This is a genomic window from Rhodococcus sp. HM1 (assembly GCF_023218075.1).
In the GTDB taxonomy this organism is placed as follows: Bacteria; Actinomycetota; Actinomycetes; order Mycobacteriales; family Mycobacteriaceae; genus Rhodococcus.
On the sequence record NZ_JALPTB010000052.1, the window covers coordinates 1 to 46,245 of the forward strand.

Consider the following 46,245-nt stretch of genomic DNA (forward strand, 5'->3'; position numbering starts at 1 on the left):
GGTCGGGTGGCCAGTCCTTTCAAGCCCCACTCGAGAGTTGGGCAACCAATCATCAGCCTCGCCCGGCCCGCCCGGGTTACAGCACAACGTAACTCTCACGAAGTAACTGCACCTACGAACTTAAGGAACACCATCATGGCCATCACCGTGCGTCGACTCACGGCGCTGCCGGAGCTGGGACTCACCCTCGTAGCCGGCCGCGAGGGAGCCGACCGAGTCATCGAATGGGCGCATCCGATCGAGCTTCCCGATCCCACCCCGTGGTTGTCCGGGGGAGAACTCGTCATGACCACCGGGTTGGAGATCGGTGCCGACGCCGACGACCAGTTCACCTACCTTCAAGGCCTGGTCGCTGCCGGGTGCGTGGCACTGGCGTTCGACACCGGTACCCGGTTCGACAGAGTGCCGGACGGTCTTCGGGCGGCCGGTGACGCACTCGGGTTTCCGGTACTTGCCGTGCCCGCCTCCACCCCCTTCATTGCCATCACCCGCGCAGTCATCGACGAACTGACAGCCGATCAGGTTCGATCGGTGCAGCGCGTCGTCGACCAACAGGAGCGACTGGCCCGTGCCACCCTGCGTGGGGGAGTGCCCGCGGTTGTGACCGCGCTCGGCCAGGCGCTCGCCGGCGTCGTCGCCGTCGTCGACCCCGATGATCGTGTCCTCGCCGAATACGGTTCGGACACGACGCGGGCGATCGGGCACGCCCGCGCAGTATCGGAATCGGCCTCCCGAGCGCCGCGGCGCCGGCAGATGAGCAAGGTGTTGGTGGACGACGGGGACCACTACACCGTTCAGAGCATCGCGGCCGCACCGGACGTCTACGGATACCTTGCCGTCGGCACCGCGGAACCGCTACCGCCGGCCGACCGCTTGCTCCTCGCCCACGCGGTGTCGCTGATCTCCATCGAACTCGGGAAGCCCGCGAAGGTGCAGAGCGCGGAGCAGAGGCTGCGGTCCGCCGTCACCCGGACACTCTTCGACACACCCGAACGTATGGACGCCGGCCTGCTCCGATACTTCGGATTCGAACCGACCGACACGGTCGCGGTCGCCGTGCTGACCGAGATCGGTCCGCTGCTGCCGGCGGAACGGCAGATCGGCGCGGCCCTCGCCGCGGAGGCGGTCCCTTATCTGGCGGCCTCGGTCGATGCGGATGTCGCGGTGGTGCTGCCGGCCGACCGTGCGCGAGAGATCGCGACCCGGATCCACGACCGGGTCCGGGCGCAGCTCGGCCGGAAGGTCCGGTGCGGACTGGGCGGGCCTTGCGTGGTGCTGGATGCGAACACCAGCGTGCATCAAGCTCTCTCGGCGGCACGGGCGGTGCGGGACGGAGAAACGGCACCGGTGGTGTTCGCCGAGCTGGGCACCTTCTCCGTGCTACTGGGCATGCAGGATCGCGATGCCCTACAGGCCATCTCCCGAGCCGGCCTCGAAGCACTCGACGCCTACGACGAGAAGCGTGGGGGAAGTGGGCGACTGGTCGAGACTTTGGCCGCGTACCTCGAGCACAATGCTCAGGCCGAGAGCACCGCCGTAAGGCTGGGCATCCACCGGCACACCCTGCGGAACCGGCTCGCCCGGATCACCGAACTGACGGGTCGCGACCTCGACTCGATCCACACCCGGGTGGAGTGGTGGCTGGCCGTCAAGGCTCGGGAGATGCTCGATGGTCGAGGGGGGCAGGCGCCGACGGTCAGGTGAATTCCCGCCGCCCTGGGACGGTCCGCCCGCTGGCTGTGCCGGACAGGAGATGTTCTGTCGTCCGTACGACGCCCGTCCCGTCACGGCAGGACGCGACGGGACGGGCCCTTCTCCATTCCCTCCGGTCAGTCCGCGGTTCCGCCCAGGGGTGGCGGAGCCGATCGATACCGGACCGGAGTCCTGGAGAAGCTCAACGGGTTTCCGACCTGAGGTGTCGTGCTTCCCGGCACGGACACGACGGCGTCGAGACCGAGACGTCGAGCGAATTCGAAGGCCTCGGCAATGTTGTTGATGGGCCCGGCCGGGACACCCACGCGAGAGAGCTCGTCGTACCAGTAGTCCGACCCGGCCGTCGTGAGGATCGAGGTGATCTCTTCGCGCAGTTCCTCGCGGTGTGCGACGCGCGACGGGTTACTGCTGAACCGCGGGTCGGTGGCCAGTTCCGGCGCGCCTATCGTCTCGGCGAACCGGGTGAACTGCTTGTCGTTTCCCACTGCCAGCGCCAGCGGCCGGTCCTTGGTCGGGAGCACCTCGTACGGGGCGATGCTCGGATGCCGGTTTCCGAGGATACCGGGCACCACCCCGGCGCCGAGATACGCCGATCCCTGATTGACGAGTGACGACAGAAGCACGGCAAGAAGATTGGTTTCGACACGCTGCCCCTCGCCGGTACGCTCCCGGTGATGCAGCGCAGCGAGGATCCCGGCGAGCGCGTGCAGACCCGTGAGCACGTCGACGACCGCGACGCCCACCGTCGTCGGCGTGCCGGCCTCGGGCCCGGTGATGCTCATAAGCCCTCCGGCGGCCTGCACGAGCAGATCGTAGCCCGGTAGGGCCGCTCCGTCCCCGCTCCCGAATCCGGTGACGGAACAGTAGATCAGACCCGGGTTGACGTCGAGCAGGTCGTCGTAGCCCAGGCCGAGCCGCTCCATGGTGCCCGCACGGAAGTTCTCGACCACGATGTCCGCGCGTGCGACGAGCCGCAGGGCTTCGGCCCGGCCCTGCTCCGACGCGAGGTCGAGGACCACGGATGTCTTGTTGCGGTTCACCGAATTGAAGTACGTGGCCGAACCCGCGTCGTCGTAGGGCGGTCCCCATGCCCGGGTGTCGTCGCCGGTGCCCGGACGTTCGACCTTGACGACCTCGGCGCCCATGTCCGCGAGCATCATCGTGGCGTAGGGACCGGCGAGGACCCGGGTGAAATCGGCGACGACGATGCCGTCGAGTGCGCCCTGACTCATGCGATCGGCCTCCCGCCGCGAAGGTAGACGGTCGTGGTGTGAGTGAAGAATTCCCGTGCGGCGCGGCCCTGTTCCTTCGGGCCGTACCCGCTCTTCTTCGCGCCACCGAACGGGACGTGCGGGTCGGCGCCGGCGGATTCGGAGTTGATGTGCAGGATGCCCACGTCCAGGTCCTCGAGCGCCCCGAGCGCACGGGTGAGGTCCTGGGTGAACACTGCCGCCGACAATCCATAATCGCTGTCGTCGGCGAGCGCGAACGCCGCCTCGGTGTCCGCCGCGCGGCACACGGCCAGGACGGGTCCGAACAACTCCTCCCGCCACACGTCGAGCCCGGCGCCGGGTAGCTCGAGCACGGTGGGGGACACGTAGAACCCGGCCGCGAGATCACCGTCCTCGTACGGTCGCCCGCCGCACAGCACTCGGGCACCCTGCCGGACCGCCTCGTCGATACCTGTCCGGATCGACATCCGTGCCGCACCGTCGACCACGGGGCCCATGTGCACGTGCTCGTCCAAGGGATTGCCGACGGTCCACTTCCCGATCCGCGCGACGAGTTCACCGACGAACTCGTCGGCGATGTCGTCGGTGACGATCAGCCGCGAGGTTGCCGTGCACTTCTGCCCCGACGACCGGAACGCACCGAGCAGAACCTGCTCGGCGGCGAGAGCGAGGTCCGCGTCGCCGAGCACGACGGCCGCGTTCTTCCCTCCCATCTCGGCCTGTACCGGCACGCCCCGCGCGGCTCCTGCCGCCGCGAGGCTCCGGCCGACGGCAGTCGAACCGGTGAAGGTCAGCGCGTCGATACCCGGATGATCGGCGATCCCGGCGCCGACCGTGCGGCCGCCGATGACGAGGTTGAGCACCCCAGGCGGCAGGCCCGCATCGGCGAGGGCCTGCATGAGCCGCATCGCCAGCAGCGGCACGGTGCCCGCCGGCTTCCACACCACGGTGTTGCCGTAGGTCAGGGCCGGGGCGATCTTCCAGGCGGGGATGGCGATGGGGAAGTTGAAGGGCGTGATGACCCCGACTACACCGACGGGCTTGCGCGTGACCAGGATCTGCTCCCCACGCCGCGGGGAGGCGAATACCTGACCGGCTTCCCGATCGCCCTCCCCGCCGTAGAAGCGCAGGATCTGGGCGGCGCGGAGCACCTCGGCGACACCCTCGCCGCGCGTCTTGCCTTCCTCGCGGGCGAGTTCCACACCCCACTGTTCGGCGGACGATTCGACGACGGAGGCTGCCCGGGTGAGGACGGCACCGCGTTCGTGCGCGGGGGTCTTCGCCCAGTGTCCCGCCGCGGCGCGCGCGGCGGCGACGGCCGCGTCGACGTCGTCGTCGGCGGCCGCCCGGCCGTGGGCGACGGTGACGTCCGGCTCGGCGGGGCTGATGCTGGTCACGGTCTCGCCCTCGCCGTCGAACCATTTGCCGTCGATATAGTGTTGCAGCAGAACAGGTGTCGTCATGATGTGTCCTTCGACGTGTCGATGGTGCGGGTCAGAAAAATGCGGCCTGACCGGTCGACGCGCGACCGATCGAGCGTTGGTGCATCTCACTGATGCCTTGTAGGCCAGCACCGACTCGAGGTTGTTGTCGTGCCGTGGTGGCGAGTACTTCGGTGTGAAGTCGCCGGCGCCGAGTGCGGTGGTGGTCATGGCCCGCCACCCGGAAATGGAGGTGATCAGAGGGCCGCGAATGCGTCGCGCAGTACCGAGAAAGCCTCGGTGAGCAGTGCATCGGAGATCGACAGCGGCGGCAGGAACCGGAGCACGTTCCCGAAGGTTCCGGCCGTCAGGGTGAGGACTCCGTGGGTCTGACAGTACCGGGTGATCTCCGCGACGGCCTCGCGGTTGGGGTTGGTCGTACCGGGCTCGACGAGTTCGACAGCGATCATGGCGCCGCGGCCACGGACCTCGCCGACGACGGGGTGACGCGTGCCGATGTCGCGCAGTTCCCTCAGCATCAGTGCGCCGATCTCCTGGGCACGATCGAGCAGATGCTGGGCTTCGATCGTCTCGAAGACGCCGAGCGCCGCAGCACACGCCGCGGGGTTACCGCTGTAGGTGCCGCCGATGCCGCCGGGGTGAGCGCGGTCCATGATCTCGGCCCGGCCGGTGACGGCGGCGAGCGGGAGCCCGCCGGCGAGTCCCTTGGCCGTGACGATCAGATCCGGCACGAGTCCCTCGTGCTCGCACGCGAACCACGCTCCGGTGCGGGCGATTCCGGTCTGCACCTCGTCGGCGACGACGAGGATGCCGCGGTCCCGGCAGAAGTCGGCGATGCGCCGAAGGAAACCGTCGGCGGGAACGATGAAGCCCCCTTCACCCTGAATGGGTTCGACGACGACGCAAGCCACCTGGTCCGCACCGATCTGGGCGTCGACGAGCAGACGGAACTGCTCGAACGCCTCCTCCGCGGCACGGTCGGGCCCGCTGGGCCACCGGTAGGGGTAGGCCATCGGCGCGCGATAGACCTCCGGGGCGAACGGACCGAAGGAGTGCTTGTAGGGCTGGTTCTTCGCCGTCATGGTCATCGTCATCAGTGTCCGGCCGTGGAAGGCATGGTCGAACGTGACCACGGCAGACCGACCGGTCGCCGCGCGGGCGTACTTCACTGCGTTCTCGACTGCCTCGCTGCCTGTGTTGAACAGTGCCGTGCGCTTGGCGTGGCTTCCCGGGGTCAGCCGGTTGAGGATCTCGGCGACCTCGATGTACGGCTCGTACGGCGTGGCGAGGAAGCACGTGTGGGTGAACTGCCGCAGCTGCGCGGTGGCGCGCTCGACGACCCGCGGCGCGGAGTTGCCGACGGTGGTGACGGCGATGCCGGAACCGAGGTCGATGAAGGAGTTCCCGTCCACGTCGACGAGCACACCCCCGCCGCCCGCCGCCGCGTAGATCTCGGCGCCACTGGCCAGACCCGCCGGCAACGCGGCGGCGCGGCGTTGCGCCAGTTCGCGGGACCGGGGTCCCGGGATTTCCGTCACGATGCGGCGGGCCTGCTCGAGTCCGGGCCCACCCTGAACGAGTTCCACTGCGGTCATGTCCTTCTCCCTCGGTCGGTTTCCTCGAACTGTAGGAGGGGAGACTCGGGTCGCTGATGTACTACAAGTACAATTCTGCCGTCAATGTGGACAACAAGTACATGTCTGTCTCGGGCGGTTCGCCGCAGACTGACGGCACACCACGGCCGACGCCGGGTGACCGAAAGGACATGCAGATGACCACCGACACCGCCCCCACGCACCCGTACGAACCGGCGCCCACCGACGTCGCCGGGGCCGCGCGACGTCTCGTGTGCTCGCAGGATGCCGGACCGGCCTTGCTGTTCGTGGAGGACTCCGCCTCCGACGGCACCGCCTGTGCAGTCATGAAATGGCCGGGCCGAGACCCGCTGCTGACCGACTCCGTCCACACATTCGAGCACTTCGGACTGCGGATAGACGATCACGAACTGCTGGCGACCGACGATGCGGACTGCCGGGTCCATCGGTTCGCGTTCGTCACGCCCCCGGAGTGGCGATCCGGTTCGCCGCACCGGGTGGCGGCGGTCTTCGACGCCCACGCACAGGGCCGCACCGTCGTCGACGGATACTCCCGCCTCGCCGTCGTCGCCGACGTGGGTGTGCGGGATATCGCCCTGGTCCGGGCCGCAGCCCGCTTCGCCCGCCAGGCGGGTCTGATCATGTCGGAACGGTACGTTGTCGACACACTCTGCCGGCACTCCGGATTTGTCGAAGCCCTGGTCGCCTGCTTCGCCGCGCGCCTCGACCCCGACCGGCCCAATCGGGACGACGCCGCCGAACGGACGCTCGCCGAGCGGCGCGGCGCGGCGGAAAGCCTCGACGAGGACCGCATCCTGCGCAGCCTGGAATCGTTCGTCACCGCCACTGTGCGCACCAATTGGTACCAGCACGACGAACACGGCGCGCCGAAACCGTACGGGGCCTTCATGCTCGATTCCGTTCATCTGGCCGATCCCGGGCCTGTCGTGCCCCACCGCGAGATCTTCGTTCACTCGGACCACGTGGAGGGCATTCACGTGCGGAGCGGCACTGTCGCCCGCGGTGGACTGCGGTTCTCGGACCGTCCTGAGGACTACCGCACCGAGGTCCTCGGTCTGATGAAGACCCAGATCGTGAAGAACGCGCCCATCGTCCCCGTCGGCGCCAAAGGCGCGTTCATCCGGACGAACTCGGATGTAACTCCCGCCCAAGCATATTCGACCTTCATCCGAGGAATGCTCGATCTCGTCGACAACATCGTCGACGGGCAGATCGTCCACCCGGACCGCACCATCGTCCATGGCGGGGACGATGCCTATCTGGTAGTAGCCGCCGACAAGGGCACTGCCCGGTTCTCGGACCTGGCCAACTCCATCGCCGCGGAGTACGACTACTGGCTCGGTGACGCCTTCGCCTCGGGCGGATCGAACGGATACGACCACAAGGTGATGGGCATCACCGCGCGCGGCGCGTGGGTCGCGGTCCGCGAGCACTTCGCCGACCTCGACATCGACGCCGACACCACCGAGTTGACGGCGGTAGGGATCGGGGACATGTCCGGCGACGTCTTCGGCAACGGAATGCTGCTCTCCCCGCATCTGCGCCTCGTCGGCGCCTTCGATCACCGGCACATCTTCCTCGACCCGGATCCCCACCCGGCTCGCGCCTACGCGGAGCGACGTCGACTGTTCGAGCTTCCCGGATCGAGCTGGGACGACTTCGATCGTGACGTCCTATCCGCCGGAGGAGGTGTATGGCCACGCTCCGCGAAGTCCATCACCGTCCCGGAACCGGCACGCCGCCTGCTCGGACTATCCCATCCGACCACCACCCCGGACGGGTTGATCAAGGCGCTGCTGACAGCACCGGTGGACCTGCTCTGGAACGGTGGTGTCGGCACCTACGTCAAGGCCTCTTCCGAGAACCACACTGATGCAGCCGATCCGGCGAACGACACCGTCCGTGTCGACGCGTCGCAGCTGCGGTGTCGCGTCGTGGGAGAGGGCGGCAACCTCGGTTTCACGCAGCGGGCCCGTATCGAGTTCGCGGCCGTCGGCGGGCGTATCAATGCGGACTTCATCGACAACGCGGCCGGGGTGGCCACTTCCGACGCCGAGGTGAATCTGAAGATCGCCCTGGAATCCGCTCGGCGCAAGGGATCTCTGACTCTCGAGAAACGCGACCGGCTGCTCGACGACGCCCGGGACGAGGTGGCCCGGACGGTGCTCCTCATGAACCGGGACCAATCAGTGGCGCTCGGACTTGCCGTCTCACGTGCGGCCCGGCTACTCGGCAGGCACGAGCGGCTCATCATCCACCTCGAGACCAGCGGTATGCGGCGCAGCACCGAGGTACTGCCCACCGTGCAGGAGTTGGCCGCCCGAGCCGGCGCCGGCCGTGGGTTGACCAGACCGGAGATCGCGGTGCTGCTCGCCCGGTCGAAGAACGTTGTGTGCCGGGACCTGCTCGACTCCGACGTGCCCGACGACCCCGTCTTCGCCGCAGTCGCCCTCGAGTACTTCCCCACCCGCATGCGTGACCTGGTGCGGGACGAGATCCGAGACCACCCTCTACGTCGCGAGATCATCGCGACCCGTATGGCCTCCGATCTCGTCGATCATGTCGGTCCGGGAATGATCTACCAGCTCGAGGAACGGTTAGGGGTGCGCACGCCGGCGGTTGCCCGAGCGTACGCAGTGGTCCGGGCGGTGTTCGACACCGACCGGTTGTGGGCCGAAGCGCGGGACCGTTCCGTTTCCGGTGCACACCGCTGGGAGCGGCTCGCCGCGGTCCAGGAGTTCATCGAGCATGCGGTCTTGTGGATTCTGCGGCTGCGGCCGTCGCCCCTCGACGTGACCGCCGAAATCGAGCGACTGAGTGCCGGGGTCGCAGATCTGGTCGGGGTCGGCGTGGCCGGTGACGGACCGGACTTCCGACTTCTCGCCCAGTGCCCGGCGTTGGTGGACACCGCGTACACGCTGGACTGTCCGGCACACCTCGTTGCCCGGATGCACGCGGCGACGGGACCGTTGCTCGGAATCGAGAGGATGTCACTGGATCCGGCCACCGGGTCCCACACTTGGTGGGACAGCATGGCGCGCGCCACCGTGTGGGACGAACTCACCGAAGACCACCACCGCCTCGTCGCCGCAATCCTGCGCCGGGACTGCGATCCACACACCCTGACGGACGTCGACGCGATACTGGCGCGATGGAAGCAGCGGGTTCCGGATGCGATCGCTCGGGTGACACGCCTGACCGACGACCTGTGCCGGGACGGGCGGATCGATCTGGCGCAGGCATGCACGCTCGGTGCGGAACTGCACCTGCTCGTGCGCGCAACGGAGCGGTGACGGGACGGCGCCCTTTTCGGATCCGGGAAATCCGAAAAGGGCGCCACGCCTCGCCGAGGAGGGTGTGCCGTCACGACACCGTGCGGACCTGCCATCACCTCCGCGAAGAACGGTGGAGGTGCGGAAGATCTTGTGGGTCACTGCGCGGTCGGTTCCGTTACCGAGCGTGCACGATCACTCCGCGAATATTCTTGCCGTTGCGCAGATCCTCGTACCCCTGGTTGACTTCCTCGAGTGAATAACGCGTCGTGACGAGTTCGTCGAGTTTCAGTTCGCCCTGGTCGTACATACGCAGCAATCGAACGATGTCGTACTGCGGGTTGGCCGAGCCGAACAAAGTCCCCTTGATCGTCTTCTCGTTGAGCGTCAGATCGGCTCCCGACACATGCACGGTCAGTTTGCTCGGATCGGCCAAACCCGTGATGACGACGGTGCCACCCTTACCGATCACGGCAGTCGCCGCTGCGATCACCTCCTCGTCGACCGTGCCGACCAGGACAAGTGCCTGATCCGCGCCCTGACCCCAGCTCAACTTATTGACCTTCACCGCCGCTTCTTCCGCAGTCGCGAAGGCGTGTGTGGCTCCGAACTTCAATGCTGTCTCCCGCTTGAAGGCAAGCGGATCGACCACGACGACGTACCGTGCCCCGGCCTGCACCGCACCCTTCACGGCGTTGATGCCGAGGCCACCGATGCCGTAGACGACGACGATGTCCCCGGCCCGGACGCCGCCGGCGTACACCGCGGTTCCCCATCCCGAAGGAACACCGCAGCCGACGAGCACCGCGGTCTCGAGGGGCAGCCAGTCGTCCACCTTGACAACCGAGTGCTGCGAGATCGTCGCCCGTTCGGAGAACGTACCCAGCATGCACATGGCTCCGAATTCTGTTCCGCCGGAACGGAACCGGAAACTGCCATCAGGCATCGATCCTTCGAGGATCGTCGCGCCCATGTCGCACAGGTTCTGTCGGCCGGTGGCACAGTAGCGACAGGTTCCGCAGTTGGGGATGAAGCTGCACACGACGTGATCGCCGGGTTCGACCTTGGTGACCCCGGGCCCGACCTCCTCGATGATGCCCGAGCCTTCGTGTCCGCCGACGATGGGATAGCGAGGCGGGAGGTCACCGTCGGTCAGGTGCAGGTCGGAGTGGCACAGTCCCGCCGCGGTGTACTTGATGAGTACCTCGCCGGGGCCGGGACCGTCCAGATCGAGTTCCATGATCTCGAACGGCTTTCCGGCTTCGAGTAGAACAGCAGCCTTGGTCTTCATGTGTTCTCCTGATGAGTTCGGGGTGAGGCCGGAGACGTCAGAGTGCGACGTTGACGGCCTTGGTCTGGGTGTAGAGGTCGATGGCGGCGGCGCCGAGTTCGCGGCCCCACCCGGACTGCTTGTAGCCACCGAACGGCATGGCCGTATCGAAGCCGTTGTACTGGTTGATCCAGACCGATCCGGCCTTCAGTAGGCGTGCGGTGCGGTGCGCCTTCGAGATGTCACGAGTCCAGATGCCGGCAGCCAGTCCGTAGATCGAGTCGTTGGCGGCGGTGACGATGCCGTCGTCGGCATCGAACGGCATCGCGGCAACGACCGGACCGAAGATCTCCTCCCGCACGACGCTGAACTCCGGCTCCACGTCGACCAACACGGTCGGCTCGACGAAGTATCCGGTCTCACCCCAACGCTTACCACCTGTCAGAGCGCGCGCGCCGTCCGCGAGTCCGTCGCGGAGATAGCCGGTGACCCGGTCGAGCTGCTCCTGCGAGACGAGCGGACCCAGCTCGGTCGTGGGGTCGAGCCCGGGACCGATCTTGACCCTGCTCGCGGCCTCTGCGACCGCCTCGGTGAAGCGCTCGAAGATGCTGTTCTCGACGTACAGGCGCGTGCCGGCGACACAGCACTGGCCGTGGTTGAAGAGCCACGCATTGAGCGAACCTTGAACGGCCACATCGAAATCGGCATCGGCGAACACGATGTTGGGACTCTTGCCGCCGAGCTCGAGAGTGACCTTCTTGAGGTTGCCCTTGGCTGCGTCGACGATCTTCTTTCCGACCTCGGTGGAACCGGTGAAGGCGATCTTGTCGACGTCGTCGTGTGCTGACAGCGCGGCACCCGCGTCACCGAAACCGGGTACGACATTGACCACGCCGGGCGGGAAGCCGGCCTCCTCGAAGATCTCGGCGAGCAGCAATGCGGTGAGCGGCGTCTGCTCGGCCGGCTTGAGAATCACCGTGTTGCCGGCTGCGAGAGCGGGTGCGAGCTTCCACGATGCCATGAGCAGTGGGAAGTTCCACGGCACGATCAGCCCGCAGACTCCGATCGGCTCCCTCAGCGTGTACGCGTGGAACTGACCGCCCGGTGCGAACGGCATCGAGACGTTGACCGTGCTGCCCTCGATCTTGGTGGCCCAGCCTGCGTAGTACCGGAAGACGTCGGCCGCCCAGGCCGTGTCGACGGCCGATGCGATCGCGGCGGACTTGCCGTTGTCGAGAGCTTCGAGTTGGCCGAACTCGGCGGCCCGCTCGGTGAGCAGGTCGCCGACCCGCCAGATGAGACGCTCACGCTCGTTCGGCTTCATCGAGGCCCACGGCCCCTCGTCGAACGCACGACGCGCGGCCCGGACGGCCCGGTCGATGTCGGCGGCCTCACCGTGCGCCACGTCGGTGAGGCGCTCGCCGGTGGCGGGGTCGTACGTGACGAACGTGCGGCCGGATGATGCATCGACGAACTCACCGTCGATGTACAGCAGCTTGGTGCCGGCGAGGAACTCGCGCACTCGCGCTGAAACCGACTGCTCGGCAACGACAGTCATGCCAAAACCTCCTGGATGCGATGCATATGATGCGGAACACGATCATCGTGCTGCGTGGGAGAGCGGCGGAACTGTTCAAGCTTTGGACAGCGATCGGTCACACGGTGATGTCGAGCGCCCGGATCCGGCTATACAACGTCGTGCGGCTGATACCGAGCCGGGCAGCTGCGTGCACCTTGTTACCGCAACTTTCCTGCAACGCATCTATGATCGCTTCCCGCTCGGCGCGTTCGCGGCCGCCGAGGCGGGCCACCCGAGCGGGTGCACGGTAGGCCTCGGGCAGGTCCTCGATCCGGATCGGGATGCCGCCCTTGTCGGGAAGTCCCGCAAGGACCGCACGCAGTTCGACGAGATTGCCAGGCCATGTGTGTTCCGACAGCGCAGCCAAGGCGCTGGGGCCCAAACGGATATCAGAACGGCCGAGCTCGGTGGCAAGCGCGGTGACGAGCGCCGGCAGTTCACGGGTTCGCTGCCGTAGGGCGGGCACTGCCACCTGTGCGCCGCAGCGGGCAAGCAGGTCTCGCACCGCAGGTCGGATAGTGTCGACGGGATCGGCGGTGAACACGAGTCTCGGTCCGTCGGCGCGCGTGGCGAGCGATCCCAGCAGCGCGAGGACCGAGTTCGGGCCGAGGTGGACGTGTTCGATCAGGACGTGCGCGGGTCCGGTCGCGATGTGCCTGAGTAGTCCGGCGGACCAGTTGCGTTCGCCCTCGGCTATCACGTGTGCGGCATCCACGGCCACGATCGGTCCCGCTGCATACTCTCGCGCGGCCCAGCTCCGACCGCTGCCGACCTCGCCGATGATGGCGATTGCACCAGTGCTGGAACGTAATTCGGCCATGCGGGCGCGTATCCGGGAGGTCGCATCCTGAGGCGTGGCCCGCCGGCGCACGGGCGGGCGGCTCTCATCGACACCGAGCAGGAACAGCGCACCGCTCTCAGTGCCGGACACGCGGTTGATGTGAAGCTCGGTGTGCCCGCCCCCGGAGAGAGCGAAGTCGAGCGTCCGTGTCTCGCCGGGCGGCACGTCGTCCACGAGCGCGCGCAACGCCACGTGATCACTTGGTTCGAGCAGTTCGACGGCGGCCTTGTTGGTGAGCATGACGTCCTGCCCCATTGCAGCCACGGCCACGCCACGTTGGCGGGCCGCGATCCGGAACGCGTCCATGACGCGGCGATCCGATTCACGTGCCCCCTCGAGCAGTCGCGCCTCGATATCGCGGACTGCCCGTGCGAGGAATGGCACGAATAGGGGGTTGGCCGTCTTCTCGGTCGCGGTGATGTCGAGGATGCCTTCGATTCTGCGCGTGACCGGATGCACTATCGGGTGACCGTAACAACTGAACTGCCGGAACGACTCGAGGAAATGCTCGTCGCCGTGAACGACGAGACCCTGACGCACCTCGAGGGGGGTCCCGAGCGCGTTCGTCCCGTACGTCTCCTCGGACAGCGCGACGCCGGGCAGCACCCCGACATCTTCCATAGCGGACCTCATCGCGTCCGAGTCGAACACCCTCGAGACGACACAGCAGTTGCGATCGACGAGCAGGATCCCACATTCCGTGCCTGCCAGCTGTACCCGTAATTCATCGAGCACAGGTCGGGCGGCCTGCAGCAACCGTTCTGCCGAGTCCGCCGGGGCGAGCAGGGTCGGTTCCGGAACCTGTGCCGGATCGATGCCACTGAGCTGCGAGCGCTTCCAGGACAGTTCGATCTCCGGCCGTAAGGCGTGCATCACCGTTCCCCTTCCAATCGTGCCCGGCGATCAGCGGGGAGCGACATCGCCCACGTCACGATCCTGCTGGTTGCCGTCACCGGGAACTCATCGACCGGGCCCACGGACCGGGAGATCTTGTGGTCGGCGGAACGCTCGGTGCGGCACCCGGGTTGCGACGCAGCCGATTCGTCATCGCGTCTCCTTTCCGGGCACAGGTCACGGTGCCTACGGGAGGTCCCTGTCGGCGCCGATCTGCAAACGTACTCACCCGAGTGTGGTCCAGGTAATATTCGCCCATCCCACATTCGGTAACTGTTCAGATTCTGAACACCGAGAACCGCCGATGTGGGGAAAGAGGCAACGGTGGCAGTGGCACGGCTCGAGTTCGGCGGCCCCGCGACCGTGATCGGACTGGAGAGCACCAGTGCTTCGCATTCTTCGGGGTCGTCTCGAGCGTCCGGATCCTGCGTACCCACTCCTCCAGGGCGGCACGTTCATCGTCGGACACGATCGGTTCGGCCTCGGACCGCCCAGTACGTGCCATCCACCTGTTCATACGCTTGTGAACAGAATGCCCGACTCAGGACACTAGGCCTCGGTGGCCTCGACCGCGGCCTTGGTGAGGGCAAAGGCCCGGTTGCTGTTGGGCACCCCCGCGTAGACGGCGGTGTGCAGGAAAACCTCGACGAGCTCGTCCGGGTCCACACCGGCGCGCAACGCCGCCCGGATGTGCATGTCGAGTTCGTGCTCGTTGCCGACCGCGGTGAGGATGGCGAGGGTCAGCAGCCGGCGGGTGTGGTGGTCCAGACCGGGCCGCGCCCAGATGTCGCCCCACGCGGTGCGGGTGATGAAATCCTGGAACGGCGCAGTGATCTCGGTGGCCGCCGCCATCGCGCGGTCGACGTGGGCGTCGCCGAGCACCGAGCGCCGCACCCGCATGCCCAGGTCGAACGCGGCGGTGCGCTGGGCACCGGCGGGAGTCGCGCGGGTGAGGTGTTCGCGGACGAGGGCGGTGACCCGGCCGGCCTGCTCGACGCTCGCCAGGTGCGCTGCGGGGTCGACGACGTGGAAGCCGGCGCCGGCGATGCCGTCGGCGAGCCGGCGCATCACGTCCGGCGGGGTCGCCGGGTCCTGGGCACCCGCGATCACGAGGGTGGGCGCGACGATCCGGGCCAGGTCGGCGCGGCCGTCCCACGTCGCGAGCGCCTCGCAGCACCCGGCGTACCCCTCGTCGCTCGTCGCGGACACCATCGCGACGTGGCGGTCGATCAGGTCGCGGTCGCGCGCGGCGAGCTCGGGGGTGAACCAGCGACCGACGATCGACTCGGCGATCGAGGCCACGCCCTCGGCGCGGACGGTCACGGCCCGTTCCCGCCACGGTTCGGCCGGGAGGAAGGCTGTCGAGGTGCAGAGCAGCGTGAGCGTGCGGACACGTGCCGGATGATGCGCGGCGAGCCACTGTCCGACGGCCCCGCCGAGGGACAACCCCACGACGTGGACGGTGTCGAGAGCGAGTGCGTCGAGCAGCGCGACGACGTCGCCGCCGAGGTCGTCCATCGTGTACGGGCCGTCGACGACCGGTGACTTGCCGTGCCCGCGGTGGTCCACGGCGACGACGTGCGCGAGCGGTGACAGCGCGGCGATCTGCGGCTCCCACATCGACAGGTCGGAGCCGAGCGACCCGAGCAGCAGCACCGCGGGCGCGGAGGGGTCGCCGTGCTGTTCGTAGTGGAGAGCGACGGTCATGCCGGTCCTTCCGTTGTGTGGTGGCGGGCGACCGCGCGGTCGACGAGATCGCCCGCGTGACCGAGATAGTGTGTGGGGTCGAGCAACTCGCGCACCCGGTCGGCACCGAGAGGTCCGGTGATCGCCGGGTCGCGGTCGAGTGGGGTCCCGGCCAGGGCCGCGGCGGTGACGATGTCGCGGGCGTTGTCGGTGTGCTCGGCCAGCGCCGCGGTGACCTTCTCCGCGAGGATCGCGCCTCCGGTGAGCCCGAGGTTGCGGGCCAGCGCGTCGGGGTGCACGTGCAACCCGCCGAGGCTCACCGAAAGCTGGTGTGCCGCACCACCGGACAGCCGGATCAGGTCGGTGAGTGTCTCCCACTCGGCATGCCAGGCACCGGCTGCGCGGGCGAACTCGTGGTCCGCCGCGGCGAGCACCGTGGCGACCAGACCCGGCACCCGTCGCGCGGCGGCCCGCGCGGTGATCGCCGCGACCGGATTGCGTTTGTGCGGCATGGCGGAAGATCCGCCGGGTGCGTCCTCGCCGACCTCGCCGAATTCGGTTGCGGCCATGAGCACGATGTCGGTGGCGGCCTTCGACACCGATCCGGTGGCGACACCGAGCGCGGAGGCGAGAGTCGTGACCGGGGTGCGCACGGTGTGCCACGGCACGATCGGCCGGGCGAGGCCGAGCAGGTCCGCGAGCGTGTCGGCGAACGCGAGACCCTCGGGATACACCGCGGCGAGAGTTCCTGCCGCACCGCCGTACTGGACCGGAAGCATGTCCAGCGCCCGCTCGATCGCGGCGACACCGTCGTCGAGCGCGACGAGCCAGGTCGCCGCGAGCGCCCCGAAGGTCGTGGGCAACGCCTGCTGGCCGAGCGTGCGGGCGACCATCGGGGTGTCGCGATAGGTGGACGCGAGCCGTGCCGCGGCGTCGGCTGCGGCCCGCAGGTCGGCGACGATGCGTCGACCGGCCTTGCGGGCCAATAACATCAGCGCGGTGTCGAGCACGTCCTGGCTGGTGGCCCCGACGTGCACGGCGGCGGCCGGCGCATCGGCGCGTTCCCGCAGGATCTTCACCAGCGGGATCACCGGATTGCCGCCGGCCGCGGAGAGCGTGCCGAGTTCGGCCGGGTCCAGGTCGCGGGCGATCGACGCGGCCGCCGCGGCAACCGCTGCGACGTCGGCGGCGGTGGCCCGGCCGTGACGTTCCGCGGCACGGGTGATCGCCACCTCGACGTCGAGCAGGGCCGTCAGCCATGCGTGATCGGACAGCATCGGCGCGAGATCCCCGGCCCCGAAGACCGGGTCGAACAGGCTCCCGCGGGTGTGGTCGGACCGTGCCGGCTCGGACAACGCAGGCTCCCGTCTAGATCGAGAAGAACGGTGTCTCGACACCGTTCGGATCGAGGTCCTGAACGTACACCGTCCACTCGTAGCCGTCGCCGGTCTTGTCGGCGACGAGCTTGGCGCGCTGCGACTCGGGTAGGGCCGTCAGTACCGGATCGGTCGCGTGCTCCGCGAGGTCCTCGGGGAAATACATGCGCGTGTACAGGCGATCCAGCGTGCCGCGGGCGAAGATCCCGACCAGCAGGTGCGGCGCCTGGCCGTCGCCGGAACCCGGCTTGACGGTGTGCACGACGGCCGTTCCCGTCTCGTCGGCGGCGCTGCGGGCGAAGCCCCGGAATCCCGGTGCGCCGTAACGGCCGTCGGTGTCGGCCTGCCACGTCTCGAGCATCGCGTCGGCCATGGGTTCGCGGTGGCCGTCGAGGACCGTGATGCGGACCGTGATGCGGCCGGGAGTATCTGCGGGGACGACGTTCTCGCCGTCGGTGCCCCAGTCGAGACCGATCTTCCAGTAGGGTCCGACGGTCTGCGACGGTGTCGGGCCGAAGGTGGCGGTGCTCTGGTCGCCGGGGGTGACGGGGTAACGGGGAGCGAAGTCACTCATCGTCGTCCTCCTCGTTCTCGAAGGGGGTGGCCTCGCGGCCGCGCAGCACGATATCGAAGCGGAACCCGAGGGCCCAGTTGTCGACGGTGGCGTCGTAGTCGAACACGCTGACCATGCGGTGCCGCGCCTCGGCGGGCACCGAGTTGTAGATCGGGTCCTGGAAGAACAGCGGGTCGTCCGGGAAGTACATCTGGGTGACGAGCCGCTGCGTGAACGCCGTGCCGAACAGGGAGAAGTGGATGTGCGCGGGCCGCCACGCGTTGTGGTGGTTGCGCCACGGGTAGGCACCGGGTTTGACGGTGGTGAAACGGTATCCGCCCTGCGCGTCGGTGACGCAGCGGCCGACGCCGTTGAAGTACGGGTCGAGGGGAGCGGGCCAGCTGTCGTTCACGTGGCGGTACCGGCCGGCGGCGTTGGCCTGCCACACCTCGACGAGGGTGTGCGGGACGGGCTTGCCGTCGCTGTCGAGGACGCGGCCGTGGACGATGATGCGCTGGCCGGCTGCTTCGCCGCCGTTGGCGAGGGTCAGGTCGGCGTCGCCGTCCTGCACCCGGTCCTCACCGAAGACGGGGCCGGTCAGCTCGCCGAGGCGCTGCGGGATCAGCGTGAGGGGCTGGGCGGGGCGGCGCAGGGCGGTGGTCCGGTAGTCCGGGAAGTCCAGTGGTGGGTGCACGCCCTCGGGGCGGAAGAATCGTGGTGGCAGATGAAGCACAGGAACCTCGCGTGTCGAATCGGGAAGGGACGGGGGCGACGTGGTGTCAGTTGTCGGGGCCGCCGGTGTACGCCTCGGCGAGGTACTGCCGGCCGTACCGGGAACCGGTGACGGCAGCGAGCTCGCCGAGGGCGCGACGGCGTTCGAACGATGTTGCATCGGAACGGGTGTGGAGCATGGAGGTCATCCAATAGGAGAAGTTCTGCGCCTTCCACACCCGCTGCAGCGCGGTGTCGCTGTAGGCGTCGAGCAGCGCACCCGAACCGGTCGAGAAGAAGGAGTCGAGGGCACGGAACAGCACGCGTACGTCCGCCAGCGCGAGGTTCAGGCCCTTCGCACCGGTGGGCGGGACGGTGTGCCCGGCGTCGCCGGCCAGGAAGAGGTTGCCGTGGCGCATCGGTTCACACACGTAGGACCGGAACGGCAGCACCATCTGCTCGAAGATGCGGCCGCGCTTCAACTCGAGACCGTCGGGGCCGTCGACGCGCCGCTGCAGTTCGTCCCAGATGCGTTCCTCGCTCCAGCTCGAGGCGTCCTCGGCCGGGTCGCACTGGAAGTACATGCGCTGCACCGCCTCGCTGCGCTGACTGATCAGCGCGAAGCCGTATTCCGATCGGGCGTAGATCAATTCGGGTGCGCTCGGCGGCGCTTCGGTGAGGATGCCGAACCAGGCGAACGGATACTCGATGAAGTGGTCGGTGCGCACGTCAGCCGGAATCGCCTTGCGGCAGATGCTCTGTGATCCGTCCGCGCCCACGAGGATGCGGCAGTGGATCTCGATCTCGGTGCCGTCGGCCTCGGTGACGCGGATCTTGGGCGTGTCGGTGGTGACGTCGAGAACCTCGGTGTCGCGGACGCCGTAGCGGACATCGCCGCCGTCACGCTCGCGCGCCGCGGCGAGGTCCACGAAGACCTCGTTCTGCGGGTACAGCCACACCGACTCGCCGACGAGGTCCTGGAAGTCGATGCGGTGGCTGCGCCCGTCGAACCGCAGGTCGATGCCGTCGTGCCGGTGGCCTTCGGACAGCACGCGACCGTTGACGCCGCTGTCGGTCAGCAGCTTCACCGATCCATGCTCGAGAATGCCCGCGCGGTGGGTGGTGCGGATGGTCTCGCGGTCGCGCTTCTCGACGACGATGTTGTCGATGCCGGCCTTCGCCAGCAGGTGCGAGAGCATCAGCCCGGCCGGACCGCCACCGACGATGCCGACCTGCGTGGTGACGGTCGTTCGGGGTGCGGTCATCGGATTCCTCCAGGGGTGCTCGGATGAACGCAAGTGTGGTGCGCACCTCACCCGAAGCGAACCGCTCTTCTCATTGAACGAGAAAATCGGAGGTGGTCGGGGGCTGTTCCCCGGCGGCGCGGGCGATGCCCCGCGCCGCGGCCATGAGCACCGCGATGATCGCCTGCCTCTGCGCGATCCCGGTGGGAACCACCACGCCGAGCGCCGCGAGGGCGTGCCCGGACCGGCCGACGACCGGAACCGAGATGCCCGTGGTGCCCACGTCGAGGACCCCGTCGTAGCTCGCGTAGCCGCGGCGCCGGATCTCCGCCAGATCGCGACGGAAATCCCTTGTGGTGGTGGGAGATCGGAGATTCACCTCGGGGTGGAGTCGTTGATAGTCCTCCTGCACGTCGGCGGGGGAGAACGCGAGCATGACCATGCCCATCGACGTGTCGTGCGCCGACATCCGGCCCGCCACCGAAGCCTGGTTGATCACCGACCCGGACGACGAAAGCCGATCGAGCACGAGAACCTCACCGTCGCGCAGCACCGACAGTTGCGTGTGCTGGTGCACGACCGACTGCACGTCCTGCAGGAACGGCAGCGCCGCCTCCCGCAGGTCCTTCGCCGGGGAACTGCGCGCGACGAGTTCCCACAGACGCATGCCCAGACGCACCGTGCCGTCCGGTTCCCGCGCGAGGATGCCGTGGTGCACCATCTCGCCGACGAGCCGGTACATCGTCGCCTGCGGGATACCGGACCGGCGTGCCAGGGCGCTGACGGTCAACGCCGGTTGCGCGTCGTCGAAGGATTCGAGGATGCGTACGACGCGGTCGAGAATCGAGTCACCGGACGGCGAATTGGCCATGCTCCGATTATCGGCGCCGCGGCACCTGCGCCCGCGTCAGCCGGGGATCCTGATCGTGATACCGGGGAACACCTCGATCTGCGGCGGCAGGTCGATCGGTACGTCCGGGATGTCCACCGGCGGCGCTTCCAGGGTGATCGGCGGCAGTTCCGGCAACGTCAGCTGCGGCACCGGGGGAGCGGTCGTCGTCGTCGTTTCGCTGATCCCCGCGTCGGCGGGCACGCCGGCCTGACCGTCGATCGGGTCCGGCCACGGGAAACTCTCGAAGTCGGTGCCCTCGAGCGCACCGTCCATCGTGCCCTTCCAGATGTCCGACGGCAGGCCCGAACCGTAGATGGATCCGCCCCAGCTGTTGACGATCGCCTCGCCGTCCGGGGTACCGACCCACACCGCCGTCGACAGCGACGGCGTGTACCCGACCATCCAGGCGTCCTTGTTCAGGCCGGTGTCCCCGAGCTGGGTCGTGCCGGTCTTCGCCGCCGACGGACGACCCCCGGCCAGCGCGTGACCGCGCGAGTACGCAGCGATCGGCAGCATGGCCTGCGTGACGTTGTCGGCGACCGCCGGATCGAGCCTGAATTCGCCGGGGGAGGCGGGCCGGTCCAGCAGCACGTCGCCGTCGGCCGTCTCGACCCGCTGGACGAAGAACGGCTCGTGGAAGGTTCCGGACGCGGCGAGCGTCGCATAGGCCGAGGCCATGTCGATGACGCGGGACTGATACTGGCCCAGAACGATTCCGCCCTCCGGCGGACCGCCCTCGTGACTCAGCGTGGTCCCCTCCACGCCCGGAATGGTCATGGGGATGCCGGCGTCGTGCGCGGCGTCGGCGATCGCCTGCGGGCCGTCGTCCATCGACATCATCAACCGGTAGAAGCTCGTGTTCAGCGACCGCTTGAGGGCCTCGGCGATCGTGCACTTGCCGCACGAGGCGCCCTCGACGTTGCCGATCTCGATGTTGCCGACCTTCAGCGGCGAGCTGTCGAAGCGGGCGTTCAGGCCGATGCCCTGCCGCAGAGCCGCGACCAGACCGAACACCTTGAACGACGAACCGGTCTGAAGCGGCGCCTGCGCGAAGTCGAAGCCTGCGCCCTCCTCGCCGCCGTAGTAGGCGCGCACGGCACCGGTGCGCGGGTCGATCGACACCACCGCGGTCCGCAGGCTCTCGTCCTCACCGTCGAGAGTGCTGCGAGCACTGTCGATCGCCGCCTGCTGCGCGACCGGATCGATGGTCGTCGTGATCCGCAGCCCCTCGGTGTTCAGCGTCTGCTCGCTGATGCCCGCGGCGGACAGTTCACGCAGCACCTGAGTCTTGACGTGGCCTTCCGGTCCGGTCGAATCATTCTGCTGCGCAAGCTGATTCGACGGCACCGTCGGCGGGAACTGCTGCCCGTCACGTTCGCCTGCGTCCAGCACGCCCATCTCGACCATGCCGTCGAGCACGTACGTCCAGCGCGCCTCGATCGCCGGCCGGTTGAACTCCGGGTCCAGCGACGACGGGCTCTGGATCACCCCGGCAAGCACCGCCCCCTCGGACACCGACAGCTCACCGACGGGCTTGCCGAAGTACGCCTCCGACGCCGCCGCGATGCCGTACGCACCGCGACCGAAATAGATGGTGTTCAGGTAGGCCTGCAGGATCTCGTCCTTCGACGACTGCCGGGCCATCTTGGTGGAGACGACCAGCTCCCGCATCTTGCGGGTGATCGTCCGGTCCGCGCCGACCAGCACGTTCTTCACGTACTGCTGGGTGATCGTCGAACCACCACCGGCGGTTTCCTTGCCCATCACGTTGTCGCGCGCCGCGCGCACGAACCCGGAGATCGAGAAGCCGGGATTGCTGTAGAAGTTGCGGTCCTCCGCGGACAGCACCGCGTTGCGGACGTGCTCGGGAACTTCCTCGATGTCCACCTCGGTGCGATTGCCCTCGGGCGGCACGACCGTGCTGAGCACCGTGGTGCCGTCGGCCGCGTAGATCGTGGCCACCTGATCGTTCTTCATGTCCGACGGACGCGGTACGTCGACCGACATGTATGCCACCGCGAAACCGATGCCGGGCACGATCACCAGGAGCGCCACGACGGCGAGCACCAGGTAACGGACAAGGCGCCACCCCCGTGACTTGGCGGGGGTGGCAGGTCTGGAAGGCGACGACGACGAAGAACTCACACGGGCTACTTTCTGGCGAAATCCGGGCTCGACAGATCATCGCACCCTGTCATCCGTATGGTACGTAGTCCGGGACAACTGTGATCGAAGGCGCACGGGCCGTGTCCCGTGTCTATATGTGGCGCCTCCCACCGCCACAAAGGCACACCGGCGCCTACGGCGCCCTCCGCCAGGCACGGAACGCGAAACCCCACGCGGTCGCGAATCCGAGCAGCACCAGTCCCGGGACGATGCCCGGCGCCGGGGACCACAACTCGGCGACCGCGGCGATCAGCGCCATGACCGTGAACACGGTCAGGAACCCCAGCAGCATCTCGAGCCGCTGCCGCCGGGGGACCCGTCTCACGACTTCACGCCGCCCGCGGTCAGACCCGAGATGATGCGGCGCTGGAAGATCAGCACCATGATCACCAGCGGCACCATCACCAGCGTGCCGCCGGCCATGATCGAGGCGTACGGCGTCACGTACGGGTCGGTGCCGGTGAACCGTGCCATCGCGACCGTCACCGGCGCGGTCTTCTCGCTCGACAGCTGCGACATCAGCAGGTACTCGTTCACGGTCGCGATGAACGCCAGGATCGCGGTGGTGAACATCGCCGGCGCGGCGAGCGGCAGCATCACCAACCGGAACGCCTGCCCGCGCGTCGCACCGTCCATCCGGGCCGCCTCCTCGAGTTCCCACGGCAGTTCCGAGAAGAACGAGGTCAACGTGTACACCGTCAGCGGCAGCACGAACGAGATGTTCGGGATGATCAGCGCCTGGTAGCTGCCGATCCAGCCGATGTCGGTGAACAACTGGAACAGCGGCGTCACCAGCGCCACCACCGGGAACATCGACGCGCCCAGGATGATGCCGGTGACGAAGTACTTGCCCCGGAAATCGAACCGGGCCAGCGCGTAGGCGGTGAACACACCGAGCAGCAGCGCGACCGCGGTGGTCGCACCGGCGATGATGACGCTGTTGACCAGCGCGCGGGAGAAGTTCACCTTCGCGTCGGGATCGAGGGCGTCGGCGAAGTTCTGCAGCGTCGGGTTCGCGGGCCACAGCGACGTGCTGAACGTCTCGGACGGCTCGCGCAGCGCCGTGACGATCATCCAGTAGCAGGGCGCCAGGCCCCACAGGACGATGAGGATCACCCCGGCATACGTGCCGGCCGAGCGCACCTTCGTGCCTCCGGTACCGGGACTGCTCATCCGACGTCTCCCTTCCGCTGCGCCTCCTGCGTCTGCACGGCGTTGGCACCGAGGAACCGCACCAGCACGAACGCGACCGCGAAGATGAGGAGGAACGTGATCGTCGACAGCGCGGACGCCGAGTTCGCGCCCTGACGCATCTGCTCGACCACCAGCACCGAGATCGTGGAGGTCGCGGGGTTCGAGCCCATCATGATGGCCGGCAGGTCGTACATGCGCAGCGCGTCCATCGTGCGGAACAGGATCGCGACCATCAGCGCCGGCTTGACCAGCGGCAAGGTGATCATCTTGAAACGCTGCCACGCGTTCGCGCCGTCGACCTTCGCGGCCTCGTACACCTCCGCCGGGATCATCTGCAGGCCGGCGAGGATCAGCAGCGCCATGAACGGCGCGGTCTTCCACACGTCCGCGACGATGATCGCGAACCGGGCCGGCCACGGATCCGCCGTCCACAGGATGTCCGTGCCGAGCATCTTGTTGGCGATGCCGTCGTTGGCGAAGATGAAGAACCACAACTTCGCGGTGACCGCGGTCGGGATCGCCCACGGCACCAGCACCGACGCGCGGAGCAACCCACGACCGCGGAACGATTTCGCCATCACGACCGCCATCGCGAAACCGATGACGGTCTCGAGTGAGACGGTGACGACGGTGAAGAAGAACGTGTTGAAGATAGAGCCCCAGAACTGGGAGCCCAGCGTGCCCGGCGGGCACGGAATGCTGCCGGTGGCGGTACCGCAGGACTGGGTGATCCACCGGACGTAGTTCTCGAAACCGACGAAACCGCCCTCGACGAACCGGCCGGTTTCGGGATCGAGTTTCTTCGCGTCGCCGTGCAGCGACATCCAGACCGCCCGCCCGAGCGGGTACAGGATGATGACGGCGAGCACGGCGAGGGACGGCGCCACGAACATCCACGGAGGGATCCGGCGGCCCTGCTTGATCGCGGGCGCGCTCGGCTCCGGAGGTTCGGTCACCCGGTGCCGTCCGTGCACACGGTCGCGGTCGGGACCGAGGTACTCGGTCCCGACCGCGGAATCGTGTGGCGGATCCGCGGGAACCGGTCGGCGGTCTTCGTGACCGGCTTGGACCTGCGGTTCTGCCATAGGTACTGCTCCTAGTGGATCAGTTGCCGGCGGTTTCGATGCCGGCCTTGATGTCGGCGAGCGCCTGCTCGACCGTCTTCTCGTTCCGGATCGCCGCGTACGAGTTGTCGGCGATCGCCTTGGACACGTTCGAGTAGTACGGCGAGGACGGACGCGGCTTCGCGCTCTCGAGCGCCTGCTTCAGCGTCGCGAAGTACGGGTACTGCTCGAGGATCGCCGGGTCGTCGTAGACCTCGGCGAGGACCGGCGCGCCGCCGACCTCGGCGTAGTAGGTCTGCGACTGGCGGGTCTGCATGAACTCGAGGAAGTCACGCGCGGTCGCCGGCGCATCCGAGAACGCGCTGATGCCGACGTTGTAGCCACCGAGGGTGGAGACGCCCGGTCCGTCGACGCCGGGGAGCACCGCGATGCCGTAGTTGCCGGCGATCGAGGAGGACTCGCCGTCGGTGAAGAAGCCCGGCCACGTGCGCAGGAACAGGGCCTTGCCGTCGCCGAACGCGGTCTGCGACTCACCTTCGGTGTAGGTCTGCGCGGCCGCCGGGATCGTGCCGTCCGCGAAGCGGTCGACGATGAACTGCAGACCCTCGCTCGTCTTGTCGTCGATCGACGGGGTGAGGCCGTCCTCCGAGACGAAGCTGCCGCCGAAGGCGTTGGCGATCTCGGTGACGTTGACCGTCAGGCCCTCGTAGTCCTTGAACTGGCCGAGGTAGCAGTCGATGCCCGCCTCGACGGCCTTCGGGCACTCCGCCTGCAGTTCCGCCCACGTGGCCGGGGCCTTGTCGACGAGGTCGGTGCGGTAGTACAGGAACGCGGCGTTGGTGTTCTTCGGGGCCGCGAACAGGGTGCCGTTGTAGGTGCCCGACTCGACGGTCGCGGGCAGCAGGCCGTCGGTCGAGATCGCGTAGTCGCCCTCGAGCGGCAGCAGCCAGCCGTTGGCGGCGAACTCGGCGGTGTTGGTGACGTCGACGGCCACGAGGTCGTACTCGTCGCTCTTCGCCTGCATGCGCTGGGCGATGTCGGCGTACTGGTCGTCGGCTTCCTTCGCCAGCGGCTTGAAGGTCACCTTCTCGTCCGGATGCTCGGCATTCCAGTCGGAGATGATGTTCTCGAGCGCCGCATTCAGGGGGTCCTGGCCCTCGACGATGGTGATCGGGCCGCGCCCTTCGCCTGCCGCGGACGCCGAGCCGCTGCTGTCGCTGCTCGAGCTGTCGTCGGACGAGCAGGCCGTCAGGACCAGCAGCGACGCCGCCGATGCAGCGATCGCTGCGCGGCGGACCGCCTTCGTGTTCAGAACCATGGATTACTCCCGTTCGGATTCGGAAAACTCCTCGTCGGCAGCCTATGGCCACCGACACCGGCACCTACTCTGGCATGCGAGACCGGGAAAAGGGGATATTGCTCCCAACCTGAATCGGTCATGTCCGTTCCCGCAGGCCTCGTCGTCGGCCGTGCTCAGCCGAGCCGGCGACCGTCCTTCGTCGAGAACACATGCACCTGCTCCGGATCGAAGTTCAGGTAGATGCGCTCGCCCTTCTGCGGCGGATTCCGCCAGTCGCCGCGCGCCACGATCTCCTGCGAGCGACCCGCGATGTACGCGCGGCCGTACACATAGGCGTCGGAGCCGAGCTCCTCGACGACGTCGACGTCCATCGCGAGACCGTACTCGGTGATCTGGATGTGCTCGGGACGGATACCGACGACGACCTCGGTCTCGTGGACCTCACCGACGACGTCACGCGGGATCGGCACGTACGTCTCGCCGAGGATCGCGCCGCGGTCGAACACCGGCAGCGTGAACAGGTTCATCGCAGGTGAGCCCATGAATCCGGCGACGAACACGTTCGCGGGCCTGTTGTAGAGGACCCGCGGCGACGCGCACTGCTGCAGGATGCCCTTCTCGAGAACCGCGACCCGGTCGCCCATGGTCATGGCCTCGACCTGGTCGTGGGTGACGTACACGGTGGTCGTGCCGAGGCGGCGCTGCAGCTGCGCGATCTGCGTGCGGGTCTGCACCCGCAGCTTCGCGTCGAGGTTCGACAGCGGCTCGTCCATGAGGAACACCTGCGGCTGCCGGACGATGGCGCGGCCCATGGCGACGCGCTGACGCTGTCCACCGGACAGTGCCTTGGGCTTGCGGTCGAGGTACTGCTCGAGGTCGAGCATCTTCGCGACCTCCTCGACCCGCGCGCGGATCTCTGCCTTCGGGGTCTTCGCGAGCTTGAGCGCGAAGCCCATGTTCTCGGCGACCGACATATGCGGGTACAGGGCGTAGTTCTGGAACACCATCGCGATGTCCCGCTGCTTCGGGTCCTGCCCTGTGACATCGGTGTCGCCGATGAGGATGCGGCCGCTGTGAACCTGCTCGAGACCTGCGAGCATGCGCAGCGACGTGGACTTGCCGCAACCCGACGGACCGACCAGCACGAGGAACTCCCCGTCCTCGATCTTCAGATCCAATGCGTCGACCGCCGGCGTGGTCGAGCCGGGGAAGAGGCAGGTCGCCTTGTCGAAGGTCACTGAGGCCATGGCACGAGAGAATAGGCGACAAAGCCGAACGCGCCTATTCTCTGTCGGTGAGTTCCGACCGGATGCTGACCCGTATCGGCGGCCTGCTCCGCCAGGCGGAATCGACCGACAACCAGCACGAAGCCGACGCGTTCCTGGCGGCTGCGCAACGTCTGGCGACCGCGTCGTCCGTGGATCTCGCGGTCGCGCGTGCCCACACCGCGTCCCGGGAACGCCGGGCCACGCCGGTGCAGCGGCTCATCACGATCGGGGAGAGCGGGAAGAAGGGGCTGCGCACGTACGCGCAGTTGTTCCTGGCGATCGCCGCCGCCAACGACGTGCAGTGCGACATCACCGCCACCTCCACCGTCATCTATGCGTACGGATTCGGCGACGACATCGACGTGTGCGAGGCGTTGTACTCGTCGCTGCTGGTGCAGATGGTGCGGGCGTCGGACGCGTACCTGCGCGCGGGCAGCTATCGGGAGGAGACGACGGTGCGCACGGTCGTCGAGCAGCGCGGGGGACGGCGGGTCCGCACGCGGGTGCGCAAGCCGGTCGCCGGGGTGACCGCGCGCCTGAACTTCCAGTCGGCGTTCGCGGCGCGGATCGGGGCACGGCTGGCCGAGGCGAAGCAGCAGACGGAGCAGGAAGCGGAGGTCGCGGTGCCGGGCACGGAATTGGTGTTGCGCGACAAGCAGCTCGAGTTGCGCGATTTCTACACCAGCACGTCGCAGGCGCGGGGCAGCTGGCGCGGCAACCGTCCGACGGCCGCGCACTCGTCGGACGCGCAGCGGGCCGGGGACCGGGCCGGGCGGCGGGCGCGGCTGGGGACGGCGCCGGAGCTGCCGTCCGGGGGCCGGAGGCTGACCCGATGACCCGCGTTCGGGATACGCAGCGGGCGGCGGTGTACGAGGCGGAGTCGCTGGTGCGGCGCATGTTCGACCTCGCCGACGAGCGGGGGATCCGGGAGGTGGAGATCGCCGGGTCTCGTGTGACGCTGCCGGTGGAGCGCCGGTTCGCGTCGATCGAGTCGGTGCAGGCGTATCTGGATGCGGTGCTGGCTCTGAACTGGGTGCGGGAGCGCTGGCCGCGCGCCGCAGTGCGGGTACGGGTGCGGGCGCGCGCCGGGAACACGGCAGCGCACTACGAAAGTGATTCTGCGGTCATCGCACTGCCGGAGCACCGGGCGAACACGGCGTGGGCGTTCCGGGAACTGGTGGTCCTGCACGAACTCGCGCACCATCTGGATCCGTCGGATCCGGACGATCCGGCCGAACCGGCACACGGGGCGGCGTTCGTCGACCGCTTCCTCACGCTGGTGGGCGAGATCATCGGACCCGAAGCGGCGTTCGCGTTGCGTGCGTGCGGCTTCGCCGCCTGCGAATGACGGTGGTGAAGTTTCCGGGCGCGGTCAGGGCATGTCGGGGCGACGGTGCGACCACCGGCGCACCCGTGAGCGTCCGTGCTCGGCCGCGTGAATAACCTTGTCTCCCAGCTTCTTCGACTCGGCGACGAAGCGCTGCCGACTGCCCTTGTCCTCGGCGCGCCGGTTTCCGGTCCACCGGCCCAGCGTCTGCTTCGCCTTGCCGGCGGCGGCCTCTGCGCTGTGTTTGATCCTGTCCGTGAGGTGCGCCATGGTGTGCTCCTGTCCGGCCACGTGCGGCCGTTCGACGATTTCGGATACCCCCGCAACTCGGAGGAAAACCGGACGCGAACGTACCGACCGGTCCGCATTATAGGGTTGAAGATCAACTTCGGATTGATGTTTCACGAAGTGTGACGCAGGTTACTCCAGTCCCACGTGCAGGCGGACGCCCGCAGAGTTTCGATCGCCGACTCTCCCCACGGGACGGGTCGCAGCCGAAGGAGATGACCATGAAGGGTGGAGCACGAATTGCCGCGGGGGTCGGCATCGGCTACATGCTGGGACGTACCCACAAGATGCGACTCGCGCTGATGCTCGCGGGGGCGGGATTGAGCGGGCGCCTCCCCGGTACCCCTCAGGAATTGATGAAACGCGGTGTATCCGCTCTGGGGTCCTCACCTGAACTGAGCAAGATCACCGAATCCGTTCGGGGCGAACTGCTCGGCGCGGCGCGGGCCGCGGCCGTGACCGCAGCGAGCAACCAGATCGACTCGCTCAACGAGCGACTCCAGCAGGGCGGGGGTCTGCTACGCAGCAAGAGGAGTACCAAGTCGGAGGACGAGGACTACGAGGAACCCCAGGACGAATACGACGAGGACGAGCAGGGAGCCTACGAGGACGAGCCGACCGACACCGCCGACGAAGAGGACACCTCGGACGAGGACACCGGCGACGAAGGCACGGGCGAAGAGGCCTCGGGCGAAGAGGACACGGAGGACGTCGATTCCGAGGAGGAGCGGAAGCCCGCGAAGAAGCGGCCCCCGGCCCGGCGCCGGACATCCGAGAGCGCCTCGTCGACACGATCACGATCCGCTCCCCGCCGGAAGAAGTCCGATGAGGACGACGAACAAGCGCCCAAGCCACGCCGCCGAAGCTCCCGGACCGAGAGTTCGGCATCCGGGCGCGCCCCCGTGCGACGTACGAGGAGCTGAGTCCCATGACCAAGGCACTGTCCGATACCACCCGGAAGGTGGGTAAGGCCGCGACCGGCGCGGCAGGAAAAGCCGGCAGGACCGCAACCGGCGCCGCGGGCCGAGCCGGCAAGGCCGCGACCGGGACGGCGCAGAAGGCGGCCGGCGCGGCCTCGCCGACCGGGCATCTGCAGAACGCGCTGCAGACCCTCGCCGGAACCGTCACCGAGCGGGCCGTGGACACCGTCACCGACAAGATCACCGGAACGGCCGGGCGACTGCACGACTATGCCGAAGGCACCGGCAACACCGGTCTGCTGTCGGCGCTGACCGGCGTCGACAAGCTCTCGGAGGGCGCTTCACCGCTCAAGGCCGCCATGAGCGCCGGTTTCGAGGGCGTCAAGGGCACGGCCAAACAGAAGTTCCAGGACGTGAAGGAGTCCTTCGGCGGCGGCGGTGGCCGGAAAGGCTCGGGCGGCAAGAAGATCAAGCTCACCAACATCGTCGAGCAGATCGACGTCGGGGTGCCCGTCCGGCTCGCCTACGACCAGTGGACCCAGTTCGCCGACTGGCCGAAGTTCATGAAGAAGGTCGAGCAGGTCGAGCAGGCCGCCGACGAGAAATTGCAGTGGACCGGCAAGGTCTTCTGGTCGCGCCGGAACTGGGAGTCGACGATTCTCGAACAGGTTCCGTTCGAACGGATCGTGTGGCGTTCCAAGGGCGGCAAGGGTTACATCGACGGCGCGGTGACCTTCCACGAGATCACCGAGAACCTCACCCGGATCGTTCTGGTACTGGAGTACCACCCCCGCGGCCTGTTCGAGAAGACCGCCAATCTCTGGCGTGCCGTGGGACGGCGATCCAGACTGGAACTCAAGCACTTCCAGCGTCACGTCATGACCGAGAGCATCCTGCATCCCGACGACATCGCGGGGTGGCACGGCGAGATCCACGAAAGCAAGGTGGTCAAGGACGACGAGACCGCTCGCCGCGAGGAGCAGGAGGAACAAGAAGAGGACGAAGGGTACGAGGAGCAGGACGAATCTGCCGAAGAACCCGAAGAAGAGGAAGAAGGGGAGGAGCCGGAGGACGAGGAGCCCGAGGACGAATACGACGAAGACGAGTACGACGACGAGCTCGAGGACGAAGAGCCCGACGAAGAGCCCGACGAAGAGGAGCCCGAAGAGGACGAAGCAGAGGAGCCCGAAGAGGACGAAGCAGAGGAAGAACCGCCCGCTCGCCGTAGGGCCCCCGCGCGAAGCAGGGCACGGTCCACGGCCGGCACGAACCGAGGAGCCAGGAAATGACCATCCAACCCGCCGGTGGCGGTGGCGGCGGTGGCGGCGGGATGGCACGCCCGAACTCGTCCGGTCTCGCCGAAGTCATCGACACCATCCTCGACAAGGGTCTCGTGATCGACGCGTTCGTGCGGGTCTCCCTCGTCGGTATCGAACTCGTGACGATCGACGCCCGCGTGGTAGTCGCCAGCGTCGACACCTACCTGCGTTTCGCCGAAGCGGTGAACCGTCTGGAGATCTCCGACAGTGAACCGAAGGGTCTGCCCGATCTCGTCGGTGACATCACCTCGGGCGGTTCGAAACACAAGACCAAGGGAGCACTGGAAGCAGCTACCGAGAAGGTCTCCGAGTTCCTCGGAGACGTCGACGACAGGCGGCAGCGCGCCCCGCGCGGATCGAAGAGAGGGGAGTAACGATGACCGACACGTCGGCGGACGAACGCACGCCGGAAGAGCAGGGCATCACCGGCAGCACGGGCATCTACGTCTACGGCATCGTCCCGGGGGACGTGGAAGCGGAATCGCATGCTACCGGTGTGGGCGACCCCCCGAGCAACGTCTCGGTCGTGCGGAGCGGCGAGATCGCTGCGCTGGTCAGCGAGATTCCGGTCGACCGGCCCCTCGGCACGCCCGACGACCTCAAGGCCCATGCGGAACTGCTGGACGGGACCGCCGCGGTGGCACCGGTGCTGCCGCTCCGGTTCGGGGCGGTGCTGTCGGACGAGGACGCGGTGTCCGAGGAACTGCTCGACGCCCATCGTGACGAGTTCGAAGCGGCGCTGAACGAACTCGAGGGCAGGGCGCAGTTCGTCGTCAAAGCACGCTACGACGAAAGAGCGGTGCTCAGTGAGATTCTCGAGGAGAACGCCGACGCGGCTCGCTTGCGCGAGGAGATCCGCGACAAGCCTGAGGACGCGACCCGCGACGCACGAATGATGCTCGGCGAGATCATCACCCAGTCGATCGAAGCCAAGCGCAATGAGGACACCCAGCGGGTCGTCGACGCGCTCGAGGACCTCGAACCGATGGTCAACGTCCGCCAGCCGACACACGACGAGGACGCTGCGCACGTGGCGGTGCTCATCGAATTGTCCCGGCAGGGCGATCTCGAGGACATCGTGCGTTCCCTCGCGGAAGAATGGGAGGGCCGGGCGAAGATGGATCTGCTCGGGCCGATGGCCGCGTACGACTTCGTGATGAAAAGAGCACCGGAGGACTGAGCCGTGGGACTGATCTCGTCCGTTCTCACACTGCCGATTGCCCCGATCCGGGCGGTGCTGTGGCTCGGCGAACTCATCCAGGACCAGGTCGAGCAGCAACTGCACGACCCGGCCACCATCCGCCGGGAACTCGAGGAGATCGATGAGGCGGCCGCCGCCGGCCGCCTCACCGACGAAGAGAAGGCCGCGGCGCAGCAAGCCGTCCTCAACCGGATGATCCGGCCGGATACCGGCGCCCCGCCGATCTAGGAAGGGGACCACGGTGGCCGGACGTACGACCCGCAAGGACAGCGGCAGTTCCGAGCCTGAGCCTCTGCCCCCTTTGTCCGCAGCGGAGGTGGCCCGTTTCGCGGTCGAATATCTCACCGAGTTGACGACGAAGGACCCGCAGGGCGTCACGTCGGTGTCGCCCAGCGACGACGGGTGGACGGTCGAGATCGAGGTGATCGAGGACCGGCGCATCCCGTCCACGGCGGACATGCTCGCGTTGTACGAGGTGCGACTGGACCCGGATGGAGAACTGTTGTCCTACCGCAGAACCAAACGCTACGGACGCGGCAGCACCGACCTCGGAGGTAGCAGATGACCGTGATGGGTGGCGGCTCGTCGTCCCCGCAGCCCTACGGCGGCGGGCACCAGTCGACGAATCTCGGCGACATCCTCGAGCGGGTCCTGGACAAGGGCCTGGTGATCGCCGGGGACATCCAGGTGAATCTGCTCGACATCGAACTGCTCACCATCAAGCTGCGCCTGGTGATCGCGTCGCTGGAGACGGCGAAGGCCGTGGGCATCGACTGGTGGGAGACCGACCCGTGGCTCAGCAGCAAGGGCAAACGAGCGGAAATCGAAGGCGCACAACAGGATCTCGAAGTCGAGAACCGGAAGCTGCGGGACCGCATCGCGGAACTCGAGGCCGCACGGAGGGAACCGGTCGCCGAACCGGTCGAGGTCGAGGATGCCGAATTCGAGGACGACGAGGTGGACGATGACCGCTGATCACGGCGTGTGGGTGTACGCGGTGACGGGTGCGGACCTGCCGGACGAAGCCGTCTCCGACGTGACGGGGGTTGCTCGCGAGGCGGTCCGCGCCGTGTCCGCCGCCGGACTGACCGCCGTCGTCGGCACGGTGCCGCTCGGTGAGTTCGGGGAAGAGGCGTTGCGCAGCAACCTGGAGAATCTCGAATGGCTCGAGACGGTGGCGCGCACGCACGATGCCGTCGTGTCCGCCGTGGTGCGGTGGGCTCCGGCGATTCCCTTGCGGCTGGCCACCGTGTATCTCGACGACGCGCGCGTCTGCGACGTGCTCGAGGCGCGCCGGGCGGACTTCGACGCGGCGCTCACCCTCGTCGCGGGACGTACCGAATGGGGTGTGAAGGCGTACGCGGACGTGGACGCGATCGCTGCCGGCGCGGTGGAGACTGCGGGATCCGGAGCCGAGAAGGGAACCGGCACAGCCTATCTGCTGCGGCGTAAGGCGCAGCTGTCCGCGCGGGAGGACGCCGAACGCGCCGCAGCGGACCGCGCCGACACCCTCCATGCGTTGCTGCTGCAGCACTCGGCCGCGGGGCGCCGGCAACCGCCGACCGACCCGACGCTGAGCGGCCGGCGGGACCGGATGGTGCTCAACGGCACCTACCTCGTGGACGACGCGCGCAGCGACGAGTTCGCCGAAGCGGTTGCGGCGGCGCGCACCCAGTTCGACGGGCTCGAGCTGGAACTCACGGGTCCGTGGCCCCCGTACTCCTTCGCGGGTGTGGACCGGGGGAACCCGTGAGCGAGGTGCCCGAGGAGCGTCGGATCGCGCTCGTCGACCTGCTCGACCGGGTGCTGGCCGGGGGTGTCGTCATCGTCGGCGACGTGGTGCTCTCGGTCGCCGACGTGGACATGGTCCGCATCTCGTTGCGCACCCTGATCTCGTCGGTCCGTGCCATCGCCGAGGACCAGGGGATCGAACAGCAGGGAATCGAACAGCAGGGGATCGAGGGTCCGTGACCGAATTCGGCGGGCTGCCACCGCGTATCGACTCCGACCCCGAATCCGTGGAGCGGGGTCTGGTCACCCTGGTGCTGACCCTCGTCGAGCTCCTCCGCCAGTTGATGGAACGGCAGGCACTGCGACGGGTCGACCAGGGCGACCTCAGCGACGAGCAGATCGAACGCATCGGCACCACGCTGATGCTGCTCGAGCAGCGCATGGACGAGCTGCGCGAGCATTTCGGTCTGACGCCCGAAGATCTCAACATCGATCTCGGGCCGCTCGGTCCCCTGCTGCCGCCACCCTGACCTTCGATCAGTTTCCGGTGACGTCGACCCGCTCGTGCTCGGCGACCGCCCCGGCCAGGACCCGCAGGTGGTCCTCGGTGCTGCCGAGGGTGTGTTCGATCGCGGTCAGCCTGCTGACGTAGTGCCCGACCGGATATTCGGCGGTCATGCCGATACCACCGTGCATCTGGATCGCTTCCTGCCCGATGCTGCGGGCGGACCTGCCGACCTGCAGCTTGGCCCGGGAGGCGATGGTCGGGTCGACGATGCCGTCGGACAGCGCCATCGTCGCGTACAGGCTCAGGCTCGTGGCGAGTTCGAGCAGCACGTACATGTCGGCGGCGCGGTGGGTCAGTGCCTGGAAGCGGGCGATGGGCGCGCCGAACTGCTTGCGCTGCCTCAGATATTCGGTCGTCAGCCGCAGGGTTTCCTGCATCGCGCCGACCGCTTCGGCGCACAGGGCGGCCTGCGCACGCACCTGCGCGGCGACTATCGCGTCGGTCGCATCGGTGACGTCGACACCGAGCGGTTCGGCGGTGACGCCGTCGAGGGCGAGCTGGGCGCCGCGGCGTTCGTCGTGGGTGCGGTACGCGGTGCGGGTCAGGCCCTCCGCGGACGCCTCGACGAGGAACAGTCCGGTTCCGCCCTCGGGCAGTCTTGCGGACACCACGAACGTGTCGGCGCAATCACCGTGCAGCACAGGGTTCTTGCGTCCGGTGACGGTCCAGACGTCACCGGTGCGGGTCGCGGTGGTCTGCACGTCCGTGAACGGCCAGCGGCTACCGGGCTCGTCGTGCGCGAACGCGAGCAGCAGCTCTCCCTCGGCGACGCGCGGCAGGATCGCGGCGCACTGCTCGTCGCTCCCGGCCTCGGCGACGAGACCGCCGGGCGTGTACACCGCGTCGAGCAGGGGTTCCGGTGCGAGTGCCCGCCCGATCTCGGTCATTACGGCCATCGTCTCGACCGGTCCGGCACCCATGCCGCCGTGTTCCTCGGGGAAAGGCAGCCCGAGGAGGCCGAGTTCGGCGAACTGCCGCCACACCTCCGGGTTCCAACCCCGGTCGGTGGCGGTGATCGCGTTACGGGTTTCCGCGTCGTACACCCCGGACAGCAGGTCGCGGGTGGTCTTGCGGAGCAGATCCTGTTCGGTGTCGAGTTCGAAATTCATGGTGGCTGCTCACAATCCGAGAATGGAGGAGGCGATGATCTGACGCTGGACCTCGCTCGACCCGCTGTAGATCGAGACCTTGCGGTTGTTGAGGTAGACCGGCGCGGAACGTTGTGCCCAGTCGGGGGAGTCGATGTCGTCGGCGCCGACGGGCAGCGAATCGGGACCGGCGATGTCGGTGAGCAACTCGGTCGCGGCCTGCTGCAACTCCGAGCCGCGCAGCTTCAGCAGCGACGACGCCGGGTTCGGCTTTCCGTCGGCGGAACTCGCGACGACGCGCAGCTGGGTCAATTCCAGTGCCAGCAGCTCGTTTTCGAGTTCGGCGACGCGCGCGGCGAACAGCGGGTCGTCGAGCAGCGACCCGGATCCGAGGCGGACCTGGGCGGCGAGTTTCTTGGCGCGTGCGATGCGAACCTTGGTGGCACCGACGCGCGCGACCCCGGTGCGTTCGTTGCCGAGCAGGAACTTCGCGTAGCTCCAGCCGGCGTTCTCCTCGCCGACGAGGTTCTCGGCCGGGACGCGCACGTCCTCGAAGAACACCTCGTTGACCTCGTAGCCACCGTCGATCAGCTTGATGGGGCGCACCGTGACGCCGGGCGTCTTCATGTCGATGAGCAGGAACGAGATACCGGCCTGCCGTTTCGGTGCGTTCGGATCGGTGCGGACGAGCGCGAAGATCCAGTCGGCGTGCTGCGCGAGCGTGGTCCAGGTCTTCTGCCCGTTGACGATGTAGTCGTCGCCGTCGCGGACCGCGCGAGTCTTGAGGGACGCCAGGTCGGAGCCGGCTTCGGGTTCGGAGAAGCCCTGGCACCACCAGATGTCGAGATTCGCGGTCGCCGGGAGGAAACGTTCCTTGAGCTCCTGAGAGCCGAATTCGGCGATGACGGGACCTACCATCGCGGTGTTGAACGGCAGCGGGTCGGGGACGGACGCGAGTTGCAGTTCGTCGAGCCACAGGTGCCGCTGGACCGAGGTCCAGTCCTTGCCGCCCCATTCGACGGGCCAGTGCGGCACGGCGAGGCCGTGCGCGTTGAGGATCCGCTGGCTGGTGACGATGTCGTCGCGGCCGAGCGGGCGGCCTGCGGCCACGCGTTCGCGGAGCTCGGCGGGGATCTCGGTGGTGAAGAACGTGCGCAGTTCGTCGCGGAATGCGAGTTCCTCGTCGGTGAGCGTCAGATTCATGATGGCCTTCCGTCCCGGTGATGGACGCGGACACGCGGCGGCTCCGCGTCGCCCCGACGATAAACCGTACACTGTTAGGACGTCCAGGTCCCCGCTTCGAGGAGGATGCCGATGGCCCGGCCCCGGACACCGCTGCTGAGCCGGCAGCTGATCCGCGACACCACCCTGCGCATGATCGACGAGCACGGCCTCGGGGACGTCTCGATGCGCCGGATCGCCACCGAACTCGGAGTCCGCGCGCCCTCGCTCTACACGCACTACCCGACCAAGGACGCGCTGCTCGACGACATCGGCAACCTCATCGCCGACGACGTCGACGTCTCGGGTTTCGAAACGGGGGACTGGCGGGAGGCGCTGCGCACGTGGGCCCGCTCGTACCGGGCGGCGCTGGCCGCGCATCCCAACATGGTTCCGTACCTCGCCTCGAGTCCCGGCACACGCCCGGGTGCTCTCGACCGGGCGGATGCCGTGCACGGCGGTCTGACCCGCGCGGGCTGGCCACCCCGCACCGCCACCCTCATCGGCGCGTCCGTGAAGTACATCGTGCTCGGCGCCGCGATCGCGTCGTTCGCCGGCGGATTCCGCGGCGACCGCGACACCTACGACGACCGCTACCCGCATCTGTCGGACGCGCACCGCCTCGCCGAGCGCGCCGCGGAGATCGATCACGACAGCTTCGAGCTCGCGCTCGAGACGTTCCTCGTGGGACTCGAGCCGCAGTTCGCCGCGCTCGGCGGCAGCCGCTGATCCGGTTTCGGATGCAGGAGGCGATCGGTGGTCCTACCGTGGTTTCCATGACGCGCCCCATCCGCATCGGACTCCAACTCCAGCCCCAGCACCAGCCCGACTACGGCGTCATCCGCGACACCGTCCTGCGCGCCGAGGACGCCGGCGTCGACATCGTGTTCAACTGGGACCACTTCTATCCGCTCACCGGCGACCCCGACGGTGCTCACTTCGAGTGCTGGACGATGCTCGGCGCCTGGGCCGAGCAGACCGAACGCGTCGAGTTCGGCGCGCTCGTCACCTGTGGTGGTTACCGCAACCCGGATCTGCTGGCCGATATGGCCCGCACCGTCGACCACATCAGCGGTGGGCGGCTGATCCTCGGCATCGGGGCGGGCTGGTTCGAGAAGGACTACACGGAGTACGGCTACGACTTCGGGACCAAGGGTTCGCGGCTGGCTCTGCTCGCCGAGTATCTGCCGCGCATCACCGCGCGGCTCGGCAAGCTGAATCCGGCCCCGACGCGCCATATCCCGATCCTCATCGGCGGTGGTGGCCCGCGGAAGACCCTGCCGCTCGTCGCGAAGTACAGCAACATCTGGCACAGCTTCGGTGACCTCGGCACCCACGTCGAGAAGTGGGGAATCGTCGAGAAGCGGTGCGCCGAGATCGGCCGGCACGCGTCGGAGATCGAACGGTCTGTGCCGTGGCCCGGCGTCGACCAGGCCGCCGCGTACGCGGATGCGGGGGTCACGCTGTTCACCGTCGGCGCCAGCGGTCCCGACTACGACCTGGCGCCGCTGATCGAGGCCATCGGGTGGCGTGACGAGAACTCGCCGCCGCTGCTGTCCGGTCTCGCCTGACCCGTCACGCCGCTACTGTCGGGGTCATGACACGACAGGTGAGTGTGTGGGGTGGACATTTCTGGCTGAGCGGGAAGACCCGGGAGGCGGCGCTGGACGCGGCGCGCGAACTCGACGAACTGGGGTATTCGAGGCTGTGGACGTCCGGCGGATTCGGGGACGGCGTTCCGTCGATCTACGGCGAAGTACTGGATGCGACAACACGTCTCGGTGTCGCCAGCGGCATCCTGAGCATCTGGCACGCCGAGCCGGCGGCCACCGCCGAAACCGTCCGCGGGTTCGAGGAGAACCATCCGGGCCGTTTCCTGCTGGGCCTCGGCACGAGCCACGCGCCGGTGGTCGAGGCCAAGGGCGCGAACACCTACGCCAAGCCGTACAGCCGGATGGTCGAGTACCTCGACGCCCTGGATGCCGAGGGGTTGCCGGCGGAGCGTCGGGTGCTGGCCGCCCTCGGCCCGCGCATGCTCACCCTGTCCGCCGAGCGGTCCGCGGGTGCGCACCCCTACTTCGTCCCTGCCGAGCACACCGCGCAGGCCCGGGAGCTCCTCGGTGACGGCCCCCTGCTGGCCCCGGAAGTCGCGGTGGTGCTCGAGCGCGACGAGGACACCGCCCGCGCGATCGCGCACGAGTACATGCGCGGCTACCTGGCGCTGCCGAACTACTCGAACAACCTTCGTCGCCTCGGCTACGGCGACGACGACCTGGCCGGGGTCGGCAGCGACCGACTCCTGGATGCGCTGATTCCGTGGGGTGATCTCGACACCGTGGTCGCTGGGATCGAAAAGCACTACGAGGCCGGGGCCGACGAGGTCGCGATCCAGGTGCTCACCGGCGACCCGTTCACGTTCGCGAGTTCCGCGTATCGGGAGCTGGCGGGGGCATTGATGTAGGCGGAGCTGGTGTGCCTTTGCGGCGGTCCCTGCCGCCACAAAGGCACACGGGCGGAGCCTTGCCTCCTGACCCGTCACTCTGTTAACTGTAGTTGTGGTCGCCGTTCGCCCCGAACGACTGCCTCGTCGACCCAGGGAAGAGACGTCATGGACATCGAAGTACTCGGACGCGTACTGACCACGCTGCCGGAGAACGACGACCACCCGTACCGCACCGGCCCGTGGCGGCCGCAGCACACCGAGTGGCGCGCCGACGACCTCACCGTCGTCGGCAAACTTCCGTCCGACCTCGACGGCGTCTACCTGCGCAACACCGAGAACCCGGCGCATCCCGCACTCGAGGGTCTCTACCATCCGTTCGACGGCGACGGCATGATCCACGCCGTCGGATTCCGCGACGGAAAAGCGTTCTACCGCAACCGATTCGTCCGTACCGACGGCTTTCTCGCCGAACAGGAGGCCGGAGGCCCGCTGTGGGCCGGCATCGCCGAGCGGCCCGAGAACTCGATCCGGCAGGACGGCTGGGGCGCGCGCGGTCGCATGAAGGACGGCTCGAGCACCGACATCACCGTGCACAACGGGGTCGCGCTGTCGAGTTTCTGGCAGTGCGGTGAGCTGTACCGGCTGGATCCGACCACGCTCGAGACGCTCGGAAAGTCCACGTGGCACGGCGATTTCCCGTCCGCGGGTGTCTCCGCGCACCCGAAGGTCGACGAGCGGACCGGCGAGATGCTGTTCTTCGACTACACCACCGACGCGCCCTACATGCACTACGGCGTCGTCGACGCACAGGACCGCCTGGTGCACTACGTCGACGTGGAACTGCCCGGTCCGCGCCTTCCGCACGACATGGCCTTCACCGAGAACTACGCGATCCTCAACGACTGCCCGCTGTTCTGGCTGCCGCAACTCCTCGAACGCGGCCGGTACGTCCCGAAGTACCACCCGGACATGCCGATGCGGCTCGGGGTGATCCCGCGCCGCGGCAAATCCGACGAGATCGTGTGGTTCGACGCCGACCCCACCTACGTCCTGCACTGGACCAATGCCTACGAGAGCGGCGACGAGATCGTCCTCGAGGGCTTCCACCAGAGCGACCCCGAACCGGCCGACGACGGAAACGGCAACATCTACAAGCGTCTGTTCCGGTCCCTCGCCCTCGACCGCATGGGCACCCACCTGCACCGGTGGCGGCTGAACCTGCGCACCGGGCAGGTGAAGGAGGAACGGCTCTCCGAGTCGATCACCGAATTCGGAATGATCAACCCGCACCACGCGGGAGTACAGCACCGCTACACCTACGCGGCGACGGGCGTGCCCGGCTGGTTCCTGTTCGACGGCCTCGTCAAGCACGACGTGCTCACCGGCAACGAGGAGCACTACGCGTTCGGCGACGGCGTGTTCGGCAGCGAAACCGTGATGGCGCCCCGTATCGGGTCGACGTCCGAGGACGACGGCTACCTCGTCACCCTCGTCACCGACATGAACGAGGACCGCTCCGAATGCCTCGTGTTCGATGCGCAGAACGTCGCCGACGGTCCCGTCGCGCGGATGCAGCTGCCCGAGCGGATCTCGAGCGGCACGCATTCGACATGGGCCGCCGGATCGTCGCTCCCCGGCTGGCGTGAGGACGACCGGCCGGGCAGCACGATCGGCTTGTAGGCTGCCCCGGTGCCCGGCACCACCACGTTCACCACGCTCGAACCGGGCGGCGACAACGCGCTCGCGGTGACCCTCGGGATCCTCGGCGACGAATGGAACCTGTGGATCCTCCGCTCGGCACTGCTCGGCGCACGCCGGTACGGCGACTGGATCGCACGCGGTCCCATCTCCCACGCGGTGCTGACCGCGCGGCTGGGCCGGCTCACCGAGGCCGGGCTGTTCGAGAAGGTCGCCTACCAGCAGCAACCGGTACGCCACGAGTACGTGCTCACCGCGCGCGGACGCAGCGTGTGGACCGTGCTCGTGAGCATGTGGGCGTGGGAGCAGCGCTGGTCGGCCGATGCGGAAGCGCGTCTGCCGCGTCGGCGCCACACCGTGTGCGGGCAGCTGTTCGTGCCGCGGCTCGTCTGCGCCGCGTGCGGGGCCCCGGCCGACGCGCACGACGTGAGCGTGCGGACCGGACCGAGCGGCGAGTGGTCGCGGTGTGTGCCCGCCGCGGCCGGTCGTCGTCGCTCCGGGCGTGCGGCCCGCACCCCGGACATCGTCCCGCACACCATGGAACTGGTCGGCAACCGCTGGTCGGCGGCATTGCTGGGCTCCGCGCACCGCGGCGCCACCCGATTCGGGGAATTCGCGGAGCAGATGGGGGCACCGCCGGCGGTCGTCACCGATCGGCTCCGGCGGTTCACCGAACTCGACGTGCTCGCGCCGCGCCCGCATCCCGGCCGGGCCGATTGGGTGACCTATCACCTCACCGACAAGGGCCTGGCGTTCTTCCCCGTCATCGCGTGCATGATCGCGTGGGGACAACGCTGGTTCCACGCGCCCGAGGGCCCCGCGCTCGAAACGGTGCACCTGGGATGCGGGGCGCCGTTCCTGCCGAGACTCGTCTGCGACCGGTGCGACGGCACCCTGCACGCGGCGACCATCACGATCGAGGACGTACCCGACGCGGACGGGTAGGGACCGACAGCTCCCGTTTTCCGACCCCCGTTTTCCGAGCGCGCGGCCCCGTTTTTCCGAGCGAATGTATCGCTCGTCTCCTTCAATCGACCGAATGTACCGCTCGCTCGGAGAAAGACGGGGGTGCGCGAGGACGGCGGGCCGGCTCAGCCGAAGTCGACCTGCCGGTGTTTGTTCGCCAGTGCCACCACCATGCCGGCGCCGAACGGGCCGCGGCTGTCGAACAGCACCGATGTGCCGACGGCGACACCGTCCTCGCCGATGTGGTGATCGGCCTCGACCCCGACCTCCTCACCGACCGGCAGCCGCGACAGGGTCAGGGTGAGGTCGGCGTTGATGTATCCGACGCCCTGCTCGCTCCAGTTGGTGACCAGGCTCGTGCCCTCGCCGACGATCGCGGTCCGCACGAACGGCGACATCTTCTCGCCGAGGATCACCGGAAATTGTCTGGCCCACATGCGTTTACGGCTCGAATTCTGATGCTCGGACCGTATCTGCGACCAACCCTCCGGGTGGTCGTCGCTGCCGAACCAGGTCGGCACGAATCCGGTCTCCGGGTCATCCGTGCGACTCGACGGCGGCGCCGGATGTTCGTCGCGGGTCCATACCGTTCCGGGCGGCTGCTCCGACGGACGGAGATACACGACGGTCGCGCGCGCGACCACGTCACCGTTCTGCAGCATCTGTGCATCGGCCACCCGGATGCGGTTGCCGTCGCGCACGAGGGTCGTCTCGACCGTCACGGGATCGGTGCGCACCGGTTTGAACAGATCGACGGTGAGCCGCGACGGCACCCAGTTCTCCACCGCATGCCGGTTCTCGAGTTCCCGGGCGAACAGGCCGCACACGCACGGACCGAGCAGCATGTCCGACGACCAGGGACTGATCGCCAACTCGGTCGGCACGAACCGGCCGTCGACCTCCGTGAAATATCCGCGTTCGGTACGTCCCATGCTCCGCATTCTCCGGACCGGTCGTGCGAGAGGTCACGGCGGGTCCGTGGGCCGCGCGGTCCGACAGTGTCGAATGTTCCCGTTCAACCCGTGCTCGTCGGTCTAGGCTCCGAACATGGTCGGATCGGCGAGGAAACTCCGCACCGCGTTCGCGATACTACTGACGATGCTGCTGGCGCTCGTGCTGACATCGTGCAGCTCGTCGGGCGACGACGCCTCCGGAACCCGCGACCTGTGTTCGCCCCCGGGAATCGAGTCGGCGTCGGCCGCGCCGACGAACCTGGCGCAGGGCGCGACGGAAGCGGAGGACCGCTACACCACCCCGGACGTGGTGCCGCTCGAGAGCATCGACACGTCGCGGCTGGGGCTCATCACCCCGGGTGTCCTGACGGTCGGCACGCTGTCCGACGCCCCGCCGAGCATCTGCGTGAACTCCGAGGGCGTGTTCACCGGCTACGACAACGAGGTTCTGAAGGCCATCGGGGAGAAGCTCGGACTCGAGGTGCAGTTCGTCGGCACCGAGTTCGCGGGGCTCCTCGCGCAGGTCGCTGGGCACCGCTTCGACGTCGGCTCGTCGTCGATCACCACGACGGACGAGCGCCGCAATCTCGTCGGGTTCACCAACGGCTACGACTTCGGCTACTTCTCACTCGTGGTGCCCAACGGCAGCCCGATCACCGGGTTCTCGGATCTGAACGCTTCCACCCGTATCGGCGTCGTCCAGGGGACCGTGCAGGACGACTACGTCGTCAACACCCTGAAGCTCGATCCGGTCAAGTTCCCGGACTACAACACCGCGTACGCGAATCTGAAGACCGGCCAGATCGACGCGTGGGTCGCGCCGTCGCAGCAGGCCGAAGGGGCCATCGCACCGGGTGACCCCACGTCCATCGTGGAGAACACGTTCAGTGTCAACAACTTCGTGGGCTGGGCGGTCGCGAAGGAGAACCAGCCGCTGATCGACGCGCTGAACTCCGGTCTGGACGCCGTGATCGCCGACGGCACGTGGGCCGAACTGTACACCGAATGGGTGCCGCGCGAGCTGCCCGAGGGCTGGAAGCCCGGCAGCAAGGCCGCACCCGAACCGGAACTGCCCGACTTCGCGGCGCTCGCCGCCCAGACGGGCACCGAACCCGCGGGCACGCCCGCCGCCGAGCAGAAGTCGACGCTGACGCAGCTGCGCGAGACCTTCTTCGACTGGGGGCTGTATCAGAAAGCGTTCCCGGATCTGTTGAAGACCGGCCTGCCGAACACCCTGATCCTGGCGCTGACCTCCGGGATCGCCGGCACGATCCTGGGCATGCTGCTGGCGGTCGCCGGGATCTCCCGCACCCGCTGGCTGCGCTGGCCTGCCCGCGTCTACACCGACATCTTCCGGGGACTGCCCGCCGTCGTGATCATCCTGCTCGTCGGCCTCGGGGTGGGACCGGTCGTGCAGGGCCTCACCGGCAACAATCCGTACTGGCTCGGCGCGGCGGCGCTGGCGCTGCTGGCCGCCGCATACATCGGCGAGATCTTCCGCTCCGGCATCCAGTCGGTCGAGGCCGGGCAGATGGAAGCTGCGCGAGCACTGGGCTTCAGTTACCGGCGGTCGATGTCGCTGGTGGTCGTGCCGCAGGGCGTCCGCCGCGTGCTGCCCGCGCTCATGAATCAGTTCATCGCCCTCATCAAGGACTCGTCGCTGATCTACTTCCTCGGCCTGCTCGCGACGCAACGTGAGCTGTTCGCGGTCGGCCGCGACCTCAACGCCCAGACCGGCAACCTGTCACCGCTCGTCGCCGCCGGTCTGTTCTATCTGATTCTGACGGTGCCGCTGACGCACCTGGTGAACTACATCGACCATCGGCTGCGCGTCGGCCGGAAGGAAGTCACGCTCGACCCGCTCGAGCAGGACCTCGTCGTGGAGAGAGGCTGAGAACGACCATGACCGCTCCGACTCTCGAGGGTGTCTCGCTGACCGGCACGGGGCTGCACCTGGCGTTCGGATCCAACAAGGTGCTGCGCGGCGTCGACCTGCACGTCGACGCGGGGAAGACCGTCACCGTGATCGGGCCGTCCGGATCCGGCAAGTCGACGTTGCTGCGCGTGCTCAACCGCCTGTACGAACCCGACGCCGGCGACGTGCTGCTCGACGGGAAGTCGGTGCTGAAGGACAACCCCGACGCGCTGCGTCAGCGCATCGGCATGGTGTTCCAGCACTTCAATCTGTTCCCGCACAAGACGGTCATCGAGAACATCGCGCTGGCGCCCCGCAAGCTCAAGGGCATGTCGAAGGACGAGGCCCGGGCACTCGCCCTCGAGCAGCTCGAACTGGTGGGTCTCGCCCACAAGGCCGAGTCGCGGCCGGCGAATCTGTCCGGCGGGCAGCAGCAGCGCGTGGCGATCGCGCGGGCACTGGCGATGAAACCGCAAGTGATGTTCTTCGACGAAGCCACCTCCGCGCTCGACCCGGAACTCGTCAAGGGCGTGCTGGCGCTGATGGCGGATCTCGGTGCCGGCGGCATGACGATGGTCGTCGTCACCCACGAGATGGGTTTCGCGCGGTCGGTGTCGGACACCGTCGTGTTCATGGATCACGGCGCGGTCGTCGAGACCGGCACCCCGGACCAACTGTTCGACAGCCCTGAAACCGAACGGCTGCAACAGTTCCTGTCGCAGGTTCTCTGACGGATCGAGGCTGCCGGCGGGATTACGGCTGGATCAGTACATTCAGGCCCCGCTCGAAGTCGGCGACACGCCGCGAGAGAGCGTGGTGGCCACCGTTGACGATCTCCGACACCCGGACGATCCCGGCGGTGTCCGCGACCTGGTTGAGGTTGCGCGACGTCCAGTACCAGGCGGCCGTGGTGAAGGCATTCTCCGGCGCGGACAGCAGTTCGGGGTTCGCGACGAAGTCCACCCCGGTGGCCTGGCTCAACTTCTCGTAGTTGTGACGACCCGTGATCTGAATGGCGCCGCGACCCTTGTAGCGCACGCCGTCTCCCGGCTGGGTATTGCCGAGATCGCGGCGGCCCTCGTAGGCGCGCCCGGAGGCGTACTCCTCGAAGGTGCGGAAGGAATCGGACTCGACGGCGAGTTGGGCGATGAACGCCGCCTGCCGGACCGGTGTGTCGATGCCGTTGCGCACCATCGCGTCGTTGAGCGGGGCGATGTACTGCTCGATCTTCTCGGGCTGGACACCCGGCACGATGCGAGCCAGCTCATCGGGGGTGACGGCGGGCGGCGGGGGC

44 protein-coding genes are annotated in these 46,245 nt (G+C 68.0%); 21 read left to right on the forward strand and 23 right to left on the reverse strand.

Translation table 11 applies throughout. From position 1 onward, the window contains the following. The first annotated feature begins 135 nt into the window (after positions 1–135). The gene (locus tag M1M07_RS23015) at positions 136–1,704 is read left to right on the forward strand and encodes a PucR family transcriptional regulator (RefSeq protein WP_248675652.1); all 1,569 of its coding nucleotides are present in this window, start codon (positions 136–138) and stop codon (positions 1,702–1,704) included. 125 nt (positions 1,705–1,829) lie between these two features. Here M1M07_RS23015 and M1M07_RS23020 read toward each other — a convergent pair whose 3' ends face one another. The 3 genes from M1M07_RS23020 to gabT form a co-directional block, all read right to left on the reverse strand. Next, positions 1,830–2,945 carry a CaiB/BaiF CoA-transferase family protein gene (locus tag M1M07_RS23020; protein WP_248675653.1) on the reverse strand — a complete coding sequence of 372 codons (1,116 nt, stop codon included), beginning with the start codon at positions 2,943–2,945 and terminating at the stop codon, positions 1,830–1,832. Beyond that, positions 2,942–4,408 carry an aldehyde dehydrogenase family protein gene (locus M1M07_RS23025; RefSeq protein ID WP_197250668.1) on the reverse strand — a complete coding sequence of 489 codons (1,467 nt, stop codon included), beginning with the start codon at positions 4,406–4,408 and terminating at the stop codon, positions 2,942–2,944. Before M1M07_RS23025 ends, M1M07_RS23020 begins: the two co-directional genes overlap by 4 nt. Before the next feature lie 215 nt (positions 4,409–4,623). Beyond that, positions 4,624–5,982 carry a 4-aminobutyrate--2-oxoglutarate transaminase gene (gabT, locus tag M1M07_RS23030; protein WP_248675654.1) on the reverse strand — a complete coding sequence of 453 codons (1,359 nt, stop codon included), beginning with the start codon at positions 5,980–5,982 and terminating at the stop codon, positions 4,624–4,626. A gap of 176 nt (positions 5,983–6,158) precedes the next feature. On the opposite strand from gabT, the gene M1M07_RS23035 reads away from it, so the two are divergent. Next, positions 6,159–9,296 carry an NAD-glutamate dehydrogenase domain-containing protein gene (locus tag M1M07_RS23035; protein ID WP_248675655.1) on the forward strand — a complete coding sequence of 1,046 codons (3,138 nt, stop codon included), beginning with the start codon at positions 6,159–6,161 and terminating at the stop codon, positions 9,294–9,296. Between the two features lie 157 nt (positions 9,297–9,453). Here the strand turns inward: M1M07_RS23035 and M1M07_RS23040 are convergent, their stop codons facing one another. The 15 genes from M1M07_RS23040 to M1M07_RS23110 all read right to left on the reverse strand — a co-directional run bounded on the left by M1M07_RS23040 (position 9,454) and on the right by M1M07_RS23110 (position 27,292). Then, positions 9,454–10,566, reverse strand: a complete 1,113-nt coding sequence (locus M1M07_RS23040; protein ID WP_248675656.1) for an NDMA-dependent alcohol dehydrogenase — start codon at positions 10,564–10,566, stop codon at positions 9,454–9,456. A gap of 37 nt (positions 10,567–10,603) precedes the next feature. Next, entirely contained in the window at positions 10,604–12,103 is a 1,500-nt protein-coding gene (locus tag M1M07_RS23045) for an aldehyde dehydrogenase family protein (RefSeq protein ID WP_248675657.1), read from the reverse strand. Between the two features lie 97 nt (positions 12,104–12,200). Next, on the reverse strand, positions 12,201–13,424 hold the full coding sequence (locus M1M07_RS23050; protein ID WP_248675658.1) for a helix-turn-helix domain-containing protein: 1,224 nt from the start codon (positions 13,422–13,424) through the stop codon (positions 12,201–12,203). A 984-nt stretch (positions 13,425–14,408) separates the two neighbouring features. After that, on the reverse strand, positions 14,409–15,566 hold the full coding sequence (pcaD, locus tag M1M07_RS23055) for a 3-oxoadipate enol-lactonase (protein ID WP_248675659.1): 1,158 nt from the start codon (positions 15,564–15,566) through the stop codon (positions 14,409–14,411). After that, positions 15,563–16,900 carry a lyase family protein gene (locus tag M1M07_RS23060; RefSeq protein WP_248675660.1) on the reverse strand — a complete coding sequence of 446 codons (1,338 nt, stop codon included), beginning with the start codon at positions 16,898–16,900 and terminating at the stop codon, positions 15,563–15,565. Before M1M07_RS23060 ends, pcaD begins: the two co-directional genes overlap by 4 nt. A gap of 13 nt (positions 16,901–16,913) precedes the next feature. Next, complete coding sequence (pcaG, locus tag M1M07_RS23065) at positions 16,914–17,495, reverse strand: protocatechuate 3,4-dioxygenase subunit alpha (protein ID WP_197250178.1); 582 nt, start codon at positions 17,493–17,495, stop codon at positions 16,914–16,916. Continuing rightward, positions 17,488–18,207 carry a protocatechuate 3,4-dioxygenase subunit beta gene (gene pcaH, locus M1M07_RS23070; RefSeq protein ID WP_248675661.1) on the reverse strand — a complete coding sequence of 240 codons (720 nt, stop codon included), beginning with the start codon at positions 18,205–18,207 and terminating at the stop codon, positions 17,488–17,490. Before pcaH ends, pcaG begins: the two co-directional genes overlap by 8 nt. Positions 18,208–18,253: 46 nt before the next feature. Beyond that, the gene (locus tag M1M07_RS23075; RefSeq protein ID WP_248675662.1) at positions 18,254–19,450 is read right to left on the reverse strand and encodes a 4-hydroxybenzoate 3-monooxygenase; all 1,197 of its coding nucleotides are present in this window, start codon (positions 19,448–19,450) and stop codon (positions 18,254–18,256) included. Between the two features lie 70 nt (positions 19,451–19,520). Beyond that, positions 19,521–20,300, reverse strand: coding sequence for an IclR family transcriptional regulator (locus tag M1M07_RS23080; protein WP_248675663.1), 780 nt, complete (start codon positions 20,298–20,300; stop codon positions 19,521–19,523). A 36-nt stretch (positions 20,301–20,336) separates the two neighbouring features. After that, positions 20,337–22,388 (reverse strand): transglycosylase domain-containing protein, encoded by a 2,052-nt coding sequence (locus tag M1M07_RS23085; protein WP_307845967.1) that lies wholly within the window; start codon positions 22,386–22,388, stop codon positions 20,337–20,339. A 232-nt stretch (positions 22,389–22,620) separates the two neighbouring features. After that, on the reverse strand, positions 22,621–22,812 hold the full coding sequence (locus M1M07_RS23090; RefSeq protein WP_248675664.1) for a hypothetical protein: 192 nt from the start codon (positions 22,810–22,812) through the stop codon (positions 22,621–22,623). Next, positions 22,809–23,660 carry a carbohydrate ABC transporter permease gene (locus M1M07_RS23095; protein ID WP_197250173.1) on the reverse strand — a complete coding sequence of 284 codons (852 nt, stop codon included), beginning with the start codon at positions 23,658–23,660 and terminating at the stop codon, positions 22,809–22,811. The genes M1M07_RS23090 and M1M07_RS23095 overlap by 4 nt, the downstream gene beginning before the upstream one ends. Continuing rightward, positions 23,657–24,766 (reverse strand): carbohydrate ABC transporter permease, encoded by a 1,110-nt coding sequence (locus tag M1M07_RS23100; protein ID WP_197250172.1) that lies wholly within the window; start codon positions 24,764–24,766, stop codon positions 23,657–23,659. The genes M1M07_RS23095 and M1M07_RS23100 overlap by 4 nt, the downstream gene beginning before the upstream one ends. A gap of 19 nt (positions 24,767–24,785) precedes the next feature. Continuing rightward, positions 24,786–26,063 (reverse strand): ABC transporter substrate-binding protein, encoded by a 1,278-nt coding sequence (locus tag M1M07_RS23105; RefSeq protein WP_248675665.1) that lies wholly within the window; start codon positions 26,061–26,063, stop codon positions 24,786–24,788. A gap of 155 nt (positions 26,064–26,218) precedes the next feature. Then, a complete protein-coding gene (locus M1M07_RS23110) occupies positions 26,219–27,292 on the reverse strand; it encodes an ABC transporter ATP-binding protein (protein WP_197250170.1) in 1,074 nt (357 codons plus the stop codon). 47 nt (positions 27,293–27,339) lie between these two features. Here M1M07_RS23110 and M1M07_RS23115 point away from each other — a divergent pair, with 47 nt between their 5' ends. Together M1M07_RS23115 and M1M07_RS23120 are read left to right on the forward strand one after the other, a co-directional pair. Further along, positions 27,340–28,149: a DUF2786 domain-containing protein gene (locus tag M1M07_RS23115; protein WP_197250169.1), complete on the forward strand. Its 810-nt coding sequence runs from the start codon at positions 27,340–27,342 to the stop codon at positions 28,147–28,149. Next, entirely contained in the window at positions 28,146–28,661 is a 516-nt protein-coding gene (locus tag M1M07_RS23120; protein ID WP_197250168.1) for a TIGR04338 family metallohydrolase, read from the forward strand. Before M1M07_RS23115 ends, M1M07_RS23120 begins: the two co-directional genes overlap by 4 nt. Positions 28,662–28,685: 24 nt before the next feature. Here M1M07_RS23120 and M1M07_RS23125 read toward each other — a convergent pair whose 3' ends face one another. Further along, positions 28,686–28,910, reverse strand: a complete 225-nt coding sequence (locus tag M1M07_RS23125; RefSeq protein ID WP_197250167.1) for a CsbD family protein — start codon at positions 28,908–28,910, stop codon at positions 28,686–28,688. A gap of 239 nt (positions 28,911–29,149) precedes the next feature. Between M1M07_RS23125 and M1M07_RS23130 the strand changes: the two genes are divergently transcribed. Genes M1M07_RS23130 through M1M07_RS23175 form a run of 10 tightly spaced genes read left to right on the forward strand, consistent with a single transcriptional unit; the run spans position 29,150 to position 34,629 of the window. Next, complete coding sequence (locus M1M07_RS23130) at positions 29,150–29,851, forward strand: hypothetical protein (protein ID WP_197250166.1); 702 nt, start codon at positions 29,150–29,152, stop codon at positions 29,849–29,851. 5 nt (positions 29,852–29,856) lie between these two features. Continuing rightward, positions 29,857–31,137: an SRPBCC family protein gene (locus M1M07_RS23135; RefSeq protein ID WP_248675666.1), complete on the forward strand. Its 1,281-nt coding sequence runs from the start codon at positions 29,857–29,859 to the stop codon at positions 31,135–31,137. After that, complete coding sequence (gene gvpJ, locus M1M07_RS23140) at positions 31,134–31,541, forward strand: gas vesicle protein GvpJ (RefSeq protein ID WP_197250164.1); 408 nt, start codon at positions 31,134–31,136, stop codon at positions 31,539–31,541. The genes M1M07_RS23135 and gvpJ (M1M07_RS23140) overlap by 4 nt, the downstream gene beginning before the upstream one ends. 2 nt (positions 31,542–31,543) lie before the next feature. Continuing rightward, positions 31,544–32,347 carry a GvpL/GvpF family gas vesicle protein gene (locus M1M07_RS23145; protein ID WP_197250163.1) on the forward strand — a complete coding sequence of 268 codons (804 nt, stop codon included), beginning with the start codon at positions 31,544–31,546 and terminating at the stop codon, positions 32,345–32,347. A gap of 3 nt (positions 32,348–32,350) precedes the next feature. Further along, entirely contained in the window at positions 32,351–32,596 is a 246-nt protein-coding gene (locus M1M07_RS23150) for a gas vesicle protein GvpG (RefSeq protein ID WP_248675667.1), read from the forward strand. A gap of 13 nt (positions 32,597–32,609) precedes the next feature. Further along, positions 32,610–32,933 (forward strand): gas vesicle protein, encoded by a 324-nt coding sequence (locus tag M1M07_RS23155; protein ID WP_197250161.1) that lies wholly within the window; start codon positions 32,610–32,612, stop codon positions 32,931–32,933. Next, entirely contained in the window at positions 32,930–33,343 is a 414-nt protein-coding gene (gene gvpJ / locus M1M07_RS23160) for a gas vesicle protein GvpJ (protein ID WP_197250160.1), read from the forward strand. Before M1M07_RS23155 ends, gvpJ (M1M07_RS23160) begins: the two co-directional genes overlap by 4 nt. Further along, entirely contained in the window at positions 33,333–34,121 is a 789-nt protein-coding gene (locus tag M1M07_RS23165) for a GvpL/GvpF family gas vesicle protein (protein WP_197250159.1), read from the forward strand. The genes gvpJ (M1M07_RS23160) and M1M07_RS23165 overlap by 11 nt, the downstream gene beginning before the upstream one ends. Further along, the gene (gvpJ, locus tag M1M07_RS23170; RefSeq protein ID WP_197250158.1) at positions 34,118–34,339 is read left to right on the forward strand and encodes a gas vesicle protein GvpJ; all 222 of its coding nucleotides are present in this window, start codon (positions 34,118–34,120) and stop codon (positions 34,337–34,339) included. The genes M1M07_RS23165 and gvpJ (M1M07_RS23170) overlap by 4 nt, the downstream gene beginning before the upstream one ends. Next, entirely contained in the window at positions 34,336–34,629 is a 294-nt protein-coding gene (locus M1M07_RS23175) for a gas vesicle protein K (protein ID WP_197250157.1), read from the forward strand. The genes gvpJ (M1M07_RS23170) and M1M07_RS23175 overlap by 4 nt, the downstream gene beginning before the upstream one ends. 7 nt (positions 34,630–34,636) lie before the next feature. Here M1M07_RS23175 and M1M07_RS23180 read toward each other — a convergent pair whose 3' ends face one another. Both M1M07_RS23180 and M1M07_RS23185 read right to left on the reverse strand, forming a co-directional pair. Further along, positions 34,637–35,776, reverse strand: coding sequence for an acyl-CoA dehydrogenase family protein (locus M1M07_RS23180; RefSeq protein WP_197250156.1), 1,140 nt, complete (start codon positions 35,774–35,776; stop codon positions 34,637–34,639). Positions 35,777–35,785: 9 nt separating this feature from the next. Further along, positions 35,786–36,958 (reverse strand): acyl-CoA dehydrogenase family protein, encoded by a 1,173-nt coding sequence (locus tag M1M07_RS23185; RefSeq protein ID WP_248675668.1) that lies wholly within the window; start codon positions 36,956–36,958, stop codon positions 35,786–35,788. A gap of 111 nt (positions 36,959–37,069) precedes the next feature. Between M1M07_RS23185 and M1M07_RS23190 the strand changes: the two genes are divergently transcribed. The 5 genes from M1M07_RS23190 (at position 37,070) to M1M07_RS23210 (ending at position 42,062) form a co-directional block, all read left to right on the forward strand. Next, positions 37,070–37,705, forward strand: coding sequence for a TetR/AcrR family transcriptional regulator (locus M1M07_RS23190; RefSeq protein ID WP_197250155.1), 636 nt, complete (start codon positions 37,070–37,072; stop codon positions 37,703–37,705). 47 nt (positions 37,706–37,752) lie between these two features. Then, entirely contained in the window at positions 37,753–38,547 is a 795-nt protein-coding gene (locus tag M1M07_RS23195; protein ID WP_197250154.1) for an LLM class F420-dependent oxidoreductase, read from the forward strand. Positions 38,548–38,573: 26 nt separating this feature from the next. After that, on the forward strand, positions 38,574–39,437 hold the full coding sequence (locus tag M1M07_RS23200) for an LLM class F420-dependent oxidoreductase (RefSeq protein WP_248675669.1): 864 nt from the start codon (positions 38,574–38,576) through the stop codon (positions 39,435–39,437). Positions 39,438–39,584: 147 nt separating this feature from the next. After that, complete coding sequence (locus M1M07_RS23205) at positions 39,585–41,099, forward strand: carotenoid oxygenase family protein (RefSeq protein ID WP_248675670.1); 1,515 nt, start codon at positions 39,585–39,587, stop codon at positions 41,097–41,099. Positions 41,100–41,108: 9 nt separating this feature from the next. After that, positions 41,109–42,062 carry a helix-turn-helix domain-containing protein gene (locus M1M07_RS23210; protein ID WP_248675671.1) on the forward strand — a complete coding sequence of 318 codons (954 nt, stop codon included), beginning with the start codon at positions 41,109–41,111 and terminating at the stop codon, positions 42,060–42,062. A gap of 146 nt (positions 42,063–42,208) precedes the next feature. Here M1M07_RS23210 and M1M07_RS23215 read toward each other — a convergent pair whose 3' ends face one another. After that, positions 42,209–43,015, reverse strand: coding sequence for an acyl-CoA thioesterase domain-containing protein (locus M1M07_RS23215; RefSeq protein ID WP_197250150.1), 807 nt, complete (start codon positions 43,013–43,015; stop codon positions 42,209–42,211). Positions 43,016–43,130: 115 nt separating this feature from the next. Between M1M07_RS23215 and M1M07_RS23220 the strand changes: the two genes are divergently transcribed. Further along, positions 43,131–44,930, forward strand: a complete 1,800-nt coding sequence (locus tag M1M07_RS23220; RefSeq protein WP_248675672.1) for an ABC transporter substrate-binding protein/permease — start codon at positions 43,131–43,133, stop codon at positions 44,928–44,930. An 8-nt stretch (positions 44,931–44,938) separates the two neighbouring features. Then, positions 44,939–45,682 (forward strand): amino acid ABC transporter ATP-binding protein, encoded by a 744-nt coding sequence (locus tag M1M07_RS23225; RefSeq protein ID WP_197250148.1) that lies wholly within the window; start codon positions 44,939–44,941, stop codon positions 45,680–45,682. A 22-nt stretch (positions 45,683–45,704) separates the two neighbouring features. Here the strand turns inward: M1M07_RS23225 and M1M07_RS23230 are convergent. After that, a partial coding sequence (locus M1M07_RS23230; RefSeq protein ID WP_248675673.1) for a glycoside hydrolase family 19 protein occupies positions 45,705–46,245 on the reverse strand: 541 nt, incomplete at its 5' end.

Excerpts from the sequence above, each read along its gene's own strand:
- M1M07_RS23020 (WP_248675653.1), bottom strand. The coding sequence starts at position 2,945 with ATGAGTCAGGGCGCACTCGACGGCATCGTCGTCGCCGATTTCACCCGG.
- M1M07_RS23195 (WP_197250154.1), top strand. The coding sequence starts at position 37,753 with ATGACGCGCCCCATCCGCATCGGACTCCAACTCCAGCCCCAGCACCAG.
- M1M07_RS23225 (WP_197250148.1), top strand. The coding sequence starts at position 44,939 with ATGACCGCTCCGACTCTCGAGGGTGTCTCGCTGACCGGCACGGGGCTG.
- M1M07_RS23215 (WP_197250150.1), bottom strand. The coding sequence starts at position 43,015 with ATGGGACGTACCGAACGCGGATATTTCACGGAGGTCGACGGCCGGTTC.
- M1M07_RS23035 (WP_248675655.1), top strand. The coding sequence starts at position 6,159 with ATGACCACCGACACCGCCCCCACGCACCCGTACGAACCGGCGCCCACC.
- gabT (WP_248675654.1), bottom strand. The coding sequence starts at position 5,982 with ATGACCGCAGTGGAACTCGTTCAGGGTGGGCCCGGACTCGAGCAGGCC.
- M1M07_RS23135 (WP_248675666.1), top strand. The coding sequence starts at position 29,857 with ATGACCAAGGCACTGTCCGATACCACCCGGAAGGTGGGTAAGGCCGCG.
- M1M07_RS23015 (WP_248675652.1), top strand. The coding sequence starts at position 136 with ATGGCCATCACCGTGCGTCGACTCACGGCGCTGCCGGAGCTGGGACTC.
- M1M07_RS23045 (WP_248675657.1), bottom strand. The coding sequence starts at position 12,103 with ATGACTGTCGTTGCCGAGCAGTCGGTTTCAGCGCGAGTGCGCGAGTTC.
- pcaG (WP_197250178.1), bottom strand. The coding sequence starts at position 17,495 with ATGAGTGACTTCGCTCCCCGTTACCCCGTCACCCCCGGCGACCAGAGC.
- M1M07_RS23025 (WP_197250668.1), bottom strand. The coding sequence starts at position 4,408 with ATGACGACACCTGTTCTGCTGCAACACTATATCGACGGCAAATGGTTC.
- M1M07_RS23145 (WP_197250163.1), top strand. The coding sequence starts at position 31,544 with ATGACCGACACGTCGGCGGACGAACGCACGCCGGAAGAGCAGGGCATC.
- M1M07_RS23205 (WP_248675670.1), top strand. The coding sequence starts at position 39,585 with ATGGACATCGAAGTACTCGGACGCGTACTGACCACGCTGCCGGAGAAC.
- M1M07_RS23110 (WP_197250170.1), bottom strand. The coding sequence starts at position 27,292 with ATGGCCTCAGTGACCTTCGACAAGGCGACCTGCCTCTTCCCCGGCTCG.
- M1M07_RS23075 (WP_248675662.1), bottom strand. The coding sequence starts at position 19,450 with ATGACCGCACCCCGAACGACCGTCACCACGCAGGTCGGCATCGTCGGT.
- M1M07_RS23080 (WP_248675663.1), bottom strand. The coding sequence starts at position 20,300 with ATGGCCAATTCGCCGTCCGGTGACTCGATTCTCGACCGCGTCGTACGC.
- M1M07_RS23130 (WP_197250166.1), top strand. The coding sequence starts at position 29,150 with ATGAAGGGTGGAGCACGAATTGCCGCGGGGGTCGGCATCGGCTACATG.
- M1M07_RS23040 (WP_248675656.1), bottom strand. The coding sequence starts at position 10,566 with ATGAAGACCAAGGCTGCTGTTCTACTCGAAGCCGGAAAGCCGTTCGAG.
- M1M07_RS23125 (WP_197250167.1), bottom strand. The coding sequence starts at position 28,910 with ATGGCGCACCTCACGGACAGGATCAAACACAGCGCAGAGGCCGCCGCC.
- gvpJ (WP_197250164.1), top strand. The coding sequence starts at position 31,134 with ATGACCATCCAACCCGCCGGTGGCGGTGGCGGCGGTGGCGGCGGGATG.
- gvpJ (WP_197250160.1), top strand. The coding sequence starts at position 32,930 with ATGACCGTGATGGGTGGCGGCTCGTCGTCCCCGCAGCCCTACGGCGGC.
- M1M07_RS23105 (WP_248675665.1), bottom strand. The coding sequence starts at position 26,063 with ATGGTTCTGAACACGAAGGCGGTCCGCCGCGCAGCGATCGCTGCATCG.
- M1M07_RS23220 (WP_248675672.1), top strand. The coding sequence starts at position 43,131 with ATGGTCGGATCGGCGAGGAAACTCCGCACCGCGTTCGCGATACTACTG.
- M1M07_RS23185 (WP_248675668.1), bottom strand. The coding sequence starts at position 36,958 with ATGAATCTGACGCTCACCGACGAGGAACTCGCATTCCGCGACGAACTG.
- M1M07_RS23095 (WP_197250173.1), bottom strand. The coding sequence starts at position 23,660 with ATGAGCAGTCCCGGTACCGGAGGCACGAAGGTGCGCTCGGCCGGCACG.
- M1M07_RS23190 (WP_197250155.1), top strand. The coding sequence starts at position 37,070 with ATGGCCCGGCCCCGGACACCGCTGCTGAGCCGGCAGCTGATCCGCGAC.
- pcaD (WP_248675659.1), bottom strand. The coding sequence starts at position 15,566 with ATGACCGTCGCTCTCCACTACGAACAGCACGGCGACCCCTCCGCGCCC.
- M1M07_RS23165 (WP_197250159.1), top strand. The coding sequence starts at position 33,333 with ATGACCGCTGATCACGGCGTGTGGGTGTACGCGGTGACGGGTGCGGAC.
- M1M07_RS23180 (WP_197250156.1), bottom strand. The coding sequence starts at position 35,776 with ATGAATTTCGAACTCGACACCGAACAGGATCTGCTCCGCAAGACCACC.
- M1M07_RS23200 (WP_248675669.1), top strand. The coding sequence starts at position 38,574 with ATGACACGACAGGTGAGTGTGTGGGGTGGACATTTCTGGCTGAGCGGG.
- M1M07_RS23100 (WP_197250172.1), bottom strand. The coding sequence starts at position 24,766 with ATGGCAGAACCGCAGGTCCAAGCCGGTCACGAAGACCGCCGACCGGTT.
- M1M07_RS23120 (WP_197250168.1), top strand. The coding sequence starts at position 28,146 with ATGACCCGCGTTCGGGATACGCAGCGGGCGGCGGTGTACGAGGCGGAG.